Here is a 56,431-nt window from a genome sequence, read left to right on the forward strand (position 1 = left end):
TACGTCGTGTTGAGATCATGCCTGCAGCAACGGCCCCGGACGGCGCGCGGTCACGGCCGTCCCCCGCTCCTCACCCGAGAGGCGCATCGCACCGGCTGGGCTTGCCGTGGGCCATGGGGCGGAGGACGCTCGGTAGAGAGGCCCTTCGCGGTCCCCTCCTCGCTGGACCGCGGCCTTCCAAGGAGGTCGACATGGGCACCATGGCAGGCCCCGCCTTCGACACCGAAGCGCTACGCCGGGGCATAGAAGGACACAATGCGGCAGATCTCCTGTCGCTCTACGCGGACGACGCGGAAATGACGATCGTCGACCGCAACACCCAGCCAAGCCACCCGATGATCAAACACGGTCGCGGCGAGATCGCCGAGATGCTCAACGATGTGTACAGCCGCGACATGACCCACAAGTTGGAAGAGTGTGTCGTCCAGGGCGACCACGTCGCGTTCACCGAGTCCTGCCAGTACCCGGACGGCGTGCGGGTACTGGCCAGCTCGATGGTCTCGCTGCGCGACGGCAAGATCGTCGAACACACGCTGCTGCAGGCATGGGACGAGTAGGAAGGAACTGGCCGAAGGTCCAGATCAACTCTCGCCTGACCTGGACCTTCTCGGCGAAGGCCGCGATGGGTCGCTCGCGCTCGGGGCGGCCTCGGCTGCCCCGACCAGTTTCCGCAGCAGGTCTGCGAGCGTCCGCTTCTCTGCTGGGGTCAGTACTGCGAGCAGCGCGTTCTCACCCCTGTCCTCCGACACCGCGTGCTGTTCGAACGCGGCGTATCCGGCGTCGGTGATCCGCACCTCCACACGACGCCGGTCGGCCGTGTGGTGGGTACGGGCGATGAGCCCCGCCTCCTCCAGCGGACCGAGCCGCGCCGACAGGGCGCCGCGGGTCAGCCCGAGCATGTCGGCGAGCTGCGAGGGGCTCGCCGCGTAGGGCGGGCCGAGTCTGCGCAGCATCAGCAGTACTTTGAACTGCCAGTGCTGCAACCCGTCGGAGTCGAGCACGTCGCGACGGGCCTGGGCCGCGTGCCGGGCCAGGATCGCGAGCCGGACGAAGATCTCCTCCTTGACCGGATCCACCCAGTCGAGTTCCTTCACCCAGATCGCGACATGCCGGTCGACCGAGTCCGCCGCCGAAGCCTGCCCCCGCGCGGCCTTCGCCTCCTCCGCCTTCAGGTCTCCCGCCTTCACGTCTCCCGCCTTCACATCTTCCATGCGCCCCTCCGTAGATGGTTTTCTTGTGGATAGTTTTTCCGATTACTACTTTTCCTGCCATGACGAACACCGCAAGTACCCTTCGTACGGTCGTGCCGCTCGACGAACTCATCGCCTCTGCAAGGGAGTTGAGGATCGGCGGTCGCTGGGAGCGCGCCACGCGCCTGCTCGACTCGGCCGAGGCGACCGATCCGCGGGCCCGTGCACGCCTCGCCGTGGCCGCCGCCGAAGTCGCCCTGGAGAGCGACTGGTTCGGCGGGACCGCCCTCGCGGGGCCACGGCTCGCCGCCGCCGAGGAGCTCGTCGAGGTGCTCATCGAGAGCCTCGCCGGGAAACCCGCCGATGAGGCGCACCCCGACATCCGCTGGGATCTGGACCTCCATCGACTGCGCCACGGCTACCTCGGGCAGGTGCGCGTCGACGGCGCCTTCCGTGCCGGTCCCGACGGCAAGGACCCGGACGCGCTCGCCGCCCTGCGCACGCACGCCGAGCGGCTCCGCGACCAGGCCCCGGACGACGTGCGCCGGGGCTGGGCCGAGATGTATCTGGGCCTCGTCGCCGACAATCTCCTCGCCGAGCGGGACCTCGCGCCCGGCCACTACGAAGCCGCACTGCGCGCCGGTGCGGCGGGTGAGGCAGGCGAAGAAGGTGAAGCGGGCGACTCACACGACTCCGGTGACGACCTGCTCGCGCGTGAAGCGCTGCGGCACCTCGGTGATCACGACCACGACCGCGGTGACCACGCGCGGGCGAGGGAGCGCTGGAGCAGGGCGACCGAGCTCGGCGCCCGGGCCGGGACCGTCCCCGGCACCCTCTCGCAGCAGCTGCTCCTGGCGGTGCTGGCACGCGACACGGGCGACGAGGCCGGGGCCGCCGCGCTGGTCCGCGAGATCGCCCGCTGGGCCGGGGCCATCGGCGCCGTGACCACCGAGGCACAGGCCAGGGGGTTCATGGCCGGGGTCGATCCGACGGCACCGCCCGCTGCCGCCGAGTCGGGCAGCTGATCGTAGGAGCTACCCTGGTCGCGGGCCGTGACTGGCGCTGAGGTGGAGTACCACCGGGGAGCGGCCTGACGAACCGGTCTTTGCCGCGCGCCTGGGCGATTGTGTCAGCGACGCTCAGGAGCAGCTCATGTCCCAGGCCCACCTCATGGACGGCGCGGGTCTCGCGCGCCGCATCGTCGAGGAGACCGCGAAGCGCGCGGCCGAACTCACCGGGCGCACGGGAATGGCACCGTGTCTCGCGACGGTGCTGGTCGGCGAGGATCCCGCCTCGGTCACCTACGTCCGGATGAAGCAGAACCGCAGCCACAAGGCCGGCATCGAGTCCCGGCACGTCGCCCTTCCCGCCGACACCACCACGGCCGAGCTGGTCGACACGCTGAAGGCGCTGTCGGGCGACCCGACCGTGCACGGCATCCTGCTCCAGCACCCCGTCGGGCCGCACATCGACGAGCGGGCGGCGTTCGAGGCCATCGCGCCGGAGAAGGACGTCGACGGGGTGACGCTCAGCTCGTACTCGGCGATGAGCTTCGGCCTGCCGGGCTTCGTGTCCTGCACCCCGGGCGGCATCATGCGGCTCCTCGACGAGTACGGCGTCGACCCGGCGGGCCGGCGCGCCGTCGTGGTGGGGCGCAGCGCGATCCTCGGCAAGCCGGTCGGGATGCTGCTGCTCGGCCGCGACGCGACGGTGACCTACTGCCACTCGCGGACGACCGGTCTTTCCTCGGTCGTCCGCGAGGCGGACATCGTGGTGGCCGCCGTGGGCCGGCCCCGGCTGATCCGCGGTGAGGACATCAAGCCGGGAGCCGTCGTGATCGACGCGGGCTACAACCCCGGGAACGTCGGCGACGTCGACTTCGACACCGCCCGCGAGCGGGCCCGGCTGATCACGCCGGTGCCGGGCGGTGTCGGCCCGATGACGATCGCGGTCCTGCTGGAGCAGACCGTGACCGGGGCCGAGCGCCAACTCGGCCTCCGGTAGAGCGTTTCGGCCTTACTCACAGGGCTCCGAGCCTGCGTACAGCCTTTCGGCTTCACTCACAGGGCTCCGGGCCCGCTCAGCGCATCCACGCGCTGTACGACATCACGTCCCCGGCCTTCACGCCGTACTCGGGATCGTCCTTGGTGACGGTGTCCTCGATCCCGAGCACGGCGCCGCTCCTCGGGTCGAGGATCAGCATCCGTCGCGCGGAGTGCGCGGTGTCGTCGTACACGTACGCCTGTCCCTGCCTGCCCAGCCGGTCGGTGACCGCTCCGGCCGGGCGCAGCCCCTTCGCGTCGGCGAGGACACGGACGAGCGCGGCGTTCTCACGGGTGCCGAGCGTCCAGTTGTCCAGCAACTCACGTACGGTGTCGATGAGTTGGGATGTGTCCATCGCCCCGGTGCGGTCGATCTCCTCGAGGTAGGCGCGCAGCCGCTGGGCGTCGTGCGGCGGCCGGGCCACCGGCGGGGCGTCGCTCCAGCTCGGCGGGTAGGTCCGCCGGGTCAGGACATGCCCGTCCTCGACCGTGCGGGGGACGGGGTCGGCGTCGGTGACGACCGGCCTGCCCGGATGGCGGGGGTCGGTCGCCACGACGAGTTCCGTGTGGCTGCCGTCGGCCTTCCAGCGGACCACGCGCTCCTCGGGGAGGGTGATCGGCGGCCGTGCCCCGGGCCCGGAGGTCAGGCCCATGCTCCAGGTCTGTACATGGGTGCCCTGGACGAGCCGCTGCGAGCCGGCGGACGCGGCCACTCGGTCGGCGAGCCGGTCCAGGGGTACGGGGGTGGAGCCCGCCTCGACGATCAGCGGGCGGGGTGCGGCCACGGCCGGGGTGGTGGTCGATCCCGACAGCGTGAGCGTCAGGACGACGACACCGACGGCGGCCGCGGTGGCGACGCTCCAGACCCAACGGCGCAGCGGACCGGGACGCGTGCTGCGCCGTCCGCCGTGCAGCAGTTGGTTGAGGCGGCGCTCCGCGTGCTGGTCGAGGGGGCGGTCGTGGAAGCGGGGGTCGGTGGACGGCACCGGGTTGGCGCGGCGCAGGATGTCGAGTTCGTCAGCCATGGCCGTGCTCCTTCAGGGTGTCGCGGCGGGGCGGGGCGGGGCCGCCGGCCACGGTGATGTGCATACGGTCGATCTCGGCTCTGAGCCGGCGGCGGGCACGGTGCAGGCGCATGGCCGCGGCGCGGCTGCCGCAGCCGAGTGCGACGGCGACCTCGTCGACGCCGAGTTCCTCCCAGGCGGTGAGGCGCAGTACCTCCTGGTCGGCCGGGGAGAGCCGGGCCAGCGCCTCGTGCACCCAGTCGCCCGGCGACGCGGAGTCGGGGCTGTCGACGACCTGTCTGCCATGCGCGCTCTCGTCGTTGCCGAGCCGGTCGAGGAGCCTGCGGCGGCGCCCGTAGCCGCGTACGGCGTTGGCCAGGCAGTGGCGTGCCACCCCGTACAGCCAGGGAAGCGGGGACGGCGGGAGGTCGGACCGGCGCCGCCAGGCGACGGTGAAGACCTCCGCCACCACCTCCTCGACATCACTGCTCCGGCCGTCCAGTCGCCTCGCCACATAGCGGCTGACCGCCCAGTAGTGCTCGCGATAGGCAGCGGCGAAGGTCTCGTCGTTGCTCATAGTCCGTAGGTGTCCGGCAGGTACGCGATCGTCACAGGTGTCGGTGTGACGCTCGTCGCTTCACCCAAGTGTGACGGTGGGCCCGGCGCCGGACACAGGCGGGGCATGGAAAGCACCACAGTCACGACGCCGCCCGGGGCCCTTCCCACGCGTGCGCGGCGTCCTGGACTCACCGCGGTGAAGTGGCTGACCACCACGGATCACAAGACGATCGGCACGCTGTATCTGGTCACGGCGTTCGGCTTCTTCTGCGTCGGCGGGGTGATGGCGCTGCTGATGCGCGCCGAACTCGCCCGGCCGGGCTTGCAGATCATGTCGAACGAGCAGTTCAACCAGGCGTTCACGATGCACGGCACGATCATGCTGCTGATGTTCGCGACGCCGCTGTTCGCCGGTTTCGCGAACTGGATCATGCCGTTGCAGATCGGCGCGCCCGACGTGGCGTTCCCGCGGCTGAACATGCTGGCGTACTGGCTCTATCTCCTCGGCTCGCTGATCGCCGTGGGCGGGTTCCTGACGCCACAAGGAGCGGCCGACTTCGGCTGGTTCGCCTACAGCCCGCTGTCGGACGCGGTCCGCTCGCCGGGCGTCGGCGCCGACATGTGGATCATGGGTCTGGCCTTCTCCGGCTTCGGCACGATCCTCGGCGCGGTCAACTTCATCACCACCATCATCTGCATGCGCGCCCCCGGCATGACGATGTTCCGCATGCCGATCTTCGTGTGGAACGTGCTGCTCACGGGTGTTCTGGTGCTGCTGGCCTTCCCCGTGCTGGCCGCCGCACTGTTCGCGCTGGAGGCGGACCGCAAGTTCGGTGCCCACGTCTTCGACGCGGCCAACGGCGGTGCCCTGCTCTGGCAGCACCTGTTCTGGTTCTTCGGCCATCCGGAGGTGTACATCATCGCCCTGCCGTTCTTCGGCATCATCTCCGAAGTCATCCCGGTGTTCTCCCGCAAGCCGATGTTCGGCTACATGGGCCTGATCGCCGCGACGATCTCCATCGCCGGTCTGTCCGTGACCGTGTGGGCGCACCACATGTACGTCACCGGCGGTGTACTGCTCCCGTTCTTCTCCTTCATGACGTTCCTCATCGCCGTGCCGACAGGCGTGAAGTTCTTCAACTGGATCGGAACGATGTGGAAGGGGTCCTTGAGTTTCGAGACCCCGATGCTGTGGGCGACCGGCTTTCTGATCACCTTCGTCTTCGGTGGTCTGACCGGCGTGATGCTCGCCTCGCCGCCGATGGACTTTCCCGTCTCGGACTCGTACTTCGTGGTGGCGCACTTCCACTACGTGATCTTCGGTACGGTCGTGTTCGCGATGTTCTCCGGATTCCACTTCTGGTGGCCGAAGTTCACCGGCAAGATGCTCGACGAGCGCCTCGGAAAGATCACCTTCTGGACGCTGTTCGTCGGATTCCACGGCACCTTCCTGGTGCAGCACTGGCTGGGCGCGAACGGAATGCAGCGCCGTATCCCCGACTATCTGGCGGTGGAGGGCCTGACCACCCTCAACACCATCTCGACCATCTTCTCCTTCCTTCTCGGCAGTTCCCTCCTGCCGTTCTTCTACAACATCTGGAAGACCGCCAAGTACGGCCAGAAGGTCGAGGTCGACGACCCGTGGGGCTACGGCCGCTCGCTGGAGTGGGCGACCTCCTGTCCCCCGCCGCGCCACAACTTCCTCACCCTGCCGCGCATCCGCAGCGAGTCTCCCGCCTTCGACCTGCACCACCCGGAGATCACGGTGGCGGCCGCACGTCTTCAGACGCCTCGGAAGGAGCTGCGATGACGACCATGGACGACCGTCCGCCGTCCCCGCGGGCACTGATCAACGAGCTGGAGGGCCATCTGCTCATCGAGGCCACCAAGGTCGAGGGACGGGCGGAAGCGGCTCGTTTCACCCATTCCCTGGCCTGGCTGACGGACACCCAACGCGCAGAGGCGGAAGAACGCTTCACGGACACCTACCTGAGCCTCTCCCGCCGCTCCTGGGAACGGACGGCAGCGCGCGGCCGGGAACTGCGCGCCGAGTACGAGGCGCGGTATCGCGCACTGCGTCGGCGCCTTTGCTCCGTGTTTCTTCTCGGTGCCGCTTTCGCCTTGGTGACCGTCGTCTCGGTCAGCCGACGGTGACCTCGCGGGCGAGGTCGGCACGCAGAAGCATCCTGGACGAGTCGTCCACCAGATTCCGCATCACCGACAAGTAAGGCTCGTCGCCGCCCAGCTCGTCCAGAATGCGGTGCGCTTCGCCGCGGAACTTGTTGATGTCGTCCTCGTACCGGCCAAGAACATCCGGCGCCAGAAGGGTGTCGATGAGTTCCGCTCGGGCGTCATGGGAAGTCCTCGCGTCGGCGTGCAGCCTCAGGACTCGCTCGGCGGAGGGGGAGGCGGACGCATCGAGGGCGCAGGCCAGGAGATACGTCACCGTGCCGTTCAGGAGGTCCTCGTTGCGGCCGGACTGGATGTCTTCCTGGTCGTTGCACAGCTGCCACAGGATGCCGAATACATCGCCGAAATCGCGCCAGAGCTCCACTCGCTCCTTCTCGACACCCGCCAATGCGGCGGCCATTGCGGTGACCATGCTGAAGGGGGCGCCGGACTTCCCTCGATAGGCCGTGACCACCGAGTCGCGCGTGGCCGTCGCCGCATCCCCGCGCAGGTCACTCAGCTGGCCTTCGGTCGCGACGATCGTGCACTTCACGATCTCGGCCGACAGGGTGCCGCGCACCGATTCCGGGACGGCCTGCGACTGGACGACGAGCAGAGGCAGTGGAGTCCCGCTGATGAGCGCGGCGAGCAGCGCCTCACCTCCGCCGAGGTCACCGGCGAGGTGGGTGCCCTGCCCGTCGGCCAGGTCGTCGAGGTGGCACGCCGAGGTCCACCACAGCTCATGCACGACGGCCAGCGGCACGGCCGGTTCGGGCGCGCCCGTCTCCACGGCATGCACGATCAGCGGCAGCACCGAGAGCGGGTACGTGAACTCGCGGTTCCGCACGAGTTCCGTGACCGCGGCCCGCACCGCCCCGGCCTGAGGGGCGAGTCTGTCCAGCGTGGCCTCCATCTCCGCGTCGATGTCCACCGAAAACTGCCGATGAAGGTCCAAGTAGGACATGGAACGCACGAGCAGACCCCTCACCACCGAGATTGAATCGAGCACCGATTCGATCACTCCGGCTGGAGGGCAACCAGAGCGACTTTCAGCCACGACAGGTCCCCTTGCCCGACTCCCTGGCACCGAGCCGAACAGTCGGACCGCGGGAATCCGTCCTTGAAACCGTCACGTCGGCTCGCCGGCGTACCGGCCCCGTAGGCGGGCCCACGACCGTGAGGGGAGCCTCTCCCCCGCGTCCGTCCTACCTCCGGAGGACATGGCTGAGGTCATCTCCTGCATTCCGCGTAGTGCGATGTTCGGCACGCGCACGACGACGCGGCGGGTCCCGGTCGGAGAGGATGGGCGGTGCCCAGGGAGCAACCGTGTTCACATCTCCGCCTCTGGTCCCTCGGGCCGCGCAAGCCCACGGCTTCCCCCAGTCGTGGGCTGCCGGATGGGGCATCCTCGCGCGGAGCCGGCCCCACCGCGCCGAACCCGTGGGGCCGGGGAGCGGCGCACGGTCCCGGGCCCGGCGGTGGATCTCGAGGGATTCACCGCCGGGTTCGAGGACACCTCGACCGATGGCCGGCACGGGACCCACGGTGAGGTGAGGTCACGTCATGGGGTTCCGGGCTCGTGCGGGTTCCACCCCGCCGGTCGCAGGATCCCCAGCAGTTGACGGACCAGTTCCTCGACCACCTCGTCGAGCGTGGCGTCCACCCAGCCGGCGCGCCAGTCGTGCAGGAGGCCGTTGACGCTGCCGATGAAGGCGGTGGCGGCGATCCGGTAGTCGCGCGGCACCGCCTCGCCGCGGTCGACGGCCGCGGTCGCCTCGGCGCAGATGAAGTCGACCCAGCGCGCCCGGCGGGCGAGCCGCTGCTCCTCCAGGCGCGGGCTGACGCCGATGATCTCGACGAAGGTGATGCGGATGCGGCGCGGATCCGCCGTCACGTTCGCGGCGTAGGCGCGGAAGATCGCGTCGGCGCGCTCGGCGAGCGGCAGGTCCTGGGCGTCGGCGAGGGCGGCCAGGGCCGCCTCCTCGGCCCAGTCGTTGACCTGGAGGTGGAGGGCGGCCAGCACGTCCTCGAGGGTGCGGAACTCCTCGTAGAACTGACGCGTCGACAGTCCCGCCGCCTCGCTCAGCGTCGCGATGGTCGTGGATCTGAACCCCGGGCTGTCACCGAAGAGTTGGAGCGCGGCTGCCAGAAAGCGCGAGCGTCGCTCGGCCTGCCGTTCCGCGGCGGTCCTGCCTCCGTAACGGCCGGTCGGCTGTTTGATCCTGCCCGCCACGCGTTCCTCCCTCGCCGGAGGGACGAACTGTTCGTCCCTCCGATGATTTTGTCGTGCACGGACCCTTGTGGAGAGCGCCGATCCTTCCTTACTTTCCAGTAAGTCCACTCTGAACGCAGCCGTGTTCAGATTTTTTCGGCGCCCGCACCCCCCGCCTACGACAAGGGACCCGCCATGTCTGCCCTCAGACCCAGACACCTCTGTACGCTCGCCGCCGCCGTCGCCCTCACCTTCACCCTCGGCGGTACGGCGACCGCGGCCTCCGCGCGGACCGCCGCACAGACCGCCGCGTCCGACCTGCGCGAAGTGATGTTCGTGGGCAACAACTGGGACGGCACCGCGGACGTCATCAAGTCCACCGGTGACTTCGCGAAGGTCGGCCGGATCAACGTCGTCCCGGACAAGGACGCGCGGATGGCGGAGATCAACGCCGATCCGATCAAGTGGATCTACTTCCAGGCCATCCGCAACGGCGTCGGCGAGGGCCACGACCAGTTCGTCGACGACATGTACTCCACGCCGGACGGCAAGTCGGTGGTCGTCTCCCGCCCGAGCTTCGCGGATGTCGTCTCGATCGACCTGGCGACCGGGAAGATCAACTGGCGCTTCCCCGTGGCCGGTTACCGATCCGACCACATGGCCGTCTCCCCCGACGGCACCCGCGTCGCGGTCTCCGCGTCGACCGCGAACACCGTGCATGTGCTCGACATCAACACGGGCAGGCAGCTGGGCTCCTTCGCCACCGGCGACAAGCCGCACGAGAACATCTTCACGCGGGACGGCAAGTACATCTGGAACATGGCCATCGGCGATGTGAACACCTCACTCGACGACCCGTGGCTGGACTGGACGAAGGGCGACCGGCACATCACCGTCGTCGACGCGACCACCTACAAGCAGGTCAAGGTGATCGACATGCGGCAGCGGCTGGACGCGATCGGTCTCACGGACTTCTCCGACGCGGTCCGGCCCGCCGTCTTCAGCCCCGACGAGTCCAAGCTGTACTTCCAGGTGTCGTTCTTCAACGGCTTCCTGGAGTACGATGTGGCCTCCGACCGGATCACCCGGGTGAAGACCCTGCCGATGAACCCCGCGACCAGCACCGACCGCACGACTTGGGTCAACGACTCGCGCCACCACGGCATTTCGATGAACCCGTCCGGCACCAAACTGTGTGTCGCCGGAACGATGGACGACTACGCGACCGTCGTCGACCGGGCCACCCTCCAGGAGGGCCCGCTCGTCACCGCCTCGAAGCCGTACTGGGCGACCGTCAGCGGTGACGGCAAGGACTGCATCGTCTCCGAGAGCGGCGCCGACCAGGTCACCGCCATCGACTTCGCCACGGGGCAGAAGACGGTGTCGGTGCCGGTCGGTGACCACCCCCAGCGTGTTCGCCTCGGCCATGTGGAGGCGAACTGGACCGGCCCTTCGACTAGTTGACCGACGAGGCGGCCCAGGAGCTCAGTTCGGAACGGGCCGCGCTCAGCAGATCGGCGGACGGGGCCGTCGCCCCGTTCGTGACCAGCGCGTAGTGCAGGGTCCCCGAGTCCGGTGCGGTGAGCAGCAGTCGGCGACTGCCGGTGCCGCCCGGCTCGGGGGCCACGGCGATCGGAGTGGTCGTGGTGTAGGCGGGCGGGGAGATCGTCGCGCCGAGGTCGGAGACCACCGTCGTGGACGCGGTCGGGAACGACGCCGGCAGATGGAGTTCGGTGGGAGCGCTGCCGCCGCCCGAGCGCCACAGGAGCAGCCCGTACTGGCCCGATCCCACCAGCTGGGAGACGTGCGGCAGGGACGACGGAACCGGATTCCAGGTCAGGGTGGTGGAGCCGTCCCGGGAGCGGTCCTCGTAGGTGAAGGCGACCGTGCTGCCCGAGGTCGCGCTCGGATAGAGCCGGTCGAGCAGGCGGGCGTCCTGACGCAGGACGGCCGTGCCCGAGTCGTCGAGGCGTACGGCCGACAGATCCTCGTCGTTCCAGGCGTCGCCGGTGGTGAGTACCTTGCTCGCGTTGCCGTTCATCAGCTCGTGATGGCGTCCGTTGTAGATGTCCCACTGCCATTGGGTACCGGAGAGCACCGGGCCGGAGGACGTCGGCTTGGTCCACCAGGTGGCGCCCGGGAGACGGGAGTCGAGGGCCTGGTACATGGCCTTGTCGACGGTCGGGGCCTTGCCGGAGACCGTTCCCGACAGTGGATGGCCGAACTCGCTGACGATCGCCGTAGTCCCCCCGCTCGATGCGCGGTCGCGGACCGTCCCGAAGTCGGTGGCGTACTGGCCGTCCCCGGCGTTGCCCCACATGAGGATGCCCGAGATGGCCTTCTGGTCGTAGAAGTGGGTGTTGAAGACATAGCGCGGGCCGAGTGTGCCCGCGTCGAGCAGACCGCCCTCCTGCTTCTGGGAGTCGATGTTGGAGTTCCAGAAGAGGTTGGCCTCGACGAAGGCGGGCTTGTCCTGCCAGCCGGCCGCGTCCATCCGGGCCCGGAACTTCACATAGAACGGCCAGAGCAGGTCCCGCTCCCAGGTGCGGCTGGTCTGCCCGGAGTCGTAGGTGCCCGCGTAAGGCTCGTTGAACGGGTCGAAGCCGACGAGGCCCCCGAACTGGGCCGTGCTGAGGTGCTGTTTGACGTAGGCCATGGTGGCCTGGGCCGTGGTGAGGAAGGCGTCCTGGACGCCGTACGCGTTGTGCCAGAAGTCGTACTGTGCCTGCTTCACGGCCCCGTTCTGGGTGATGTTCTGGCCCCAGAAGATGCAGATCCCGCAGGACTCGCTCGGGTAGTTCCCGGCGTCCACGGCCCACTTGGGGGCGCCGTCACCGGTGTACCAACTGCCCGAGTTGAAGAGGTAGCGGGAGTAGAGGTCCTGGTGGAAGTCGGGATACACGCGGATTCCGGCGTCGAGGAAGGCGCGTATCTGGTCGGTGACGGCGGCGAGGTAGGTGGAGTCGACCTGGCCGCGTACGGGTTCGGCGTGGGCCCAGGAGAGCAGGAAGCGCACGGAGTTGCCGCCGCCGAGGGCCCGCAGGGCCGTCGCGGACTTCTTGGCGTCGGCGACCGAGGCGAAAGGCAGGCCGCTGTTCTCTTCGAGTTTCGTCTCGCCGGAGACGTTGTAGCCGCGCAGGACCACCTCGCGGCCGAGTCCGTCGAGGAAGCGGCCCTTGTCGACCGTGAGGGTGGCCGCCGCCGGCGCGTCGAACCACAGGGAGTCGGGGAGTCCGTCCGCGGCGGCGGGCTGGGCGCCCGCCGCCGAGAGGAAGCCGGTGAGGAGTACGAGGACGCCGAGCAGACGCGCACGTAACTTCGACATGTCCACAACAGTCGCCGGTGCACAAGAAGGCGTCAATACTTCTGACTCCAGAGTAAGTTTCATCTTCTGGAGGTCTCTTGGAGATCTTTTTGGGAGCCGTGTCGCCGTGTGCGGGATCAGGCGCCGACCCTCCGCGTCACGTTCAGCAGGTACTCCTTCCGGTCCAGCGGGTTGAGGTCGGTGCGCGGGCGGTCGGGGACCGTTCCCCGCAGGACCGGTGCGTAGTGGTCGAAGGCGCATTCCAGCTCGCCCTCGCCGCGGGTCAGCCCCGGGAGCTGCCGCTCCAGCCCATGGACCCGGGCGACCGGAATCCGGCCCTCCAGCACACATGAAGCGTCCCGCAGCTCCGTGGTCCCCGCGACGGCTCCCTGTTTCGCCAGCACCGGCAGCACCGCGCCGAGCGTGTCCGCCGGGGCCTCCAGCCTGAAGCGGTGCATCGGCTCGTACACCTGGGTGCCCGCCGCCCGCAGAGCGTCCATCACCACCAGCGGGGTCAGGCCCCGGAAGTCGGCGCCCGTGCTGGACATGCTCTTGTCGAAGCCCTGGTGGGCGTGGCTCTGCCGGGGCCAATAGCCGCAGTGGGTCATGGTGACCGTGCAGTCCGTCACCTGCCAGCCGTGGATTCCCTGCGCGAGCGTCTCCTTCACGGTGTCCTCGACCGCCTTGAAGAACGCGTACGGCATCGCTCCGAGCTCGACCTCCAGCCGGAACCGCACCCCGGAGCCGACCGGGGCCGGATCGATGCGCAGGCCGACGGTCGCGAGAAAGGGATTGGCGTCCTTCTTGATGAACTCGACCGCCGCGCCGCTGCCGAACGGCCGCTCGACGCACAGCGGTGTCGTCTCCCTGAACAGGACGTCGATGCCGAACTCATCGGCCAGAGTCGCCTGGATGACCTCTTTCTGCACCTCTCCGTAGAGCGACACGGAGATCTCCTTGCGCGTCTCGTCCTGGCGCAGATCGATCAGGGGGTCCTGCTCGGCCAATTGGGTGAGGGCGCCGTGCAGCGCGCCCTTGTCGGCCGGACGGCAGGGTTCAACGACGGTTTCGAGGGTCGGGGGCGAGAAGTGGCGCTCGCCGGCCGACGCCTTCCGCGGTACGCCGATGGTGTCGCCGATACGGATGTCCGCGAGGCCCCAGAGCTTGCCGATCCGCCCCGCGGCCACGGACTGCTCGCGCACCGCCGCGCCCCGGTCGAAGACACTGATCGCGGTGACCCTGCCCTCCTCTCCGTCACCCAGAGGCAGGCGGTCGCGCGTCCGCAGCGTCCCGGAGAACATCCGGGCGTACGCGATCTTCTCCCCGGCGGGGCCGCGCTCGACCTTGAAGACGCTGCCCGAGACCGGGCCGTCGACGTCGGCCTCGGCACGCGGCAGCAACTCCCTGATCCCCGCGATCAGTTCGTCGACTCCCGCGCCGGTCACGGCCGAGCCGAAGAACACCGGATGCACCAGGGCCTGCCCGGTCTGCCGCACCAGAGCGGCGCGGATCAGGTCGTACGACACCCGGCCCTCGACGTACGCGGCGAGCAGCGCGTCGTCGTGCTCGGAGAGCAGGTCGAGCAGCAACGCGCCGAGCCGTGCCTCGTCGAACAGGTCGAAGCGGGCGTCCCGCGTACCCTGTGCCGGGACCTCGCCCATGGGGACGATCGCCGGTGTGAGCCGCGCCGCGACGGCGTCGAGCACGCGCTCGGGGCACGCCCCGCCGCGGTCGATCTTGTTGACGAAGACGAGCGTGGGAATGCGCAGCCGCCGGAGCGTCCGCATCAGCACACGGGTCTGCGCCTGCACACCCTCCACGGCGGAGATCACCAGCACGGCGCCGTCGAGCACGCTCAGCACGCGCTCCACCTCGGCGATGAAGTCCGGGTGTCCCGGGGTGTCGATCAGATTGACGGTCACGTCGTCGACCGCGAACGAGACCACGGCGGACTTGATCGTGATACCGCGCTGCCGCTCCAGGGCGAGGGAGTCGGTCTGGGTGTTCCCGTCGTCGACGCTGCCGATCTCGTCGATGACTCCGACCGAGTGCAGCAGCCGCTCGGTCAGGCTTGTCTTACCGGCGTCTACGTGCGCCAGGATTCCCAGGTTGAGCATATGCACCGGGTGTCATGTCCTTTGGAGTGGGAGTGATTCCTTCCTGGGTGGACATGAACGGTGTGCGCATTGCTGCTCCCTGATCTTGGCGGACGCTTCCCTCTCAGTGGAGCAGGCGGCCTCGCCCGGCAGCAACGGATTAACGCTCAACAAATCCCCGCCGCAGCACTCGCCGCCCTCCCCGCCCGGCCCTAGAGTGACGCACACCACGTAAAATGGTTGATACCCCTCACCTGGCTCTCCGGGAGGGCACATGACCCGCATTTCGGTGAAGGTGGACGGCACCACGTACGAGGACGAGGTCGAGCCCCGCCTTCTCCTGGTCCACTATCTGCGCGACCACCTGGGTCTGACCGGCACCCCGATCGGCTGCGACACGTCGAACTGCGGGGCCTGCACGGTCGACCTGGACGGGGAGACCGTCAAGAGCTGCTCGGTCCTGGCCGTCCAGGCGGACGGGAGCGAAGTGACCACCATCCAGGGACTGGCGCACGACGGTGAGTGGCATGCGCTCCAGAAGGCGTTCCACGAGCAGCACGCGCTCCAGTGCGGCTACTGCACCCCCGGGATGATCATGGCGGCCCGCGATCTGCTGCGCGAGAACCCGGCCCCGGGACCGCAGGAGGTACGGGAGGCCCTGGAGGGCAACCTCTGCCGGTGCACCGGCTACCAGAACATCGTGCGCGCGGTCCTCGCCGCCTCGGGACAGGAGGTCTCACCGTGACGGACCAGATCGTCGAACCCGAGGTCGGCCGCTCCCGGCCGCGCAAGGAAGACGCCCGTCTGGTCACCGGGCAGACCAACTGGACCGACAACATCAACGTCAACGGACTGCTCCACCTGGCCATCCTGCGCAGCCCCATGGCACACGCCCGGATCGACCGGATCGACGCCGCACCCGCCCGCGAGCGCCCCGGCGTGATCGCCGCGTTCACCGGCCAGGACCTCGCCGAGGGCCTCGGCTCCCTCCCGTGCGCCTGGCCGGTCACCGAGGACATCGTGCTGCCCGACCACCCGCCGATCGCGGTCGACGAGGTCCGGTACGCGGGAGACCCGGTGGCCGTCGTCGTGGCCCGCGACCGGTACGCGGCCGCCGACGCCCTGGAGGCCATCGAGGTCGACTACACACCTCTCCCGCCGGTGCTCGACCTGGAGGCGGCCCTCGCCGAGGACGCCCCACTGGTCCACTCCGACAAGGGCACCAACCGCTGCTACGTCTGGCCGCTGGCGACCGGCGAGAACTACACGGCCGTGCGGGAGCGCGCGGACGTCGTCCTGAAGCGCCGCTACCTCCAGCAGCGCCTGATCCCCAACGCGATGGAGCCGCGCGCCGTCGTGGTCACCCCGCTCGCCGCCTCCGGCGAGTACACCGTGTACTCGGCCACGCAGATCCCGCACATCCTGCGGATCATGCTCGCCGTCGTCACCGGCATCCCCGAGCAGAAGCTGCGCGTGATCGCCCCCGATGTGGGCGGCGGCTTCGGCTCCAAGCTCCAGGTGTACGGCGAGGAGGCCCTCGCCCTGGCCGTCGCCCGGCGGCTCGGACGGCCCGTGAAGTGGACCGAGTCGCGCTCCGAGGGCTACCTCGCGACCCACCACGGCCGCGGCATGATCCAGGACATCGAGATCGCCGCCACGAACGAGGGCAGGCTGCTCGGCCTCAAGGTCGACCTCCTCGCCGACATGGGCGCCTATCTGATGCTCGTCACCCCGGGCATCCCGATCCTGGGCGCCTTCATGTACCCGGCGATCTACAAGATGGACGCGTACGACTTCACGTGCACCGGCGTCTTCACGACCAGGACGCCGACCGACGCCTACCGCGGCGCGGGGCGCCCCGAGGCCACGTACGCCATCGAACGGATCATGGACGAGCTGGCCGTCGAACTCGACCTGGACCCGGTCGAGTTGAGGCGGCTCAACTGGATCAGGCACGAGGAGTTCCCGTACACGTCCATCGCGGGTCTGACCTACGACAGCGGCAACTACGAGGCCGCCACGGACAAGGCGCTCGCCCTCTTCGGGTACGACAAGCTGCGCGCCGAGCAGGCGGACCGCAACCGGCGCGGCGACTTGGTACGCCTGGGCATCGGCGTGTCCACATACACCGAGATGTGCGGGCTCGCGCCCAGCCGGGTGCTGCGCGACCTGCGGTACGCGGCCGGGGGCTGGGAGGCGGCGAGCATCCGCATGCTGCCCACCGGCAAGGTCGAGGTGGTCACCGGCACCAGCCCGCACGGGCAGGGCCATGTGACCTGCTGGAGCCAGATCGCCGCCGATGTGCTCGGGGTGCCCTTCGAGGACATCGAGGTGGTGCACGGCGACACCAGGGCGGCGCCCCAGGGCATGGACACCTACGGCTCGCGCTCGCTCGCCGTGGGCGGGGCCGCGGTGCACCACGCCGCGCGGAAGGTGGTGGAGAAGGCGCGGAAGGTGGCCGCGCATCTGCTGGAGGCGAGCGAGCACGACCTGGAGTTCACGCACGGCGTGTTCTCCGTGAAGGGATCGCCCGAGGCGCGCAAGACCATCCAGGAGGTCGCGTTCGAGACGTTCTCCTCGCACGACCTGCCCCACGGCATGGAGCCCACCATCAACGCCGAGCACCTGCTCGACCCGGACAACTTCTCCTATCCGCACGGCACCCACCTGTGCGCGGTCGAGGTCGACACCGAGACGGGACGGACCACCATCCGCTCGTACGTGTGCGTCGACGACGTCGGCAGTGTCATCAACCCGATGATCGTCGAGGGGCAGGTGCACGGCGGGGTCGCGCAGGGCATCGCGCAGGCGCTGTACGAGGAGGCCGTGTACGACGACGAGGGCAACCTCGTCTCGGGCACGATGGCCGACTACCTCGTGCCCTCGGCGGGCGACCTGCCCGAGTTCGTGACGGACCGGACGGAGACACCGGCGACGTCGAATCCCCTGGGTTCCAAGGGAGTCGGGGAGTCGGGGACCATCGCCTCCACGCCCGCCGTCGTCAACGCGATCGTGGACGCGCTGCGACCGCTCGGAGTGACCGAAGTGAGGATGCCCTGCACGCCGCAGCGGGTCTGGGAAGCCCTCCGGTCCGCTCGGGCGGCGGACGGGTCCGCCCGCTCCGGTGAGGAGGCGTCGGCATGATTCCCCCCGCATTCGACTACGTGCGGCCCGCGAGCGTCGACGAGGCCGTGCGCACGCTCGCGGACGCGGGCGAGGACGCGAAGGTGCTGGCCGGCGGGCAGAGCCTGCTGCCCCTGCTCCGGCTGCGGCTCGCCTTCCCCGAACTGGTCGTCGACGTCGGCCGGATCCCGGAGCTGCGCGGGGTCCGCGAGGACGCCGGCACGCTGGTCATCGGCGCGATGACCTCGCACCACGACGTCATCCGCGACCCGCTGGTGCGCCGGCACGCCGGACTTCTGGCCGCGGCCACCGCCACGGTCGCCGATCCCGCCGTACGCCATCGCGGCACCCTCGGCGGTTCGCTCGCACACGCCGATCCGGCCGGTGACCTGCCCGCCGTGGTCCTCGCGCTCGACGCGACCCTGATCGCGGTGGGACCGGACGGGCGGCGCGCGATCCCGGCCCGCGCGTTCTTCCTCGACTATCTGCAGACCGCGCTGCGCCCGGACGAACTGCTGGTGCAGGTGGAGATCCCGTCGACCGAGGGGTGGGGATTCCACTACGAGAAGTTCCAGCGGGTCGCACAGGCCTGGGCGGTGGTCGGGGTGGCGGCGCTCGTCCGGCGGGACGACGGACACCTCGCCGAGTCCCGGATCGGGCTCACCAACATGGGCTCCACGCCCCTGCGGGCCACGTCCACCGAGGCGGCGCTCACCGGCGCCGACGCCGAACCGGGCGCGGTGGCACGGGCCGCCGAGGCGGCGGCGGAGGGCACGCACCCCTCGTCCGACCCCTCGGGCTCACCCGAGTACCGCGCGCACCTGGCCCGCGTGCTCACGCGACGCGCGGTGCTGGCCGCCCTGGAGTAGCGCCCATGCACGAGGTGAGCGGTCCGGCGGAGGTGCGGGCCCGCCTGGAGAAGACGGGGTATCTCGTCGACGACGGGCTGGCCGTGGCCTGCTTTCTGGCGCTGCGGCTGCACCGGCCGCTGTTCTGCGAGGGTGACGCGGGCGTGGGCAAGACCGCGCTCGCGTCCGCCCTGGCCGAGGCGATGGACGCCCCGCTGATCCGTCTCCAGTGCTACGAGGGCATCGACGCCTCCCAGGCCCTGTACGACTGGGACTTCCCGCGTCAGCTGCTGCATCTGCGGGCGGCCGAGGCGGCGGGCGTGACGGATGCCGACCGGCTCGAAGGAGAGCTGTACGACCGGCGGTTCCTCGTCACGCGTCCGCTGCTGCGGGCGCTGGAGACCCAGCCGTCGGTGCTGCTGGTCGACGAGATCGACCGCGCCGACGACGAGTTCGAGGCGTTCCTGCTGGAACTGCTGTCCGAGTACACGATCACCATTCCGGAACTGGGCACCCTGCGGGCGCAGCTGCCGCCCGTCGTGGTGCTCACCTCGAACCGGACGCGCGAAGTGCACGACGCGCTGAAGCGCAGGTGCCTCTACCACTGGTTCGACCATCCCGGGTTCGCCCGTGAACTCGCCATCGTGCGGAGGCGGTTGCCGCGGGTCACGGAGCGGCTGGCCGAGCAGGTGACCGCGCTCGCGCAGGCCCTGCGTGCCGAGGACCTGGTCAAGCCGCCCGGGGTCGCGGAGACCATCGACTGGGCGGAGGCCCTGGACGCGCTCGGGGCGAGCGAGGTGGACGCGGAGCTGGCGGTGGCGACCCTGGGGTCGGTACTGAAGTACCGGGAGGACGCCGAGCGGGCGCGGGGGCTGGATCTGGCGGCGATCCTCGCGGCGCGGGAGACGTGAACGGCGTGGACGGCAGCGGCGGCGAGGACGGCCGGAACGGCCGGAACCGTGAGGACGGCGGAGACGGCAGGGACGAGGCGGGACAGCGGCGCGCCGTCGACGCGTCCGCGGTGGTCGTCGGGTTCGCGCGGGCGTTGCGTGCCGCGGGCGTCGACGCCGCACCCGACCGCGTGCAGGCCTTCCTGGGCGCGCTCGGCGTGCTCGATCCCGGTGCGCGCTCGGACGTGTACTGGGCGGGCCGTCTCACCCTGTGCGGGAGCCAGGACGACCTGGAGCGCTACGAGCGGGTCTTCGCGGCGTACTTCGGCGGCCGTCCCGGCGGCGCCCCGGCCCGGTCCGCTCCCCCGCCGCGGACCCGGACGGTCCTGCGCGGCGCCGGTACGCTGCCCCGCCCGGCGGCGCGGGCCGAGGACGCCGTACCCGTGGCCGTGCTGGCCGACTCCACCGACGTACTGCGCCACCGGGACTTCGCCGAGCTGACCGCCGCCGAGCGCGACCAGCTGCGGCGGCTGCGGGCCGCGTTCACCCTGCGCGGCGAGGCCCGGCGGACCGCGCGGCGGCATCCGGCCCGGCGGGGCGCCGTCGATCCACGGCGCACGGTACGGGAGTTGCTGCGTGGCGGCGGGGAGCCGGCGCGGCTGCGGCACCGGGCGCGAGCGGACCGGCCGCGCCGGGTGGTGCTGCTCGTGGACGTGAGCGGCTCAATGGGGCCGTACGCGGACGCGCTGCTGAGGTTCGCCCACGCGGCCCTCCACGGCCCCCGCGCCGGTGGGGCCGCGCGGGGCACCCGTACGGAGGTCTTCACGATCGGTACCCGGCTGACCCGGGTGACCCGTGAACTGGCGCACCGCGATCCCGACACGGCCATGGCCGCGCTCGCGGCGGCGGTGCCGGACTGGCGTGGCGGCACCCGGCTGGGTGAGATGCTGCGCGGCTTCCTGGACCGGTGGGGGCGGCGGGGCATGGCGCGCGGCGCGGTGGTCGTCCTGCTGTCCGACGGGTGGGAGCGTGGCGATCCGGCCCTGCTCGCGGAGCAGATGCGCCGTCTGCACCGGCTCGCGCACCGGGTGATCTGGGCGAATCCGCGCAAGGCCCGACCCGGTTTCGCGCCCCTGGCCGGCGGGATGGCCGCGGCGCTGCCGAGCGTGGACGCGTTCGTCGAGGGACACAGTCCGGCCGCGCTGGAGCGGCTGGCGGTGGTGGTGAGAGGAGCGGACTCTTGAGTGGGACGCACCCTGTGGTGAGCGGAGCGAGCGATGCGTGAGATCCTCCCGGCGCTGGACCGGTGGTATGCGGCGGGCTCCCCCTTCGGCCTCGCCACGGTGGTCGCGGTCAGCCGCAGCGCGCCCCGGGACCCGGGAGCCGCCATGGCCGTGGGGCCCGGCGACGAGGTCGTGGGCAGCGTGTCCGGCGGCTGTGTCGAGGGGGCGGTCTTCGAGCTGGCCCAGGAGGTGATGGTGTCCGGCGAGGCCCGGCTGGAGACCTTCGGGTACAGCGACGAGGACGCGTTCGCCGTGGGGCTCACCTGTGGCGGCGAGATCACCCTGCTCATCCGCCGGGTGACGCCCGCCGAGGACCCCTCCTTCGCCGCGGTGGCCGACTCGGTGGCCGCCGGCCGGCCCGTGACGGTGGCGACGGTGATCGAGGGGCCGGCACCGCTCGGGGCCACGCTCGCGGTGTGGCCGGACGAGGTGTCCGGTTCGCTGGGCTCCACCGGTCTGGACGTGGCCGTCACCGCCGACGCCCGCGGTGAGCTGGCCCAGGGTGCCACGATCCGGCGGCACTACGGTCCGCACGGCGAGCGCCGCGAGGACGCCGTGACCGTCTTCCTCCATTCCTTCGCGCCGCCGCCGCGCATGCTGGTCTTCGGCGCGATCGACTACGCGGCGGCGGTGGCCCGCATCGGGGACTTCCTCGGCTACTGGGTCACGGTGTGCGACGCCCGCCCGGTCTTCGCCACCGCGAAACGGTTCCCGGCGGGCGTGGAGGTCGTCGTGGACTGGCCGCACCGCTATCTGCGGGGTACGACGACCGACGCGCGCACGGTGATCTGCGTCCTGACCCACGACCCGAAGTTCGACGTGCCTCTGCTGGAGGAAGCACTGCGCCGCCCGGCCGCGTACATCGGAGCGATGGGCAGCCGTCGTACCCACGACGACCGCAGGAAACGGCTCATCGACGCCGGTCTGTCCGAGGGCGAGCTGTCCCGGCTGCGCTCGCCGGTCGGGCTCGACCTCGGGGCCCGTACGCCGGAGGAGGTGGCCGTGTCCGTCGCCGCGGAGATCGTCGCACTGCGGTGGGGCGGCAGTGGGGCGCCGCTGACGGCGACGGGCGGGGCGATCCATCCCGGACCTGTGGATCCGCCTGCCGGACCCGTCGATACGCCTGGAGGAGAGCAGCATGGAATTGCATCATGAGTTCACCGTCCCCGTTCCCGTCGACGACGCCTGGCGGGCGCTCCTCGACGTCGAACGGATCGCCCCGTGCATGCCGGGGGCGACGGTGGACGAATACGACGGCAAGACCGTGACCGGTTCGGTGAAGGTCAAGGTGGGGCCCATCACGGTGACGTACCGGGGCACCGCCGTCTTCGAGGAACAGGACGAGTCCGCGCACCGGATGGTGCTGATCGCAAGCGGCAAGGAGACCCGCGGCCAGGGCACCGCACGGGCCACGGTCACGGGCACGCTCGGTGAGCGCGACGGTGGCACGGCGGTGTCGGTACGGACCGATCTGACCGTCACGGGGCGTCCGGCGCAGTTCGGTCGCGGCGTCCTGGCGGAGGTGGGCGACAAGCTGGTCGGGCAGTTCGCGGAGTGTCTGGCGCGGCGCCTCGAGGAACCGACCGACCGTACCGAGCCGGCCGAACCACTCCAACCGGCCCAACCAGTCCAACCAGTCCAACCAGTCCAACCGATCGACCTGTTGCGGACCGCCGGGCCTCCGGTCGCCAAGCGCGTGGCGATCGTCGCGGCCACCGCCGTACTGGCACTGGTCTTCGTGCGCATACGACGGCACCGGCACGCCTGAGTGCCTCAGTCGGAGTCGATGCGGTGCAGGATCACGTCGGTCAGCTGTCCTTCGGTCACGGTCGCGGTCATGTACGTGTGGTGCGGCTGGCGGCGGCGGTCGGTCGGGGAACCCGGGTTGAGCAGGCGCAGGCCCGTCTCGGTGGTGGTGTCCCAGGGGATGTGGCTGTGCCCGAAGACCAGGACGTCGAGGTCGGGGTAGCGCTCGGCGCAGCGCCGCTCGCGGCCCTGCGCGGCACCGGTCTCATGGACGACGCCGAGGCGCAGACCGTCGAGGTCGACGCGGGCGACCTCGGGGAGGCGGGCACGCAGGGCCGGGCCGTCGTTGTTGCCGTACACCCCGACGAGCCTGCGTGCCCGCTCCTCCAGCAGATCGAGGGTGGCGGTGTCCACCCAGTCGCCCGCGTGGACGACGACGTCGGCGTACGGGAGTTCGACCATCAGCCGCGGCGGCAGTGCCTTGGCCCGCTTGGGCAGGTGGGTGTCGGACATCAGGAGCAGACGCACGGCACCCACCCTAGGAGCGCGGTTGCGTCACCGCGAGGAGCGCGGTCGTGTCAGCCCGAGGAGCGCGGTCGTGTCAGCGCGAGGACCGCGGTCGTCTCAGCGCGAGGACCGCGGTCGTCTCAGCGCGCGGCGGCCGAGAACATGGACTTCCATGATCGGTTCCGCTTGAAAGGCAACTCGAACACCTTGGCGAACAGCCACGCTCCCAGCACCGATGCGGGCAGTGCCAGTGTCAGCGTGAACCAGAACGCGGGCAGACCGGGCGATACGAAATGTGGGGCCATCTTTCGGCAGACGATCATGACGATCGGCAGGTGGACCAGGTAGAGGCTGTAGGAGAAGTCGCCGAGGCCGCGCATGGGGCGCGTGGCCAGGAGCCGCATGAGGACGGCGGGCCTGCCGGTGGCAACCGCCGCGATCATCATGGTCATCGCGGGCGCCACGGCGAGATCGATCCAGAAATAGTGGTCCACCGTCCACACCGACCCCTTGATGACGACAAGGGCCACGACCGGCAGGGCGGCCAGAGCGGCGAGCCAGTGCCACGGCAGACGCCGGACCTTCTCCGGCGCGACGACGATCCCCGCGCCCACCAGCCCCGCGACGAACACAGGGGCGAGGTTCGGGGTCAGCCAGTTCACTCCTTCCACCGGGGACGCGTTCGGCGCCAGCAGGCCGCGGGCGACGACCAGGAGCGTCACGCCCGCGACCAGGACGACCGCGCCCAGCCGCCGTCGGACGAGAAGGAGGAGCGGAAAGGCGAGATAGAGCTCCGCCTCCACGCCGATCGACCAGAACGCCCCGTTCGGCGTGGGAGCCGTGAATACGTCCTGGACCACGAAGCCGTACACCAGAACCGATGTGCCGGTCGGCGGTCCGAAGTGCGAGGCGGGCACCACGAACCAGGCGACCACCAGGCTCAACGCGAGTGCCGCCCAGTAGGGAGGCAGGATGCGCCACGCGCGCCGCCGCAGGAACCGAGAAACGCCGCCCAGTTGCCAACCGTTGCGCGCCGGCGAGATGGCCAGGGAGAAACCGGACAGCACCAGGAAGAAGACCACGGCGAGACGCCCGTACATCAGCCAGCCCAGCCAGGCGGGACCCGAGTTCTCGGGAAAGCCCGGCATGGTCAGAAGCCAGCAGTGAAAGAGCAACACGTACAGCGCGGCCAGACCGCGGAGCCCGTCAAGGCCCAGCACCTGGTCGCGGCCACGCGTTTCGGGCCGCTCCAGTGGTGGAGAGACGGTGAGTGGGGTTCCCATACTCTTTCTCACGTGTCGTCCCCGGCCGATGTTCAACTACCGTCCGATCACCGGCCTGTATGCCTCGGAGTCGATGAGCCGGAGCAGCCGACCGGGCCGGGCCGCTCAGGTCAGCGTATCGGCGGAGGACCCGGCCGGGTCCACGAGCGTCCGCGCCAGCCGCCGTATCTCTGCCGCGTCCAACGCCGGGTTCGCGGCTGCTGGATGAGCCAGTTCCTCGTCGTCGAGGAGTTCCGTCAGCCGGGGCCGCGGGAGGTTCGGGTGGCGGGCCGCCGCGGCCCGTACGGCGGGGTCCGGGTCCCTGGTGAGGCGTTCCACGACGGCCGGCACGGTCTCGGGGTCGCGCGCGGCCAGGGCTCTGACCTCGGGGTCCTCGTGGTCGGCGAAGGCGGCCAGTTGGGCGGTCGGGAAGTTCGGGCGGGTGGCGAGGTGCGAGCGCTCGGGACCGGTGTACTCCAGGAAACTGCGCAGCAGCAGGGCCCCGGGGGCGTCGGGATGGTTCTGGGCGAGCGTGACGCGTACGCCGAGGTCTTCGTCGTCGGCCAGGCGTGCCACGAGGTCCGGCGGGAGCGAGTGGACCCCGGCCGCCCTCCTGCGCAGCACCGGGTGGGCGGACAGGGCGTCCCGGCGGACGCTCTCGGGGTCCCGTGGCACCGACGGTGCGGGCCGGTGGTGGAAACCGCAGTCCATGGGCACCTCGTAGTCGATCGCTGCCCGCTCCTCCTCGCTCAGCGCCGGGTGCACGGACACCGCGAGCCGGACCTTGGGGTCGGGGTCCACCGCGAGCGCACGGCGTTCGGCGGGTCCGAGGTCGGCGCGGTACGCGATGCTCTCCCGCACCTCCGGGTCCGGATCGGCGGCCAGAAGGACCACCACGTCGGCGGGGAGGCTGGGGTTGCGGGCGATCATCGCCCGCTCGTCGTCACTGGCCGGAGCGGTCAGGACTAGGTCCACGACGGCTCTGGTGAGGGGCAGGTTGCACAGCATGCCGGTGCGTCCGTGACAGGGCTTGGCGGGCAGCGCGCTCTCCAACCAGGCCGCGTCCTCGTTGTGGGTGTGCAACAGCGCACTGTCCCGGACGCCCACGTCGGGGTCCGCCAGCAGCGCGGCCCGCGCGTCGGCGGAGAGCCACTCCCACGCGCCGACCCCCCAGCGGCGGACCTTCGCGTCCTGGTGCGTGTGCATGGTCCGGAGCAGTTCGTTGGAGATCTGCCGGTAGAAGGAACCGGAGAGTTCGTCGTTCCCGTACGTCCTGATCATGTGGACGAGGGCCTCGTCGGGGAGTGGCTCGGGCTGGACCTGGAACGGCATCCGGGGCCCATCGGCGAGGTGGGCGCGGACGAACCACTCCGGATCGTCGATCAGTCGTACCCGCTGGGCCGGATCGACGTGGGGATTGCGGGCGAGGAAGCTGCGGGTGTACGTGTCGGGGTGCTCGATCACCGCGTCCACGACGGCGTCGGGCAGGACCCGGTCCCGGCACAGCACCATCCGCACCGCCGCCGGACCGTCGGCGAGAAGCCGCAGCAGGACGTCCTGCGGCGTGGACGGGTTGAGCGCCAGCCCGGCCAGCCGCCGCGCGGGCAGGTCGGCTTCCTCCCATATCCGCTCAGGCGTCTTCACCATGCGCAGTGCCCCCCGTGTGCGGACCGGCCCCCACCCCCAGGAGCACCTGGTGCCCGACCCTATCCCCCTCATTCCAGCGGGATTTCGCTCCACACCTGCTTGCCGCCGCTGACGGGCACCGTTCCCCAGGCCGCCGACATGGCCTCGGTGAGGAGGATGCCGCGCCCGCCGGTGGCCTCCCAGCCGATGCTGGTGGGCTTGATGGGCGAACGGGGTGAGGCGTCGGCGACGGAGATCCGCAGAAGGTGGTTGATGAGGGTGATGTCGAGTCTGACCTGCCCGTCGGTGTGTACGAGGGCGTTGGTGACGAGTTCGGAGACGACGAGGAGCGCGCCGTCCATCCTGTCGTCGGGCACTCCCCAGGCGCGCAGGGTGCGCCGGGTGAAGCGGCGGGCGTGCCGGACCGCCTCCGGGACGCGCCACACCGTCCAGCTCTCCCGCAGCGGGCGGGTCTCCAGACCGTCGTAGCGCATCAGGAGGAGGGCCACGTCGTCGCTGCGGTTGGCGCCCGTGAGCAGTCCGTCGGCCACCACTCCGAGGTGGGCGGGGTCGGACGCGGTCAGTTCGCCGGCCAGCCGGTTCAGTCCGTCCTCGATGTCCACCTCGGCGGACTCGACGAGACCGTCCGTGGTCAGAGCCAGGACCGTGCCGAGCTGGAGTCGCAGCGGGCTCATCGGGAAGTCGGCCTGGGTGACGACCCCCAGTGGTGGTCCGCCCTCGGACATGGTGACCTCCGTTGTGCCGTCCGGGTGGCGCAGCACGGGCGGGTGGTGTCCGGCGCGTACGCACCAGGCGGTGCCCTCCTCCAGGTCCACATCGACGTAGCAGCAGGTGACGAAGAGGTCGGTCTCCAGGTCCATGAGGAGTCGGTTGGCGTGCTGCACGACGACGTCCGGGGGGTGGCCCTCGACGGCGTACGCGCGCAGGGCCGTGCGCATCTGGCCCATCAGGGTGGCCGCCTGGGCGTTGTGGCCCTGGACGTCGCCGATGACGAGGGCGACGTGGTTGTCGGGCAGCGGGATGACGTCGTACCAGTCGCCGCCGACCTCCAGGCCCGCCGTGGTGGGCAGATAGCGGGCGACGGCGACCGCGCCGGGGATCCGGGGCAGGCGCCGCGGCAGCAGGGAGCGCTGGAGCATGCCGACCAGCTCGTGTTCGGCGTCGAAGGCGCGGGCGCGTGTCAGGGCCTGGCCCGCGAGGCCCGCGGACGCGGTGAGCAGCGCGCGCTCGTCGGAGCCGAACTCGTGCGGGTCGTCCCAGCCGATCAGACAGGCACCCGCCATCCGGCCGCCGGCGGGCAGCGGCAGGATGGCGAGACCGCCGGGGCCGACGTCGGCGAGCGCCGGTTCCAGGGGTGCTCCGGCGGGCCAGACGGCGGGGCGCCCCTCGATGAGGGCCGCCTCCAGCGTGGGCATGGCGCGTACGGGCGCGTCAGGCCATTCCGAGCGCCACTCGGAGCGCCACACCTCGGGCCAGGCGTCCGGTTCGGGAGGATCGAGGAGGGTGACGACGAGACGGTCGCCCTCCAGTTCGGCGAGGGCGATCCGGTCGGCCCGCAGGGGGCCCCGTAGCGCGGCCACCACGGCTCGGCCGACGTCACGGACGGTGCCCGCGGTGGCGAGGGCCGCGGCGAGCCGCTGGACGCGGGCCACGTCGCTGGCGCCGGAGCGCAGCTTGGAGGCGTCGGCGACGGTTCCCACGAGGTGCGCCGGACGCCCCTCTCCGCCGGGTACGAGACGGCCGCGCAGCCGTAGCCACTTCGGCTCTCCGGAGGGCTGGAGGATGCGGAACTCCAGCTCGCGGTCGCCGATGGACATGTGGTCCGCCTCCACCACGGACATCAGCGTGGGCAGGTCCTCGGGGACGGTCATCGACAGCAGGCTCTCGACCTTGCCGTCGAACTCGGCCGGGTCGAGGCCGAACAGCTCCAGCATCTCGCCGTCGACCTCGAGGTGTCCGGTGTCCATGGCGAGGTCGAACGAGCTGGTGGGCCGGGCGGCGGTGTCGCGCGGTGAGCCGGGCGCGGGGCAGACGGCGGCCTCTGCGATCAGGCCGAGGCACTCCCGGTCCTCCTCGTCGAAGCCGCCCGGGCGCTCGCCGGCCGCCACGAGGCAGCCGCCGTCCGGCAGCGGCAGGACGGCCAGCCAGAAGTCCTGGGACGGCAGCCTGCGGGCGTCGGCGCAGCGGGCGATCTCCGCCGGACCGAGCCACAGCGGCCGCCCCGAGCGGTACGCGTCCACCGCCGGGGAGCCGCCGGTGAGGGCATAGCTGTCGCGCAGGCCGTAGAGCGTCCTGGGGACGCCTGCCGACTCGGACAGGTACAGCTCGTCGCCGCTCTCGGTGGGCGAGTACACCGCGACGACGGACGCACCCGCGAAGACGAGTGCCTGTTCGAGAACGCGGCGCTGTCGCTCACGCGGGTCCAGTTCCGGGGTGGGCGTCTTGAGGGCAAGTTCGGCACGCAGCGTCCTCTTTCCGCGTTCCGCAGCGCCCTCACTGACCACGTCCGCAATTACAGCGCTTCCGGGGCGCTCGCGCAGCCCCTGCGACGGTTCCGGGGCCGTCGGGCCTGCGACGGAGCCCTCAAGCGGCACCCTGTGCCGCGCGTGGCGCTCGCCGTGCGGGAAGGGCCGTCACGAGGGAGCCTTGATCCCTGAGCCCGTCGCACGGCCCCGCGAGGAGGTGGTCGGCGTGTCCGACTGGCAGGGGTCCGAGCAGGCGCCGGCGGGTCGGCGGATGCCGGTCGGACGGCCGCTGCTGTCGGTGACGCTGGCCTCGCTGCTGGAGGAGGTCCACGCCCACTCCGGGGCGGTGTACCTGCTGACGCCGGATGAGCCCGTGCTGGAGATGGCGGTCATGGCGGGCATGCCCAGGTCGTTCGCGGCGCCGTGGGAGCGGGTGGGGCTCAATGCGCCGATCCCGGTCGCCGTGGCGGTGCGCGAGCGGCGGCTGGTCTGGGTCGGCGGCGAGGAGGAGATGGCCCGCCGCTTCCCGCGGATCGCCATGGTCCTGCCGTACCCCTTCGCGCTGGCCGCCCTCCCCGTGGCGACCGCGGGCACCGTGTACGGCGCCGTTTTCGTCACCTGGCCCGGCTCGCATCCGCTGGACCTCTCCGACCGGGAACGCGACCATCTCACCGCGTCCTGCGCCCGGCTCGCGCTGCGTCTGGAGCGGGCGGCGGCGGAGCGGCGTCCGGTCAACCCCGAGCCGGATCTGCTGGCGTCGTCCGCGGGACCGGCCGCCGACGTGCTCGGCACGGTGGAGGCGGCGCGCATGGTGGCGCGGTTGCCGTACGGGCTGTGCGCGCTGGATCTGAACGGCCGGATCAGCTTCGCCAACGCCGCGACGGCCGACATGCTCGGCGTCCCGGTCAGCGGGCTGCTGGGCACCCAGCTGTGGGCATCGGTGCCCTGGCTCAACGACCCCGTCTACGAGGATCGTTACCGGGCCGCGCTCCTCAGCCAGCACGTGACGTCGTTCGTGGCGCTGCGGCCGCCCGGCCACTGGCTGTCGTTCCGGCTCTATCCGAGTACGACCGGACTGAGCGTGCGCATCTCCCGGGCCCGGTCGGTGGCCGAGATGGGGCGCGCCGCATCGCGGTACGGGGATGACAACACCACCCCGCGCCTGGTGACCATCTCCCAGGTGCTGAGCCTGGCCGGCGCGCTCACCCAGGCGGCAGGCGTCGACGATGTGGTGCAGCTGGTGGCGGACGAGATCGCGCCGGCCGTCGGCAGCAAGACCCTGGTCGTCCTCGGCTCGCGATCCGGCCGGCTGCACGTGCTCGGCCACCGGGGGTACGCGGACGCGCACATCGTGGAGCGCTGGCACGGGGTGCCGCTGAGCGCGCAGACCCCGGGCACCCAGGCCCTGAAGACCGGGGTCCCGGCGTTCTTCGACTCCCGTCAACAGTTGGAGCGCCTCTACCCGGACCGGAGCGCGACACCCGACGGGATGGCGGCGTGGGCGTATCTGCCGTTGATCGCGTCCGGACGTCCGGTGGGTACCTGCGTCCTCGGGTACGCGGAACCGCACACCTTTCCGGCGGACGAACGTGCCGTGCTGACCAGCCTCTGCGGTCTGATCGCGCAGGCCCTGGAGCGGGCCCTGCTCTACGACGCCAAGCTGCAGCTGGCGCACGGTCTGCAGGCCGCGCTGTTGCCGCACTCGTTGCCTTCGCTGCCCTCGATCGAGGCGGCAGCGCGCTATCTCCCGGCCACCCAGGGGATGGAGATCGGCGGGGACTTCTACGACCTGGTGCCCTCGGACGGTCTGGCCGCCGCGGTCATCGGCGACGTGCAGGGGCACAACGTGACGGCGGCGGGCCTGATGGGGCAGATCCGCACGGCCGTACGGGCGTACACGACCGTCGGTCAGCCGCCGGAGGAGGTCATGCGCAGCACCAACCGGCTGCTGATCGACCTGGGGGCCGAGCTGTTCGCGAGCTGCCTCTATCTGCGTCTCGACCCGGAGCGCGAGGTGGCCGTCATGTCGCGCGCGGGTCATCCGCCCCCGCTGCTGCTGCGGCCGGACGGGCGGGTGCGGGTGCTCGATCTGGCCGGTGGGCCACTGCTGGGGATCGACGCGGCCGCCACGTATCCGACGACCGAGGTGCCGCTCGTCCCCGGTTCGGTCCTCGCCCTGTACACCGACGGTCTGATCGAGTCGCCCGGAGTGGACATCGAGGACGCCCTGGCCGACCTCGGCCGGAAACTCGCCGAGGGCGGTGACCTGTCGCTGAACGCGCTGGCCGACCGTCTCGTCGAGCAGACCGGGGCGGTGACACAGGAGCGGCTCGACGACGTGGCGCTGCTTCTGCTGCGGGCGCGTCCGCACGACTGAGCGGTACCGGAACCCCGCGAGGTCCGGCCCTCTCGTGAACGGCGGCGGAACGCGGTGGGGTCCGGCCCTCCCGCCGGAGGGCCGGACCCTTCCACTGCCGACCGGGCCGTGTCGGCACGGCCGGGTCAGTGGCTCGTGGTCACCGGTGTCACGGGGTGCTGGTCACCAGGCCGGAGCCCGCGTCCATACCGGTGCTGGACTGGTCGCTGCCGGTCCCGGACTGGTCGCCCGCGGCCGGGTCGGTGGCCGCCGGGTCCGTGGCCGCGGGGTCGGTCGCCGCCGGGTCCGTGGCTGCCGGATCGGTGGCCGCGGGGTCCGTGGCTGCCGGGTCGGTCGCGGCCGGGTCGGTGGCCGCCGGGTCGGTGGCCGCGGCGCTCGCGTCGCCGGCACCCGCGGCGCCACCCGCGCCGAGCGTCGCGCCGGTCGCCTGGAGGGCGGCGGTCACGGGCTGGAAGAAGGTCTCGCCGCCGGCGGTGCAGTCGCCGCTGCCGCCGGAGGTCAGACCGATCGCACTGCCGTCCGCGGTGAACAGGGAGCCGCCGCTGTCGCCCGCCTCGGCACAGACGTTGGTCTGTATGAGACCGGTGACGGTGTCGACACCGCCGGGAACGGTTTCACTCTGGAAGTTGACCGTGGCGTCGAGACCGGTGACCGAGCCGTCGTGCAGACCGGTGGTGCTGCCCATCCGGAGGACCTGCTGACCGACCGTGGCGTCCGCCGCCTGGGTGATCTGAACGGTCTTCCCGTTGCCCTCGTTCACCTCGCTCGCCGTCTGGGTGGCGGGGTCGTCGTACTTCACGAGGGAGAAGTCGCCGGCACCGGGGAAGGTGGCCTGGTCGACGGTGGCGATCGGCTGGCCGTTCTGCGAGTCCGACCACTGCTTGGCCGCGACACCGCAGTGCCCGGCGGTCAGGAAGGCGGGGGCGCCGTCGCTCGCTGTGACGTTGAAACCGAGGGAGCAGCGGACGCCGCCGCCGTTCGCCTGGGCGAAGATGGCGTCACCGCCCGACACGAAGGTCTTGAACGTGCCGGCGGACTTCTTGACCGTGGCCACGCCGGAGCCGAGCGAGTCGACGGTCGACGTCAGCTTGGCCCACTTCGCACCCGTGACGGTGCTGTCGGCGGTGACCTGGACCTGGTTCGTCTTGGGGTCGATCGACCAGGCGGTGCCGGGGATGGTCGCGTCGGACTTCAGTGTCTTGGCAGCCGTCTTGAGCGCGGACAGGCTGTTGTTGACGCTGCGGGGAACAGCGCCGGCCTTCTCGACGGTGTTGACGACATTGCTGTTGTTGCCGACGACATTGACGATGACCTGCTGCTTCGAGGCGTCCCAGTACGCGCCGCCGAAGGCGTCACCGAGCTGGGAGGCGATGAGCGAGGCCAGGTTAGAGGCGTCCGCGGACTTCAGCGTCTTGGGAGCGGCGTCCTTCGCGTCGGTCTGCGAGGCGTTGGCGTGGGGCAGCAGCAGGGCCGCCGCTCCGAGCGCCGCGACGCCTCCGACAGCAATGGCGGCCTTGCGCTTGGGAATCCTTTTGTGACTCAACTCTTTGACCTCCTGGGGACGGGGTCGAGGCCACCGTCCGGCGGCTGACTAGGGGGCGCCTGGATGCCTGTTGATACGCGTGAGCCGCGCGGGCTGTTCAACTGTGTTTAAAAAAGAGCTGAGTTGGCTCGGCCAAACGCACGGAATACCAGGCAATCGGGCCATTACACCGAGTGAGCGACTGAGTCGACACGTTCCGCTACCGGTCGGTAACGGTCCGTCTTCCGACAGGAACGGAATCCCGGCTTCAGGGAATCTGCACATCGAATACGCAGGCGCGTCACGGCGGACAGCAGATCTGCACACTCGCGCGCCCCCCTCCGCGCCATTGCGGTGGGACTGTCCCTTTCGGGTGTGGGGCGACAAGCGCGGGGACGGAACAATGCCGTGCAGCATGTGAAGAACTGACTGCCGAGACGTGCGCACACCTGCACGGTTGGGCTCCGGCCGTGCTCAAGTCCGCAGGTGAGAGCCCCGGTTGATTGGATGCGCGCGCCGCGAGCGTGCTTTGATCCGTTGCACCGCGGAGGTCGCAGCCAGGCATCCGGGAACGGGCGCCGCACAGCGCCCGGAATCGGGTGCCGCACCCCCGCGGTGGCGGCCGTCATCTGTCCTCAGAGGGGGGCCGCTCTCCCCCTTATGAATATCCATACGAAGGGAAGTTCCCTCATGAACTCCACCCCCCAGGTTGCCACCGCCGAGATCTCGGACGCCGACCTCGACAACGTCTCCGGCGGCCTGTCGCTGAACGCCGTTGGCACCGTGACCGGCCTGGTCGACGGTGTTGCCCCGGTCTCCGGCCTGGTCAACACGGTCGTCGGCACCGTCGAGGGTGTCACCGGTCTGAACACCGCCCCGGTCACGGGCCTGGTCGCCGGTCTCTGATCGCGTTTCAGTGCCGTTGAGTCCCGGAACCACCCCCCGGTTCCGGGACTTCTCGGATGCCATAAACCTCTCGAACAGGTGAGGGAAGTCCCGTGCAGTTCCGCCAACAGGCCCTCGCCAAGCTGCAGTCGCCCGAAGAGCTCGACCTTCCGGTGCGCTTCGCGCGCCCCCAGGGCTGGCTCGCCCTGTCGGTGACGGTGGTCGTCATGGCGGCGGCGTCCGTCTGGGCTGTCACGGGCACGGTGGCGTCCACCGTGAGCGCGCCGGCCGTCCTCACCCACGGCGAGGGCAGTTACGTCCTGCAGAGCCCCGTCGCCGGGCAGGTCACCGAGGTCGTCGCGCAGGAGGGTGAGCGACTGCCCGCGAACGCGCCTGTGCTCAAGGTCCGTACAGCGCAGGGCGGCACGACCGTCGTCCGCACGGTCGCCGCGGGCCGCGTCACCGCGCTCGCCGCCACCATCGGCGCGATCATCTCGACCGGCGCGAACGTCGCCGCCGTGGAGAAGGTCGCCCACGCCGACGACCCGCTCTACGCGACGGTGTACGTCCCCGCCGAGAGCGCCGCCACCATCCCCGCAAACGCCGCGGTCGACCTCACCGTCCAGTCGGTGCCGACCCAGCAGTACGGAGTGCTGCGCGGCCATGTGAAGGCGGTCGGCCGGAGCGTGCAGACCCCCCAGCAGATCTCCTCCTTCCTCGGTGACAGCCAACTGGGCGAGCAGTTCACCAAGAAGGGCAGGCCGGTGGCCGTCCTGGTCCGCCTCGACCACTCCGCCGCGACGAAGAGCGGTCTGAAGTGGTCCTCGGCGGACGGGCCGCCGTTCGCGCTCACCTCCATGACCCTGGCCACGGGTTCGATCCGCCTGGCCGATCAGCGCCCCGTCGATTGGCTCCTGCCGTGACCACCGCACCAGACACCCGGAGCAGACGCCGCACCGCACCGCCCAAGCGCACGGTCCCCAAGGCGAAGGGGAAGGCGGTCCGCACCCCCACCGTCCTCCAGATGGAGGCCGTGGAGTGCGGCGCCGCCTCCCTCGCGATGGTGCTCGGCCACTACGGCCGGCACATCCCCCTCGAAGAGCTGCGCATCGCGTGCGGTGTCTCCCGGGACGGCTCGCGCGCCAGCAACCTGCTGAAGGCGGCGCGCAGTTACGGCCTCACGGCCAAGGGCATGCAGATGGACATGGCCGCGCTCGCCGAGGTGAAGGCGCCCGCGATCCTGTTCTGGGAGTTCAACCACTACGTCGTCTACGACGGCATGGGCCGCCGTTTCGGACGGCGCGGCGTGCACATCAACGACCCCGGCAAGGGCCGCCGTTTCGTGCCGATGGAGGACTTCGACACCAGCTTCACGGGTGTGGTGCTGGTCATGGAGCCGGGGCCCGACTTCCGCAAGGGCGGCCGCAAGCCGGGCGTCCTGGGTGCCATGCCGGCCCGGCTGCGCGGCACCTCGGGCACGATGCCCGCGGCCGTGCTGGCGAGCCTGCTGCTGGTCGCGGTCGGGGCGGCGGTGCCCGCGCTGAGCCGGACGTACATCGACACGTATCTGATCGGCGGCCGGACCTCGCTGCTGGGCGTGCTGTTCGCGTCGATGGGCGCCTGTGTGGCGCTGACCGTCGTACTGACCTGGCTGCAACAGGCGAACCTGCTGCACGGTCGGATCATCTCCTCCACCCTCTCCAGCGCCCGCTTCCTGCGCCATCTGCTGCGGCTGCCCGTCACCTTCTTCTCCCAGCGCAGCCCGGCCGACCTGGTGCAGCGGCTCCAGTCGAACGACGCGGTGGCCGAGACCCTGGCCCGCGACCTCGCGGCGGCCGGCGTGGACGCGATCGTGGTCGTCCTGTACGCGGTGCTCCTCTACACCTACGACCCGCAGCTCACGGCCGTGGGCATCGGTGTCGCGCTGCTCAACGTGGTCGCGATGCGCGTGGTGATCCGGCTGCGCGCGACCCGCACGGCGAAGCTGCGCGCCGACAACGCGCGCCTCACCAACACCGCCTACACCGGCCTCCAGTTGATCGAGACGATGAAGGCGACCGGCGGGGAGGACGGCTACTTCCGCAAGTGGGCGGGCCAGCACGCGACCACCCTGGAGGAGCAGCAACGCCTCGGGGTGCCGAGCGCCTGGCTGGGCGTGGTCGCACCGACCCTGGCGACGCTCAACTCCGCGCTGATTCTCTGGATCGGCGGTATGCGGGCGGTCGAGGGCCATATCTCGGTCGGCCTGCTGGTCGCCTTCCAGGCCCTGGTCACCCGCTTCACCGCGCCCCTCACCCGGCTCAACGGCGTCGCGGGCCGCATTCAGGACTTCGCCGCCGACGTGGCCCGTCTCAAGGATGTCGAGAACTTCCAGGCCGACCCGCTCTACGCCCGCTCCGGCAGCGGCGAGTCCACCCGCCGGCTCCAGGGTCATGTCGAGCTGGAGAACATCACGTTCGGCTACAGCCCGCTCGACAAACCCCTGCTCACCGGCTTCTCACTGACGGTCGGCCCGGGCCAGCAGGTGGCCCTGGTCGGCGGCTCGGGCAGCGGCAAGTCCACGGTCTCCAGGCTCATTTCGGGCCTGTACGCCCCGTGGGAGGGCACGATCCGCATCGACGGTCAGCGGCTGGAGGACATCCCGCGCGGCGCGCTCGCCGCCTCCGTCTCCTTCGTCGACCAGGACGTGTTCCTGTTCGAGGGGACGGTCCGCGACAACGTGGCCCTGTGGGATCCGTCCATCCCCGACGAGGCCGTGGTCGCGGCGCTGGAGGACGCGGCGCTGTACGACGTCGTCACGCGCCGCCCCGGTGGCATCCACAGCCGGGTCGAGCAGGACGGCCGCAACTTCTCCGGTGGCCAGCGCCAACGCCTGGAGATCGCGAGGGCGTTGGTGCGCCGGCCCAGCATCCTGGTCCTCGACGAGGTGACCAGCGCGCTGGACGCCGAGACCGAGCAGACCGTCATCGACAACCTGCGCAAGCGCGGCTGCGCCTGTGTGGTGATCGCGCACCGGCTCAGCACCGTGCGCGACAGCGACGAGATCGTCGTGCTCCAGCACGGCACGATCGTGGAACGCGGGCGGCACGACGCCCTGGTGGCGGCCGGCGGTCCGTACGCCGAGCTGGTCAAGGAGCGATGAGATGACCACGGTTCACGAGAGCGCACGCGAAGGAGACCTCGTCCTCGGCGCGCTCGGCGGCATGGGTACGCCGGTCGACTGCTCCGGCCTCGGCCGCCTCGATCTGGAAGGACCACAGGTCCTCTGGCTGGTGGCGGCGGGCGCCATGGACCTGTTCGCGGTGGACGCCGTCGAGCAGGGCCACTGGCACCACCTCGGCCGCCTCGAAGCGGGCTCCCTGCTGCTCGGCCCGGTCGCCGGCCCGCAACACACCCTCGTGGGGCGGCCGTTGCGGGACTGTGTGGTGCGCCGGATCGTGCTGCGCGAGCTGTACCAGCCGGTGGACACCCAGACCTGGTCCTACGACGAGTACGGCAACCCCCAGTACGTGCCGCCGACGTCGAGCCCGCTGGAGTACGCCCTCGCCCTCGGCGTCGGCCGCAGCCTCTCCATTCTCTTCCAGGCGCCCATGGCCACGGAGAACGCCGCCGCGCTCACCGACGACGACGTCTTCTGGATGCAGGTGCCGCCCGGGAGTGTCCAGTACGGCTCGCTGTACGGCGCCGAGGCGGCGGCCGATCTGCTGATGGACTCCGGTGTCTGGCAGGGCATGGTCGACCAGCAGTACCGGCTGCTGTCCACCCTCGACCGCTGGATCGAGCAGTTGGAGGCCAGCCACGAGGACCGTACGGCGGCGGGCATCAAGGCGGGCGAGGCCGTCCGCGCCCAGGCCGACCGGACCCTGCTGGCGTCGATCGGCAAGCAGTCGAAGCGCCCGACGACGGCCGACGCGGACGCCACGTACGCGGCTTGCAAGCTGGTCGCCCACGCGTCCGGGATCACGCTCGCCGAGCCCGCGCAGAGCGGCACGGAGAGCGACCGGCTCGACCCGGTGGAGCGGATCGCGCTCGCCTCGCGCGTCCGCACCCGTGCCGTACGCCTCGACGGGCGCTGGTGGCGCGACAACATCGGTCCGCTGGTGGGCCACCGTGCGGTGTCGGGTTCCCCGGTCGCGCTGTTGTGGCGGCGCGGCGGATACGTGGCCGTACAGCCGTCGTCGGGCCGGGAGACCCCGGTCGAGAAGGCCAACGCGCCGGAGTTCGAGCCGCGGGCCGTGATGTTCTACCGTCCGCTGCCCGAGCGGAAGATGAGCCCGCTACGGCTGCTGCGCTTCTGCCTGCAGGGCACGGGTGGCGATCTGCGCAACCTCGCGATCAGCGGTCTCGTCACCGTCGCGATCGGCGCGCTGGTGCCGATCGCCACCGGCAAGGTGCTCGGCGAGTACGTGCCCAAGGCCCAGCACGGTCTGATCGTGCAGGTCTGTCTGGCCATCATGGTCACCAGCATCGTGTCGGCGGCGTTCATGCTGCTGCAGAACCTCACGCTGCTGCGGATGGAGGGGCGGATCGAGGCGACGCTCCAACCTGCCGTGTGGGACCGGCTGCTGAGGCTGCCGACGAAGTTCTTCACGTCCCGCTCGACGGGTGAGCTGGCCAGCGCCGCCATGGGCATCAGCGCGATCCGCCGCCTCCTCGCGGGCGTCGGACCGACGCTCGCGCAGGCGGGCACGGTCGGCGCGATGAACCTGGGGCTGCTCCTTTGGTACAGCGTGCCCCTGGCGCTTGCCGCGATCGGCATGCTCGTCGTCATCGCGGCCGCGTTCCTCGGGCTCGGACTGTGGCAGGTGCGCTGGCAGCGCCGCCTGGTCGTGCTCAGCAACAAGCTGAACAACCAGGCGTTCCAGACCCTGCGCGGTCTGCCCAAGCTGCGGGTCGCGGCGGCCGAGAACTACGCGTACGCCGCCTGGGCGGGCGAGTTCGCGCGCAGCCGTGAACTCCAGCAGAAGGTCGGCCGCATCAAGAACCTCACGACGGTGATGGGCGCGGTGTATCTGCCGCTGTGCTCGCTGCTGATGTTCATGCTGCTCGCGGGTCCGGCGCGCGGCTCGCTGTCGGCCGCCGACTTCCTGACCTTCAGCACGTCGATGACGATGCTGCTGACCTCGGTCACCCAGGTGACCGGCGCGTTCGTGTCGGCGGCGGCCGCGCTGCCGATGTTCGAGGAGATCAAGCCGGTGCTCGACGCCACGCCGGAGGTCCGGGTCGCGAGCACCCGCCCCGGTGTGCTGTCCGGCGCGATCGAGGCCCGGCGGCTGTCCTTCCGGTACGCCGACGACGGTCCGCTGGTCCTGGACGACGTGTCGTTCGACATCAGGCCCGGCGAGTTCGTGGCGATCGTCGGCCCCAGCGGCTGCGGAAAGTCCACGCTGCTGCGGCTGCTGATCGGCTTCGACAAGCCGGTCTCGGGCAGTGTGCTCTACGACGGGCAGGATCTGGGGGCGCTCGACCAGTCCGCCGTACGCCGTCAGTGCGGGGTGGTGCTCCAGCACGCCCAGCCGTTCACCGGCTCGATCCTGGACTGCATCTGCGGCACCGAGCCGTACACGCCCGAGGAGGCGATGGCGGCGGCCGAGATGGCCGGCCTGGCCGAGGACATCAAGCGGATGCCGATGGGGCTGCACACCATCGTCTCCGGCAGCGGCGCGATCTCGGGCGGCCAGCGTCAACGCCTGATGATCGCCCAGGCGCTGATCCGCCGGCCCCGCATCCTCTTCTTCGACGAGGCGACCAGCGCGCTCGACAACGAGACCCAGCGCACGGTCATCGAGAGCACCCGGGCGCTCAACGCCACCCGGATCGTGATCGCGCACCGGCTGTCCACGGTGATGGACGCGGACCGCGTCATCGTGATGGAGGGCGGCCGGGTCGCCCAGCAGGGCCCGCCCGCGCACCTGCTCGCGGACACGGGCGGGCGGCTGCACGAGCTGGTGCGACGGCAGCTGGCCTGAAGCCGCCCACGGGGAGCCGTCAGTCCATTCCCGGCACCGGGGCGCCGGACGGGATCCCCGCCTCGACATATCGGGCGTAGATCTCCTTCCAGGACGCGGTGGCCCCGGCGTGCGGGCCCTCGAAGCGTTCGTCGCGGGCCTTCGCGTCCAGGGCGGCGAGGCACACCTCCCAGCCGGCGCCGTTGCGGGCGGCGGTGTTCTCGGCCGCGAGGACGTGGGTGAGGGTGAAGTGGGTGCGCTTCTCGTCCAGGGCGTCGAGGTCGAAGCGGAGCTCGTCGCCGCCCCAGTCGAAGGAGAGGTGCCGGGGCGGGTCGACGGCGAGGACCCGGCCCGTGGACTCGGGCATGTTCGGGTCGCCGCTGAACCTGATCGTGCCGCCGGGGCGCAGCTCGATCTCCGCCCGGGACGGGAACCACTCGACCAGTTCGTCCGGGTCGGTCACGAACCGCCAGACGCGCTCGACGGGGTGGTCGTAGGTGCGGCTGAAGCGGACGGCGGGGCGGCCGTCGTCGAGGGTGAGATAGGTGCCGGTGAGCGCGGTGGGTTCGGGGGACATGCGGCTCAGTCCTTAGGGGTGGGGGCTTGCGGGGTGTCCGACGGCTCCTCCGCCGTCCTGTCCAGGCGGCGGCCGAGGGCGTCCAGGCTCTCGTTCCACAGCTTCCGGTACGGGGTCAGCCAGGCGTCGAGTGCGGCGATCGGAGCCGGGTCGAGGGTGTACACACGGCGTTGCGCGTCCTGTCGTACGCGCACCAGGCCCGCGTCCCGGAGCACCCGCAGATGCTTCGACGTGCTCGGCTGGCTCAGACCGCACGCCTCCGTGATCTCCCCGACCGGCCGCGGGCGCTCAAGGAGCAGCGCGACGATCGTACGACGGTGGGGGTCGGCGAGAGCGGTCCAGAGGGTGGCGTCGGACATGGCCTCAATATGCCTTGGTGGTTATATTCCCGTCAAGGCATACACGCCACCTTGCCGCGGAGCCGCGAAGTCACGCCACGAAGACAACGGGCCCCGGCGACCACTGTGACGCCCGCCTCACCCGCCACCGCCAGCGAAACGTTGCCGTTTCGCTGGCGGTGTTCTAATCTCGACGTGTACGAAACAGTTTCGTTTACGTTCCTGTACCCCCTGAGCGACTTCCCTGGAGTGGTTCTCCCATGTCCCAGACCCTGACCGAAGGTGCCCGCAAGGGCGCCGTGGACGGCTCGTCCACTCCATCGTCGAAGCGGTGGTGGATCCTCGCGATCATCGGCATCGCGCAGCTGATGGTGGTCCTCGACGCCACCATCGTGAACATCGCCCTTCCCTCCGCGCAGGCGGACCTCGGCTTCTCCGACGGCAACCGGCAGTGGATCGTCACGGCGTACTCGCTGGCCTTCGCCTCCTTGCTGCTGCTCGGCGGACGCATCGCCGACCTCTTCGGGCGCAAGCCCGCCTTCCTCATCGGTATCGCCGGATTCGCCGGAGCCTCGGTGCTCGGCGGCGCCTCCACCAGCTTCGGGATGCTGGTCACCGCGCGCGCCCTGCAGGGTGTCTTCGGCGCGCTGCTCGCGCCCGCCGCGCTCTCGCTGCTGAACACGACGTTCACCGACGCCAAGGAACGCGCGAAGGCGTTCAGCGTCTACGGGGCGATCGCCGGCGCCGGTGGCGCGGTGGGCCTCCTGCTCGGCGGTGTGCTGACCGACGCGCTCGACTGGCGCTGGACGCTGTTCGTCAACCTCGTCTTCGCGGTCGTCGCCTTCGCCGGTGGCTGGGTGCTGCTGAGCAATCACCGTGACGCGGCGAACTCCAAGCTCGACCTGCCGGGCACGCTGCTGGTCTCCTCCGGTCTCTTCGCCCTCGTCTACGGCTTCTCCAACGCCGAGACACATGACTGGAGTTCGCCCCAGACCTGGGGCTTCCTCATCGCCGGTGGCCTCCTGCTGAGCGCGTTCGGCTGGTGGCAGACGCGCGCCGAGCACCCGCTGCTGCCGATGCGTGTGCTGCTCGACCGCAACCGTGCCGCGTCCTTCGTCACCGTTCTGATCACCGGCGCGGGCATGTTCGGCGTCTTCCTCTTCCTCACCTACTACCTGCAGCTGAACCTGGGCTTCAGCCCCACCAAGACAGGTGTGGCGTTCCTGCCGATGATGGCGGCCCTGATGGTCATGGCCCAGGTCTCCACCACCATCCTGGTGCCGCGGATCGGACCGAAGGTCGTCATCCCGGCGGGCTTCGCGATCGCGGTGGGCGGCATGGCCTGGCTGACCGGCATCGCAGTCGCCTCCGACTTCTCGACCGCCGTACTGCCGCAGCTGCTGCTGATCGGCGCGGGCCTCGGCATCGTGATGCCGCCCGCCATGTCGCTGGCCACCAGTGGGATCGCGGCGGAGGACGCGGGTGTCGCCTCCGCGACGGTCAACACCATGCAGCAGGTGGGCGGTTCGATCGGTACAGCGCTGCTGAACACGCTGGCCGCGAGCGCCGCGACGAGCTATCTCGCCGGCAAGGACGCGACCAGCAAGCTGGTCCAGGCGCAGGCGACGATCGAGAGCTACACCACCGCCTTCTGGTGGTCGGCGGGCTTCTTCGCCGCGGGCGCGGTGATCGCGTTCCTGCTCTACCGCCGCGGAACCCTGGAGGCGGACCCGGACGCCGTGCGGGCCGTCCACATGTAAGCCCCGTGTGATCATCCCCAGACCGAGGGGCCGCCGTCTGCAGGGAGACGGCGGCCCCTCCCACGTCTGCCGCGGCGGGCGGTCGCGGCGGCCGGCCGGGCCTGCTGGACCGGCTCGTTCCGTGCTCCGCAGGGCCGGTACACGACGAGCGCCCGCCGTTCCTTCTCCAGCCTCAACCCGGGCGGCGCGGGCGCGACTTCACCGTCGTAGGCGAGTGTGTCCGTCCCTCCGAGCTCCGCCAGCTCGACCCATGGGACCACCTCCGCTCCATAGACCCGGGACCGGCCGAGCGTGCCGGTGAGCGCGGAGACGATCACCCGGGTGCGGGCGAGCCGGTGTTCGCCGTCGATCAGGCGCAGGTCGATCAGCCCGTCGTCCAGGCGGGGCCGGCAGGCGGGAGCGAAGCCCTGGGGTTCGTAGCGGCTGTTGCCCGCGAAGAGCAGCCACAGACGCCGGTGACGTCCATTGACGCTCAGTTCCACCGGGGTCGCGGTGCGCAGCACCCGGACAAGGGCGACGGCCGCCGCCGGCCACTTGCCCAGGCGCCGCTCCAAGTGCTCCCGCATCCGTACGAGTTCGGGGTACAGGCCGATGCTGAAGGTGTTGAGGAACCGCACCTCGTGACCCGCAGCCGACCGGGCCACGCCGAAGTCCACGGCCACCGCCTCGCCCCGCGCGAGCGCGACGGCGGTGTCCTCGGCATCCCGTACGCCGACGTCCTGGGCGAAGTGGTTGAGGGTGCCGCCGGGGAACACCGCGAGTGCGAGCCCCCGCCCGGCCGCCGCGCGGGCCGCCGCGTTGACGCTGCCGTCGCCCCCGCACACACCGAGCGCACCGCCCACCGCCCCGGCCCGCTCGACCGCCCTGTCCACCGCCCGCTCCAGCAGCGCGGCGAAGTCGTCGTCCGGGCCGCGCTCGACCAGCTCGGCCCGCGGCAGCAGGTTGCGCAGCCGCTCGGCGGGCGGCAACGGTGTGCCGGGCGCCCCCGTCCCGGACGGGGTGTTGACGAAGACGACGAGTCCTTCGCCGCCGGGCAGCGCGGGCGCGGGCGCCGCGGGCCGTTCGCGCGCCGGGAGCGCGGGGCGCGGCGGCCACCAGCGGCAGGTGAGCGCGGCGGCTGCGACACCGATCGCCATCCCGGCCAGCACGTCTGCGGGGTAGTGCACTCCGACGTACACCCGCGAGAAGGCGACGGCGGCCGCGAAGGGCGCGACCAGGGCGCCGTATCCGGTCGACTCCAGGGCGACTCCGGTGGCGAACGCCGCGGCCGAGGCGGAGTGGCCGGAGGGGAAGGAGGTGGTGTGGGGCTGACGCTTCAGGTGCCGGATCGACGGCACGTGCTCCAGCAGCGGACGGGGCCGCCGGGTGCTCCACTTCACGACCGTGTTGACGGTCAGCGAGGCGATCGCGAGCGAGCCCACGCCCCGCAGGGCCGCCCGGCGGGGAGCCCGGCCCCCGACGAGCGCGAGGCCGGCCGCCGTGCCGAGCCACAGCCGTCCGTGATCGGCGGAGCGGCTGAGCCGTCGCAGCGCCGGATCCGCGCCGGGGACCCGTGCCGCGGCCACCCGCGTGAACAGCCGTCGGTCCCACTCGCCGAGAACACTCATGCCCCACGGGTACGGCACACGCGCCGCCTCGGCACCCCCAGTCAATACACCGTCCCCAATATTCACCCGTTCGAGTGAACAGGAGTGTGTCCGTGGCGACCTGAGGATGTTCCCGGCCAGGCCGGGGTAGCTAGCGAGACCACATGACCCTCGCAGATTCAGGGCTTCCCTCGGCCAACTCTCACGCCCACAGTTATCCGCGCGGTCCGTTCACCGTGGTCGAGGTGGCGGGAGAGATCGACATCGCGACGGCGGACGCGCTGGCCGAGCATCTGTCGGCCGCGACGGCCCGGGCCGAGCCGGACGTGCTGGTCGATCTGCGCCGGGTCGTCTTCTTCGACTGCTCGGGCCTGCGCGTACTGTGCCGGGCCGAGTCGAGGGCGCGGGAGCGCGGTGGGCGGCTCCGCGTCGTCTGCGACGGGCCCCGCGTCCACCGCCTCCTGCGCGCCACGCGCCTGCTCAGCCGCTTTCCGCCGCTGGCCGACCTCCCGGAACCACCGGAGTCGACGCACCCGCAGGACCGCCCGGCAGTTCCTCCTGCGTCCCGTCCGGAAAGCGGATCAGAACCCCGCCCCCGGTCGTGACCCGGGCGCTCGCACCGACGAGTTCGGGATCGCGGCCGAGGACCACCAGGGTGACGAGGAGATGGACCCCACCGGGGTGAACGGGCAGCGCGAGATGGGGAGTCGCCGAATGGACCCCATAGGCATTGGCGTCCCTGGCCCGCGCGACCAGACCCTCCCCCGACGCGTCCCAGCCGAGCAGACCGACGACCGCGCTCGTCAGCCCGTCCGGGCGCCGCGCCCGCGCCCAGCGCGGCCCCGTGTCCTCCTCCAACGGCCCGGCGTCGTCGGCCAGCGCCCACCCCCCTTCCCGTACGACCGCGCCACGCGGCCCCGCCACCCGGTGCACCCGGACCTCCCACGGACCGTGCACCACGCTGGTCGTCTCGATGCGGTGCTCGGCGCCCGCAAGACGTGCCGAGTGCCAGGAGGCGGCGCGGCGCCCGGCCGCGCCCAGGGGATGGATCCGACCACGCCGTGACTGCGTGCCGTCCGTCGCGACCAGCGCGAGGTGGTTGTCGATCCCGGCGGCCTCGGTGCCGATCCCGATCCCCTCGGTGTCGGGCGCGGCCGCGCTGGCGTAGGCGAACCTCGTGTAGTGCGGGCTGTCCTCGTCCGGTGCGGGCGGGGGCGGCAGCCGGTCGCTGCCGTGGTTCACCAGGCGTACGACGCCGTCGGCGGCCGTCGAGTGCAGGAGCCAGCCCGGGACGGGCAGCGCCACGCACGAGTCGGCCGTATCCACCGGTCCCGGCTCCTCGGGGGCCGTCCACACAGGGTGGTCGGCGGGGAGCAGCAGGCCGAGGAACGCCTTGCTCGCCCAGTACGGGGAGGCGGGTCCCGAGTAGCGCTGGGTGACCGGGAGAAAGGGGCGGTACCAGCCGAGGGACAGCAGCCCCTTCTCGTCGGGCACGCCGTGTTCGGCGAAGTGCTTCAGGGCTCCGGAGGCGAGGCGTCGGGTCAGGCCCGGTGCCAGCGGGGTCGCGTCGGCGAGGACGCCCGCCCACAGGGGCGCGGCGGTCGCGAAGCGGTAGGTGAGGGAGCGGCCCTGGTGCACGGGGGCGCCGTCCGTGCCGAAGAAGTACGGGTGGACGCCGAGGAATTCACGCAGCCGGGCGCGGTGCTCGGCCACCAGCTCCGGGTCGGCACGCGATCCGGCGACGCGCGCCCACAGCACCGGGTACAGGTGCAGGGCCCAGGCGTTGTAGTAGTCGAACTTGCGGCCGTCGCCGTCCGTGTACCAGCCCTCCCCCCGGTACCAGTCCCCCAGCCGCGCCAGCCCCGCGTCGATCTCGTCCCGGCTGTGCGGGGCGCCGACCGAGGCGAGGAACTCCTCCGTGATGACCTGGAAGAGCCGCCAGTTGGAGTCGTTGACCCTCGCGCCGATGAAGCCGCTCAGCCAGTCCACGACACGGCCGCGTACGGAGTCGTCGAGGCGGTCCCAGATCCAGGGGCGCGTCTCGTGCAGGGCGATCGCGACGGACGCGGCCTCGACCATGGGCTGACCCCGATCGGTGATGGGCGGCCACCGGTCCGGGCCGTGCGGGTCCGTCCCGGCGGTGAGCCCGGCCGCGTAGCGCTCGATCAGCGCGGGGCCCACCCGGCCGCCGGAGCCCGCGATGCGGAAGGCGGCGAGCAGGAAGGAACGTGCGTAGCCCTCGAGACCGTCGGACCAGGGGCCGGAGTGACTGGCCCGGCCGGGGAGCCGGTACTGGGCCGAGGTGGGTGAGGCGTAAGGGAGCAGACCGTCCAGGAGACGGTCGGCGGTCGCCTCCCAGTGGGCCCGGGTCCAACCGGTGACCGGTGAGGTGGTGGGGTCGGGGGGCGGCAGGTGTGTCGGGGCGGTGAGCGACACATGCGGGACGGTCATACGGGGGTGGATCCTCCGTCTTCTAGGGCCTGTGTGGAGTCGTGATCTGGATCAGGGAGCGGGGCGTGGTGCGTGCGATCGCAAGGCGCCGGAATGTCCTCGTAGGGGAGCTACCAGGACATTCCGGCAACGCGGCGAGCGTGCGTGCCACGCCCCGCGAGCCCAGATCACAACTCCACACAGGCCCTAGGCCCCGGGCGGGGGCGGCTGGACGCTGTCGCGCACGACGATGTGGGTGCCGAGCAAGTGGTGGGCGCCCGCCGCGTGTTCGGGGTCGCGCAGGGCGATGCGGACGGCGGCGCGGCCGAGTTCCTCGGCGGGGGTGCGGACGGTGGTGAGCGGGGGGTTGAAGTCCTCGGCGAGCGGAATGTCGTTGTAGCCGACCACCGAGATGTCCTGGGGCACGCGCAGCCCGGCGTCGGCGATGGCCCGCAGTGCTCCGGCGGCGACCATGTCGTCCCCGGCGAAGACCGCGGTGAAGCGCGCGGGGCCGACGTCCGGGGTGGTGGTGCCCGGGGTGGCGGTATCGAGGGTGCCGACCCCCGGGGTGGCGGTATCGAGGGTGTCGGCGTCCGAGGTGGCACAGTCCCCGGGGCCCGGGTTCCCTCCCGCCTTGAGCAGTTCCGTCATCGCGCGGTGGCCCGCCGCCCGGCCCAGGCCGCAGTCGACGACGTGGGCGGCCTCGGGGCCCAGGCCGTGCTCGGCGAGTGCGGCCCGGTATCCGGCGACGCGGGCGTCGAGGGCCGTGTTGCCGGGCAGGCCGCCCAGGAAGACGATCCTTCGGTGGCCGGCGGAGAGCAGATGACCGGTGATCGCGCGCGCCCCGGCCTCGTTGTCGAACTCGACGACGAGCGCCGGGATGTCGGGGTCCGGCGCGGGCCTCCCGCACAGGACGAGCCGCGCACCGGACGAGGCGAGCGCCTGCGCGTAGTGCGCGACGCGCTCCCGGTAGGCGTCGTCCTCGACGACCCCGCCGACCAGGATCACCAGCCGCGCCCCCTCCTCGCGCATCAACTGGACGAACTCCAGCTCGCGCCCGGGATCGCCGCCCGTGGTACCGACCAGGCAGAGCCAGCCGCGGGCGGCGGCCTCCGCCTCCACGCCCTCGGCGACCTGGGCGTAGAAGGGGCTGGTGACCTGGCGCAGGACGACGGCGACCATCTTGCGGCCGCCGCCGACCAGGGCGCGGGCGTGCGCGTTGGCGACGTAGTCGAGGTCGCGGGCGGCCCGCAGCACCCGGGCCCTGGTGGACGCGGGCACCGGATGGTTGCCGCTGAGCACGCGCGAGACCGTGGCCATGGACACTCCGGCCCGTTCGGCCACCTCGCGGATCGTGACCCGCCCCTTCGACGTCATGTCGCTCCCCATCCCCATGCCCATCCCCCGCGCCTCTCCGTCAACCGGCTCCGCCGTCTCAGGTGTTGGCGGCGTAGTCCTTCGCGAACTCCTCGGCCATTCTGTCGCCGCCGCGATCGCGCCACTTCTTCGCGGCCGCGTCGAGCTCGGACAGCGGCAGACGGCCCGCGATGACACCGGTGACGGTGTCGTCCATCAGTGCCCTGAGCGTGGTGCCCCGGGCGGTGTACGTACTGGACTGCAACCCGAAGGACGCGTTGCGGATCGCCACCGGTACCACCTTCATCTGCCAGGCGTGCAGGGCGCGTACGGCATCTGGCATGCCCGGCACGAACAGCACCTGGGGCCCCTCGGCGAGGTACTTCAGCGGCAGGTTGGTGTTGTTCTCGACGTCACCGAGCTCGGTGGCCTCGGGCGAGCCGTCCTTGCCGCGGGTGAAGTGGGTGCCCTCGACGCCGTAGTGGACGAGTTCCCACTCCTTGCTGCCGAAGGGCGCGGCGAGGTAGTTCAGGACGCGCAGGAGAAGCTCGATGCGCTCCTTCTTCGCCTTCTTCAGGACGGTGTAGCCGAAGGAGCGGCGGCCGGCGACGATCCCGCCGGGTGTCCCGTCCACGCTGTACGGCAGCGCGGCGGCCGGGGTCAACAGGCCCTTGGAGTCGAGGTACTTGGGGAGGTACCCGCCGAATCCGTCCTGCATGGAGCCGACGGTGCCGTTGAGGAAGAGCGTGCTCAGGTCCGGCTGGGAGAGGGAGGTGGCGTCGGGGTGGTAGGAGCCGTTCCTGCGGAGCTGCGCCTGATAGGCGACCGCCGCCTTGTAGCGTTCGTCGCCGTAGTTGGCGTGGAAGGTGCCGTCCTTGTCCACGGACCAGCCCTGGGGCGCGTTGTGCGCGGCGGAGTGCACCGCGTTGCCGAACAGTGAGCCGGTCGCGGCCCCGAGCGCGTACTTCTTGCCGCTGGTGCCCTTCTTGGCTACGGCGGCGAAGTCCCGGGAGGTCCAGCCCTCCTTCATCCCCGCGTCGGTGAAGAAGGCCTGGTTGAGCCAGAGGGTGGAGCCCGGCAGCGGGCGCTCCAGGGGGATGCCGTAGATCCGGCCGCCGACGCGGCCCATGTCGCGCCAGGCGTGGGTGGGGATGTTGGCGAGGTTGGGATGGGCCGCGATGGCCTCGCCGGAGAGGTACGGGGTGAGGTCCTCGGCCCTGCGCTGCACGAACTGGGCCTCGCGGGGCAGCACGAAGCCGGAGAAGATGTTGATGATGTCGGGCAGTTCGCCCGGGTCACCGGCCATCACCGTGGCCATCTTCTTCTGGTAGTCGGTCCCCGAGATGATCGTGTATTCGATCTTCACACCGAGCGCCTTCTCGACCGCCGCCCAGAACTGGTTCGCGGAGGCGGGCTTGGGCGGCGTACCGAAGGTCACCGACATGACCTTGACGGTGGAGCCGTCGCCCGGTGTGCGCGAGACGGCCGTGACCAGGTCGCCGGGATAGGCCGTGTATCCGGCCTGGACCCCGGCGTCGGTGGGTGCGAGGTCGGGCTTCGGGCCGGCGAACGCCTTGTACACGGGCCAAGGGGCCAGTTTTTTGCCCGCGTTGGAGACGTCACCGTCACCCGAGCCGGTCGAACAGGCGGCCAGTGCGCCGGGCGCGGCGACCGCGGCGCCGCCGACGGCCATCGAGCGCAGCAGGGTGCGCCGGGACAGGGAGGGCATGGGAAACCGACCTTTCCTGGTGGACGGAGTCAGCTCTTGACGGCGCCGGTGAGCACGCCCTTGGTGAAGTACTTCTGGAGGAAGGGATAGACGAGCAGGATCGGTACGGTGGCGATCACCAGGACCGCCATCTGCACCGTCTGCGGCGCGTTGACGGTGCCCTCGCCGACCGTCGTGTCGGTGCGCCCGGAACCGGCCACCACGTAGGTGCGCAGCACCTGTTGGAGCGGCCAGTGGTCGCTCTCCAGGTAGAGGGAGGCGTAGAACCAGGAGTTCCAGTACGCCACCGCGTAGAACAGTCCGACGACGGCGAGGGCCGCCTTCGACAGGGGCAGTACGACCGACCACAGCACCCGCCAGTCCCCCGCCCCGTCCAGCCGCGCGGCCTCGTACAGCTCCTCAGGGATCCCCTGGAAGAAGCCGCGCAGGACGACGAGGTTGAACACGTTCACGAGCACGGGCAGGATCAGCGAGCTGTACGAGTCGAGCACGCCCAGCTCCTTGACCAGCAGGAAGCCGGGGATCATGCCCGGGGGGAAGAGGAAGGTGAACAGGATCAGGAGCAGGACCGGCTTGCCGCCGAAGACGCCGGGGCGCGACAGCGCATAGGCGAGGGTGACGGTGCAGACGAGGCTGAGCAGGGTGCCGACGAGGGTGACGCCCGCGCTGACGCCGAGGGCATGGGTGACGATGCCGCCGTCGAGGATGTCGCGGTAGGCCTTGAGGGTGGGGTGCTGGGGCCAGAGCACCCAGCCGCCGTTCGCGACGACCTCCCGCTGGGAGGCCAGCGAGGTGGACAGGATGACGAGGAACGGCACGCACACCAGCAGGACGACGGCGACGAGGGCGACGGCCTTGGCGGCCTGGGTCGCGGGCCTCGGCTTCTCCATCCAGCCGGGCCGGGCATGGGTGCTCACCGGTAGACCCCCTGTTCGCCGAGGCGGTGGGCGACCTTGTTGGCCGCGTAGACGAGCAGGGCGCCGACGACACCCTTGAACAGGCCCGCGGCGGCGGCGAATCCATAGTCGCCGCCGACGATGCCCTGGTAGTAGACGAAGGTGTCGATGATCTCGGCGGCCCGCGGGCCGACGGCGTCGCGCTGGAGCAGCATCTGTTCGAAGCCGACGGAGAGGATGTCGCCGAGCCGCATGATGAGCAGCAGCACGATCACCGCGCGGATGGCGGGCAGGGTGACGTGCCAGAATCGGCGCCAGGGGCCCGCGCCGTCGATGGCCGCGGCCTCGTACTGCTGCTCGTCGACCTGGGAGAGTGCGGCGAGGAAGATGATCGTGCCCCAGCCTGCGTCCTTCCAGATGACCTGGGCGACGACGAGCGGTTTGAAGGCGTCGGGGTTGCCGATGATGTCCACGGTGTGCAGGCCGGCGTCGCCGAGATAGCTGTTCACCATGCCCGTGTCGCCCAGGACCTGCTGGAACAGGGCGACGACGATCACCCACGAGATGAAGTGCGGCAGGTAGGCCACCGACTGCACGAAACGGCGGATGCTGCTGCGGGTGAGGCTGTGCAGCAGCAGGGCGAGGGCGAGCGGGACGGGGAAGTAGAAGACGATCTGGAGGACCGCGATCCAGAGCGTGTTGAGGACCGCGTCCCAGAACTCGGCGTCCTCGAACATCCGCCGGAAGTTGTCGAGGCCCACCCAACGGCTGCCCCAGACGCCGTCGAACGGCACGTAGTCCTTGAACGCGATGACGTTGCCGAGCAGGGCGCCGTAGTGGAACACCAGGAAGTAAGCGAGCCCGGGGAGCATCAGCAGGAACAGCGTCCTGCTGCCGTGTTTCTGAAAGCGTTTCAAGCCGCGCCGGGCCTCGCCTGGAGGGCGGGGCGAGGGGTCCACCGCCTCCGTACCTGCGTGATCCCGTAACACTGCGGCCACGGAGCCTCCTCACCTCGGACTGTCGGGTGAGGGGAAATTAAAACGTTTCCAGTGCGGGGTCAACACTTCTGACACCACTGCGAGTTGAGGGCACCGAGCCCGGGCAGAAAGATGTCGGGGGCCGGCCGGCGGCCCCACTCCGCCTGACCGACCCCCGATGCGGGATCGCGTCGTTCTCCGTGCTTCGGGGCGCGCACTCCCCACCTACTGACCCCGCTCGACGCTCACGAAGGCCGCGCGATCCCGGTCTCTCAGAACGTGAAGAAGCTCGTCCCGTAGGAGTTCTTCACGCACTCGTTGGCGAAGGTCCGTTCGTACGCGACGCGCTTGCCGCGCCAGACACCCTCGACGGTGACGACCACCGGATCGAACTGCCGCGTACACAGTGCGCCGTCTCTGAGGGTCAGGGCGTCGAAGTCGCCGTTCACCCCCCGGAGTTCGGCGCAGGCGTCGTAGGCGGCGGGGTGGGTGCCGGAGGGGGTCGGGGCGCAGTTCAGCGTGACCGCGCGCTCCGGGGTGACGGTGGCGGCGGTCTCTCCGTGGCCCATGGTGAGCACCAGGGCCGAGGGGGCGTAGAGCCCGGAGGGGGCGAGAGCCGGCGTGGCATGGGCTTGGCTCGTGACCGTCCGGGTCTCAGCCGTCTGAGTCACGTGGGCCGGGGTGGCGAGGGCGGACCCCCCAAGGGGGCCGCATACGGCAGCGGCCGTGAGGGTGAGAGTCGCTGCCCAGCGCGCGGTGGTCGGCATTGTGTGCATCCTTCCGCTCGATTGAATGCAGTACCGGCTCGGTTGGGTGCCGGTGCGGCGAGCGCGAGTCTGCCGAGTCCGGACCGGAAACACACATCGACCCCATGCGTTTCAGTAACTTTGAGTGTTGAAGCAGTGGCGTGAAGTAGCGAAACTCGAACGTTCAAGCCCCGGAACTGAGGGGTTGTTGATCGCCAAGGACACCCTCCTGGCCGGATTCCCCCGGCTCCGCAATAGGCCTGAAACATTCCGGTTCAGCCCCCGGCGGACCCTCTTGCTTCTTCCGCGCAAGGGAGTAATCGTCATTACATGATTACTTCAGAGCAGCACGAGAAGCTGCGCGGCTGGTTCGCCGGCCGCTTGCCCGACGATCTCTTCGAGAGCCTGGTGGAGGTGACGGTCGACCGGGAGGAGATCACCGTCGTCGGCCGCATCCCCGAGCCCGGGCTCGCCGAAGGTGCCTCGGACGCCGAGAAGGAGGCGGCCGCCCAGGCCCGTATCCAGGAATTCCGCGAGCGCACCCGCGACGACCGGGTCGCGGTGGCACGGGAAGCCGAGCACCGGTTCGGCAAGAAGGTCTCCTGGGGTGTGGAGTGCGGGGGCGAGCGCGCCCTGTTCACCCACATCGCCGCGCCCGTCATGACCCGGCTGCGCCAGCCCGAGCGCCAGGTCCTCGACACCCTCATCGCCGCCGGGGTCGCGCGCAGCCGCAGCGACGCCCTCGCCTGGTGCGTCCGTCTGGTCCAGCGTCACGCCGACGACTGGCTGACGGAACTGCGCGACTCGCTGGAGCATGTACAGCGGGTCCGGGCCCAGGGTCCGGACGCCACGCCGCGGGACGCCACACCTGACGAGGAGTGACCGACCGCGTCACACTGACAGCAACAGCCGACAGGACGAGGTGGTCGCGGATGAAGTTCGGAGTGTCGACGTTCATCACCGACGAGGGCATCGGCCCCAGGGCCCTGGGACCCGCTCTCGAAGAGCGCGGGTTCGACACGCTGCTGCTGGCCGAGCACTCGCACATCCCGGTGAGCCGAAAGACGCCGTATCCGGGCGGCGGCGAACTGCCCCGCGTCTACTACCGCACGCTCGATCCGTTCGTGGCGCTCGCCGCGGCTGCCTCCGTGACCCGCGACCTGCTCCTGGGCACGGGGATCGCCCTGGTGGTCCAGCGTGATCCGATCACCACCGCGAAGGAGGTCGCCTCCCTCGACCTGATCTCCGGCGGCCGCGCCGTGTTCGGTGTCGGCGCAGGCTGGAACCGGGAGGAGATGCGCAACCACGGCACGGATCCGGCCTCCCGCGGCCGGCTGATGGACGAGCGCATTCGCGCCATGATCGAACTCTGGACCAAGGACGAGGCCGAGTTCCACGGCGACTTCGTCGACTTCGCACCCGTCTACGCCTGGCCCAAGCCGGTCCAGCGGCCGCACCCACCCCTGTGGGTCGGCGGCAACAGCGAGCGCACCTTCGCCCGCGTCGCCGAGTACGGGTCGGCGTGGCTGCCCAGTGGCGTACCGCCCAAGGAACTGGGCGCGCGCATCGAACAGATGCGCAAGACGGCCGGTGACGGGCCGGCCGTGGTGGTGTACGCGGGCGGGCACGACCGCGAGTCCCTCGACATCTACGCGGATCTCGGCGTCGACCGGGTGCTGGTGTATCTGCCGACCCAGCCGCAGGACGAGACACTGCGCACACTCGACGAGCTGGCCGAGGCCGTGTCCGCCCACCGCTGACGCTTCCGGCCACCGGGGACTGCGAGCTCACCGTGTTCCCGCCGCCGGGGAATCGGAGCTCGCCGTGCCGGACATGGACGAGGAGGAGGCGCGCCGCCGGTTCACGGCGGCACGGGTGGCGCGCCTGGCGACGGTGGACGACGAGGGGCACCCGCACCTGGTGCCCCTCGTCTTCGCGGCGCACGGCGGTGAGATCGTCACCGCCGTCGACCACAAGCCCAAGAGATCGCGACGGCTGCGGCGGCTGCGCAACATCGCCGCCCACCCCGCCGTGTGCCTGCTCGTCGATGTCTACGACGAGGACTGGGACCGGCTGTGGTGGGTACGGGCGGACGGTGACGCCCGCGTCCTGCCGCCCGGGACGCAGGACGAGTACACGGCGGCGATCGCCCTGCTGCGCGAGAAGTACGCGCAGTACCGGCAGCGGCCGCCGGACGGCCCGGTGATCGCCGTCACCGTCCACCGCTGGCACGGCTGGCGCGCCGCACCGCAGCCCGGCCCGGAGCACTGAGCCACCGCCGGGCACCTGCCATGACGGACAAACGCTCCACTGGACGAATGCTCCACCCCGGACGCGGAAGATGGATGTTTTACCTTCTGGCGCAGGCCCCGGCCCGGCCTTAGCGTCGGCAGAACTCCTCAGGACAGCATCCGCTTGCGCCGCACACCCCGCGGCGACAACGGGCCTCCCTCCCCTCGCGCCACCAGGCGCTCCACCGCCCGCGTCCGGGCACAGGCACTTCGCTGGAGCACCCTTGTCCGAGAACTCCCCCGCCACGCCGTCGCCGTCTCTCACCGAGGTGGAGACCTACGGCGTCGAGCGCATCCCCGACGCGGACCGCACCGCGTCGCCGCTCGACCTGTTCAGAGTCGCCTTCGGCGGTGCGAACACCTTCTCCACCTGCGTCCTCGGGGCCTTCCCCATCCTCTTCGGCCTCTCCTTCTGGCAGGGGCTCGCGGCCACCCTCCTGGGAGTCGTCGTCGGGGCGCTGATCCTGTGCCCGATGGCGATGTTCGGCCCGGCCAACGGCACCAACAACGCGGTCGCCTCCTCCGCGCACCTCGGTGTGCACGGCCGGGTCGTCGGTTCGTTCCTGTCGCTGCTCACGGCCGTCGCCTTCTTCTCGATCTCGGTGTGGAGCTCCGGCGACGCCCTGGTCGGCGGCGCGCACCGGCTGTTCGGACTGGAGCAGAACAATCTGTCGTACGTGGTCGCGTACGCGCTCTTCGGCTGCCTGGTGCTCGCGGTGTGCGTGTACGGGTTCCGGTTCATGCTCTTCGTCAACAAGATCGCGGTGACCTCGGCGACCCTGCTCTTCCTGCTCGGCGCGATCGCCTTCGCCGGTGACTTCGATCCCTCGTACGCCGGTGCCTTCACGGCCTCGGCCGACTCGGCGACGCAGGCGCTGTTCTGGCCCTCCTTCATCGGCTCGGCGCTGATCGTGCTGTCGAACCCGGTGTCCTTCGGCGCGTTCCTCGGCGACTGGTCGCGTTACATCCCGGCGAACGCGCCGCGCCGCAAGGTCGTCGGCGCCGCGTTCCTGTCCCAGATCGCCACCCTGCTGCCGTTCGTGTTCGGACTCGCGACCGCGAGCATCATCGCGACCAAGGCGCCGAAGTACGTCGACCCGGCGGCCCCCGACTTCGTGGGCGGCCTGCTGGCCATCTCGCCGAGCTGGTTCTTCCTGCCGGTGTGTCTGCTCGCCCTGATCGGCGGCATGTCGACCGGCACGACGTCCCTGTACGGCACCGGGCTCGACTTCTCGTCGGTGTTCCCGAAGCTGTCGCGGGTCCAGGCGACGATCCTGGTCGGAGTCCTGTCGATCGCGTTCATCTTCATCGGCCGCTTCGGCTTCAACCTGGTGCAGTCCATCTCGACGTTCGCCACGATGATCATCACCTGCACCACGCCCTGGATGGTCGTGATGATCCTCGGGTTCTACACCCGGCGCGGCTGGTACGACCCGGACGCGCTCCAGGTCTTCAACCGCCGTCAGCGCGGCGGCCGCTACTGGTTCACGCACGGCTGGAACTGGCGCGGCATGACGGCCTGGTGGGTGGGCGCCGTGGTCGGTGTGCTGTTCACCAACATCCCCGGCCAGTTCGTCGGACCGCTGGGCGACCTCGCGAACGGCATCGACATCAGCCTGCCGCTGTCACTGGCCGTCGCCGCCGTGCTGTACCTGGCAATGCTGCGGCTGTTCCCCGAGCCGCGGGCGGTGTACGGGCCCGAGGGCCCGCGGCTGGCCCGTACCGTCGACGTGCCGGTGCCGCCGATCACCGGTCCCGGTACGGAGAACGAGGGCACGCCCGCGGTCCTCGCCGTCGAAGGCAGTTGAGGAGCCGACGGAGAGCTGGTTGATGAGCTGATGGAGAACTGATGGAGAGCTGGCTCGACCTGTCCGTGCCCGTCGTCACCGGCATGCCCGTCTATCCCGGTGACCCGGAGGTGGAGGTCTCCAGGGCGTTGCGGGTCGCCGAGCACGGAGTGAACGTCCTTCGGCTGCACATGGGGTCACAGTCCGGTACGCATGTCGACGCGCCGTACCACGTGGACGAGGCGTGGCCCACGTTGGACGATCTTCCGCTGGAGCGGTTCGCGGGGCCTGCGGTCGTCGCCGACGTCCGTGGGCTGCCGGCGCGGGCGCCGATCACTCCCGATCTGCTCGCCCCTGCCCTGGGTCTGCTGCGGCCCGGTTCGATTCTGCTGCTGGCCACCGGGTGGTCGCGGTACTGGGGAACCGAGGACTACCTCGCCCATCCCTGGCTCACGCCCGAGGCGGCGGAGGCCGTGGTCGCGGCGGGTGTCCTCACCGTCGGGATCGACGCGCTGAGCGTCGATCCGACCGGTCCCGTGGATCTTCCCTCGCACCGTGTGCTGTGCGGAGCGGGGGGTGTGATCGCGGAGAACCTGACCGCGCTCGGAGGCGTCGCGGACGCGCAGGCCGCGGGGTGCTCGGTCGAGGTGTTCCTGTTTCCGATGCGCCTGGCCGGGGCCGACGGGGGCCCGGTCCGGGCGACGGCCCGCGTCACGCCCCGCGCGCGGTAGTCCCTACCTGGGGTAGTCCCTACCTGGGGTGTGTTCGTCGGGTGCGGGCGGGTGGGGCCTGGTCGCGCAGTTCCCCGCGCCCCTCGAACGGGGCTTCGCCCCGGATCCCGGCCCGCCCCATTTCGTTCGGCTGCGGGCCGGTGGGGGCC

Annotated in this window: 46 protein-coding genes, 1 pseudogene and 1 riboswitch (1 of these 48 running past the window's edge); of the genes and pseudogenes, 25 read left to right on the forward strand and 22 right to left on the reverse strand. The window is 70.9% G+C overall.

From position 1 onward, the window contains the following. Positions 1 to 19 carry the beginning of a hypothetical protein gene (locus tag ACFZDJ_RS17870; RefSeq protein ID WP_391060020.1) on the reverse strand. 278 nt of this gene lie to the left of the window's left edge, so 19 of the gene's 297 nt are visible here — the first part of the coding sequence; it begins with the start codon at positions 17 to 19; its stop codon lies off the left edge, out of view. A 172-nt stretch (positions 20 to 191) separates the two neighbouring features. Here ACFZDJ_RS17870 and ACFZDJ_RS17875 point away from each other — a divergent pair, with 172 nt between their 5' ends. Next, a complete protein-coding gene (locus tag ACFZDJ_RS17875) occupies positions 192 to 557 on the forward strand; it encodes a nuclear transport factor 2 family protein (RefSeq protein WP_101402610.1) in 366 nt (121 codons plus the stop codon). Between the two features lie 24 nt (positions 558 to 581). Here ACFZDJ_RS17875 and ACFZDJ_RS17880 read toward each other — a convergent pair whose 3' ends face one another. Continuing rightward, positions 582 to 1,211 (reverse strand): MarR family winged helix-turn-helix transcriptional regulator, encoded by a 630-nt coding sequence (locus tag ACFZDJ_RS17880; protein ID WP_168514466.1) that lies wholly within the window; start codon positions 1,209 to 1,211, stop codon positions 582 to 584. A 59-nt stretch (positions 1,212 to 1,270) separates the two neighbouring features. Here ACFZDJ_RS17880 and ACFZDJ_RS17885 point away from each other — a divergent pair, with 59 nt between their 5' ends. Together ACFZDJ_RS17885 and ACFZDJ_RS17890 are read left to right on the forward strand one after the other, a co-directional pair. Further along, a complete protein-coding gene (locus ACFZDJ_RS17885; RefSeq protein ID WP_390936057.1) occupies positions 1,271 to 2,215 on the forward strand; it encodes a hypothetical protein in 945 nt (314 codons plus the stop codon). 17 nt (positions 2,216 to 2,232) lie between these two features. Next, positions 2,233 to 2,319, forward strand: a riboswitch (ZMP/ZTP riboswitch). Between the two features lie 23 nt (positions 2,320 to 2,342). Then, a complete protein-coding gene (locus ACFZDJ_RS17890) occupies positions 2,343 to 3,194 on the forward strand; it encodes a tetrahydrofolate dehydrogenase/cyclohydrolase catalytic domain-containing protein (RefSeq protein WP_391060022.1) in 852 nt (283 codons plus the stop codon). A gap of 76 nt (positions 3,195 to 3,270) precedes the next feature. Here ACFZDJ_RS17890 and ACFZDJ_RS17895 read toward each other — a convergent pair whose 3' ends face one another. Together ACFZDJ_RS17895 and ACFZDJ_RS17900 are read right to left on the reverse strand one after the other, a co-directional pair. Further along, positions 3,271 to 4,257 (reverse strand): CU044_5270 family protein, encoded by a 987-nt coding sequence (locus ACFZDJ_RS17895; RefSeq protein WP_384918232.1) that lies wholly within the window; start codon positions 4,255 to 4,257, stop codon positions 3,271 to 3,273. Beyond that, entirely contained in the window at positions 4,250 to 4,813 is a 564-nt protein-coding gene (locus ACFZDJ_RS17900) for a sigma-70 family RNA polymerase sigma factor (protein ID WP_391060025.1), read from the reverse strand. Before ACFZDJ_RS17900 ends, ACFZDJ_RS17895 begins: the two co-directional genes overlap by 8 nt. A gap of 105 nt (positions 4,814 to 4,918) precedes the next feature. Between ACFZDJ_RS17900 and ctaD the strand changes: the two genes are divergently transcribed. Both ctaD and ACFZDJ_RS17910 read left to right on the forward strand, forming a co-directional pair. Continuing rightward, positions 4,919 to 6,604 carry a cytochrome c oxidase subunit I gene (ctaD, locus tag ACFZDJ_RS17905; protein WP_391060027.1) on the forward strand — a complete coding sequence of 562 codons (1,686 nt, stop codon included), beginning with the start codon at positions 4,919 to 4,921 and terminating at the stop codon, positions 6,602 to 6,604. Next, positions 6,601 to 6,948: a hypothetical protein gene (locus tag ACFZDJ_RS17910; RefSeq protein WP_391060028.1), complete on the forward strand. Its 348-nt coding sequence runs from the start codon at positions 6,601 to 6,603 to the stop codon at positions 6,946 to 6,948. The genes ctaD and ACFZDJ_RS17910 overlap by 4 nt, the downstream gene beginning before the upstream one ends. Here the strand turns inward: ACFZDJ_RS17910 and ACFZDJ_RS17915 are convergent. Continuing rightward, complete coding sequence (locus tag ACFZDJ_RS17915) at positions 6,935 to 7,927, reverse strand: polyprenyl synthetase family protein (protein ID WP_391060030.1); 993 nt, start codon at positions 7,925 to 7,927, stop codon at positions 6,935 to 6,937. The two genes, ACFZDJ_RS17910 and ACFZDJ_RS17915, sit on opposite strands and share 14 nt — an antisense overlap. Before the next feature lie 597 nt (positions 7,928 to 8,524). Beyond that, positions 8,525 to 9,196 carry a TetR/AcrR family transcriptional regulator gene (locus ACFZDJ_RS17920; protein WP_168514452.1) on the reverse strand — a complete coding sequence of 224 codons (672 nt, stop codon included), beginning with the start codon at positions 9,194 to 9,196 and terminating at the stop codon, positions 8,525 to 8,527. A 174-nt stretch (positions 9,197 to 9,370) separates the two neighbouring features. Here ACFZDJ_RS17920 and ACFZDJ_RS17925 point away from each other — a divergent pair, with 174 nt between their 5' ends. After that, positions 9,371 to 10,639: a YncE family protein gene (locus tag ACFZDJ_RS17925; RefSeq protein WP_391060032.1), complete on the forward strand. Its 1,269-nt coding sequence runs from the start codon at positions 9,371 to 9,373 to the stop codon at positions 10,637 to 10,639. On the opposite strand, the gene ACFZDJ_RS17930 is transcribed toward ACFZDJ_RS17925, so the two are convergent. Both ACFZDJ_RS17930 and ACFZDJ_RS17935 read right to left on the reverse strand, forming a co-directional pair. Further along, positions 10,632 to 12,500: a cellulase family glycosylhydrolase gene (locus tag ACFZDJ_RS17930; RefSeq protein ID WP_391060034.1), complete on the reverse strand. Its 1,869-nt coding sequence runs from the start codon at positions 12,498 to 12,500 to the stop codon at positions 10,632 to 10,634. The two genes, ACFZDJ_RS17925 and ACFZDJ_RS17930, sit on opposite strands and share 8 nt — an antisense overlap. Before the next feature lie 116 nt (positions 12,501 to 12,616). Next, entirely contained in the window at positions 12,617 to 14,602 is a 1,986-nt protein-coding gene (locus tag ACFZDJ_RS17935; RefSeq protein WP_391060036.1) for a GTP-binding protein, read from the reverse strand. A 247-nt stretch (positions 14,603 to 14,849) separates the two neighbouring features. Here ACFZDJ_RS17935 and ACFZDJ_RS17940 point away from each other — a divergent pair, with 247 nt between their 5' ends. Genes ACFZDJ_RS17940 through ACFZDJ_RS17970 form a run of 7 tightly spaced genes read left to right on the forward strand, consistent with a single transcriptional unit; the run spans position 14,850 to position 22,487 of the window. After that, entirely contained in the window at positions 14,850 to 15,320 is a 471-nt protein-coding gene (locus ACFZDJ_RS17940) for a (2Fe-2S)-binding protein (RefSeq protein ID WP_384918207.1), read from the forward strand. Next, complete coding sequence (locus ACFZDJ_RS17945) at positions 15,317 to 17,719, forward strand: molybdopterin cofactor-binding domain-containing protein (protein WP_391060039.1); 2,403 nt, start codon at positions 15,317 to 15,319, stop codon at positions 17,717 to 17,719. The genes ACFZDJ_RS17940 and ACFZDJ_RS17945 overlap by 4 nt, the downstream gene beginning before the upstream one ends. Next, on the forward strand, positions 17,716 to 18,567 hold the full coding sequence (locus tag ACFZDJ_RS17950; RefSeq protein WP_391060041.1) for an FAD binding domain-containing protein: 852 nt from the start codon (positions 17,716 to 17,718) through the stop codon (positions 18,565 to 18,567). Before ACFZDJ_RS17945 ends, ACFZDJ_RS17950 begins: the two co-directional genes overlap by 4 nt. Before the next feature lie 5 nt (positions 18,568 to 18,572). Beyond that, positions 18,573 to 19,457 carry a MoxR family ATPase gene (locus tag ACFZDJ_RS17955; RefSeq protein WP_054236557.1) on the forward strand — a complete coding sequence of 295 codons (885 nt, stop codon included), beginning with the start codon at positions 18,573 to 18,575 and terminating at the stop codon, positions 19,455 to 19,457. Next, positions 19,454 to 20,680 carry a VWA domain-containing protein gene (locus ACFZDJ_RS17960; RefSeq protein WP_391060043.1) on the forward strand — a complete coding sequence of 409 codons (1,227 nt, stop codon included), beginning with the start codon at positions 19,454 to 19,456 and terminating at the stop codon, positions 20,678 to 20,680. The genes ACFZDJ_RS17955 and ACFZDJ_RS17960 overlap by 4 nt, the downstream gene beginning before the upstream one ends. Before the next feature lie 33 nt (positions 20,681 to 20,713). Further along, positions 20,714 to 21,874 carry an XdhC family protein gene (locus ACFZDJ_RS17965; protein ID WP_391060045.1) on the forward strand — a complete coding sequence of 387 codons (1,161 nt, stop codon included), beginning with the start codon at positions 20,714 to 20,716 and terminating at the stop codon, positions 21,872 to 21,874. Further along, positions 21,858 to 22,487, forward strand: a complete 630-nt coding sequence (locus tag ACFZDJ_RS17970; RefSeq protein ID WP_391060047.1) for an SRPBCC domain-containing protein — start codon at positions 21,858 to 21,860, stop codon at positions 22,485 to 22,487. Before ACFZDJ_RS17965 ends, ACFZDJ_RS17970 begins: the two co-directional genes overlap by 17 nt. 5 nt (positions 22,488 to 22,492) lie before the next feature. Here ACFZDJ_RS17970 and ACFZDJ_RS17975 read toward each other — a convergent pair whose 3' ends face one another. The 4 genes from ACFZDJ_RS17975 to ACFZDJ_RS17990 form a co-directional block, all read right to left on the reverse strand. Further along, complete coding sequence (locus ACFZDJ_RS17975) at positions 22,493 to 22,993, reverse strand: YfcE family phosphodiesterase (RefSeq protein WP_391060049.1); 501 nt, start codon at positions 22,991 to 22,993, stop codon at positions 22,493 to 22,495. Between the two features lie 119 nt (positions 22,994 to 23,112). Next, complete coding sequence (locus ACFZDJ_RS17980; protein WP_391060052.1) at positions 23,113 to 24,255, reverse strand: acyltransferase family protein; 1,143 nt, start codon at positions 24,253 to 24,255, stop codon at positions 23,113 to 23,115. Between the two features lie 105 nt (positions 24,256 to 24,360). Continuing rightward, the gene (locus ACFZDJ_RS17985; RefSeq protein ID WP_391060054.1) at positions 24,361 to 25,881 is read right to left on the reverse strand and encodes a HEAT repeat domain-containing protein; all 1,521 of its coding nucleotides are present in this window, start codon (positions 25,879 to 25,881) and stop codon (positions 24,361 to 24,363) included. Between the two features lie 68 nt (positions 25,882 to 25,949). Further along, a complete protein-coding gene (locus ACFZDJ_RS17990) occupies positions 25,950 to 28,385 on the reverse strand; it encodes a SpoIIE family protein phosphatase (RefSeq protein WP_391060056.1) in 2,436 nt (811 codons plus the stop codon). 178 nt (positions 28,386 to 28,563) lie between these two features. Between ACFZDJ_RS17990 and ACFZDJ_RS17995 the strand changes: the two genes are divergently transcribed. Then, positions 28,564 to 30,723 (forward strand): SpoIIE family protein phosphatase, encoded by a 2,160-nt coding sequence (locus tag ACFZDJ_RS17995; protein ID WP_391060562.1) that lies wholly within the window; start codon positions 28,564 to 28,566, stop codon positions 30,721 to 30,723. Positions 30,724 to 30,871: 148 nt separating this feature from the next. Here ACFZDJ_RS17995 and ACFZDJ_RS18000 read toward each other — a convergent pair whose 3' ends face one another. Next, positions 30,872 to 32,266 (reverse strand): alpha-lytic protease prodomain-containing protein, encoded by a 1,395-nt coding sequence (locus ACFZDJ_RS18000; protein ID WP_390936098.1) that lies wholly within the window; start codon positions 32,264 to 32,266, stop codon positions 30,872 to 30,874. A 669-nt stretch (positions 32,267 to 32,935) separates the two neighbouring features. Between ACFZDJ_RS18000 and ACFZDJ_RS18005 the strand changes: the two genes are divergently transcribed. From ACFZDJ_RS18005 to ACFZDJ_RS18020, 4 genes are all read left to right on the forward strand, one after another. Next, positions 32,936 to 33,151, forward strand: coding sequence for a hypothetical protein (locus ACFZDJ_RS18005; RefSeq protein ID WP_054236564.1), 216 nt, complete (start codon positions 32,936 to 32,938; stop codon positions 33,149 to 33,151). A 92-nt stretch (positions 33,152 to 33,243) separates the two neighbouring features. Then, positions 33,244 to 34,053, forward strand: a complete 810-nt coding sequence (locus tag ACFZDJ_RS18010; protein ID WP_390936101.1) for an HlyD family efflux transporter periplasmic adaptor subunit — start codon at positions 33,244 to 33,246, stop codon at positions 34,051 to 34,053. Continuing rightward, positions 34,050 to 36,272, forward strand: a complete 2,223-nt coding sequence (locus ACFZDJ_RS18015; protein ID WP_391060058.1) for an NHLP family bacteriocin export ABC transporter peptidase/permease/ATPase subunit — start codon at positions 34,050 to 34,052, stop codon at positions 36,270 to 36,272. Before ACFZDJ_RS18010 ends, ACFZDJ_RS18015 begins: the two co-directional genes overlap by 4 nt. 1 nt (position 36,273) lies before the next feature. Then, positions 36,274 to 39,099: an NHLP bacteriocin export ABC transporter permease/ATPase subunit gene (locus ACFZDJ_RS18020; RefSeq protein ID WP_390936105.1), complete on the forward strand. Its 2,826-nt coding sequence runs from the start codon at positions 36,274 to 36,276 to the stop codon at positions 39,097 to 39,099. A gap of 19 nt (positions 39,100 to 39,118) precedes the next feature. On the opposite strand, the gene ACFZDJ_RS18025 is transcribed toward ACFZDJ_RS18020, so the two are convergent. Beyond that, positions 39,119 to 39,655 (reverse strand): SRPBCC domain-containing protein, encoded by a 537-nt coding sequence (locus ACFZDJ_RS18025; protein WP_390936107.1) that lies wholly within the window; start codon positions 39,653 to 39,655, stop codon positions 39,119 to 39,121. Positions 39,656 to 39,660: 5 nt separating this feature from the next. Further along, positions 39,661 to 40,014: a metalloregulator ArsR/SmtB family transcription factor gene (locus ACFZDJ_RS18030; protein WP_391060060.1), complete on the reverse strand. Its 354-nt coding sequence runs from the start codon at positions 40,012 to 40,014 to the stop codon at positions 39,661 to 39,663. 239 nt (positions 40,015 to 40,253) lie between these two features. On the opposite strand from ACFZDJ_RS18030, the gene ACFZDJ_RS18035 reads away from it, so the two are divergent. Further along, positions 40,254 to 41,753, forward strand: a complete 1,500-nt coding sequence (locus ACFZDJ_RS18035; RefSeq protein ID WP_390936111.1) for a DHA2 family efflux MFS transporter permease subunit — start codon at positions 40,254 to 40,256, stop codon at positions 41,751 to 41,753. 11 nt (positions 41,754 to 41,764) lie between these two features. Here ACFZDJ_RS18035 and ACFZDJ_RS18040 read toward each other — a convergent pair whose 3' ends face one another. Beyond that, positions 41,765 to 43,360: a phosphatase PAP2 family protein gene (locus ACFZDJ_RS18040; RefSeq protein WP_391060062.1), complete on the reverse strand. Its 1,596-nt coding sequence runs from the start codon at positions 43,358 to 43,360 to the stop codon at positions 41,765 to 41,767. 143 nt (positions 43,361 to 43,503) lie between these two features. Here ACFZDJ_RS18040 and ACFZDJ_RS18045 point away from each other — a divergent pair. Continuing rightward, positions 43,504 to 43,806, forward strand: a pseudogene (locus tag ACFZDJ_RS18045) (STAS domain-containing protein); the annotation flags it as partial. A 13-nt stretch (positions 43,807 to 43,819) separates the two neighbouring features. On the opposite strand, the gene ACFZDJ_RS18050 reads toward ACFZDJ_RS18045, so the two are convergent. From ACFZDJ_RS18050 to ACFZDJ_RS18075, 6 genes are all read right to left on the reverse strand, one after another. Continuing rightward, positions 43,820 to 45,790, reverse strand: coding sequence for a DUF2264 domain-containing protein (locus ACFZDJ_RS18050; protein WP_390936115.1), 1,971 nt, complete (start codon positions 45,788 to 45,790; stop codon positions 43,820 to 43,822). A 186-nt stretch (positions 45,791 to 45,976) separates the two neighbouring features. Then, entirely contained in the window at positions 45,977 to 47,146 is a 1,170-nt protein-coding gene (locus ACFZDJ_RS18055) for a substrate-binding domain-containing protein (RefSeq protein WP_390936117.1), read from the reverse strand. A 58-nt stretch (positions 47,147 to 47,204) separates the two neighbouring features. Continuing rightward, the gene (locus ACFZDJ_RS18060) at positions 47,205 to 48,854 is read right to left on the reverse strand and encodes a sugar ABC transporter substrate-binding protein (protein WP_391060064.1); all 1,650 of its coding nucleotides are present in this window, start codon (positions 48,852 to 48,854) and stop codon (positions 47,205 to 47,207) included. A gap of 29 nt (positions 48,855 to 48,883) precedes the next feature. Next, a complete protein-coding gene (locus tag ACFZDJ_RS18065) occupies positions 48,884 to 49,771 on the reverse strand; it encodes an ABC transporter permease subunit (protein WP_391060066.1) in 888 nt (295 codons plus the stop codon). After that, positions 49,768 to 50,622 (reverse strand): ABC transporter permease subunit, encoded by an 855-nt coding sequence (locus ACFZDJ_RS18070; RefSeq protein WP_391060564.1) that lies wholly within the window; start codon positions 50,620 to 50,622, stop codon positions 49,768 to 49,770. The genes ACFZDJ_RS18065 and ACFZDJ_RS18070 overlap by 4 nt, the downstream gene beginning before the upstream one ends. Positions 50,623 to 50,999: 377 nt before the next feature. Then, positions 51,000 to 51,494, reverse strand: coding sequence for a subtilase-type protease inhibitor (locus ACFZDJ_RS18075; protein ID WP_385384099.1), 495 nt, complete (start codon positions 51,492 to 51,494; stop codon positions 51,000 to 51,002). Positions 51,495 to 51,803: 309 nt separating this feature from the next. Here ACFZDJ_RS18075 and ACFZDJ_RS18080 point away from each other — a divergent pair, with 309 nt between their 5' ends. From ACFZDJ_RS18080 to ACFZDJ_RS18100, 5 genes are all read left to right on the forward strand, one after another. Next, positions 51,804 to 52,355, forward strand: a complete 552-nt coding sequence (locus ACFZDJ_RS18080; RefSeq protein ID WP_067360110.1) for a hypothetical protein — start codon at positions 51,804 to 51,806, stop codon at positions 52,353 to 52,355. A 50-nt stretch (positions 52,356 to 52,405) separates the two neighbouring features. Continuing rightward, the gene (locus tag ACFZDJ_RS18085; protein ID WP_384915518.1) at positions 52,406 to 53,233 is read left to right on the forward strand and encodes an LLM class F420-dependent oxidoreductase; all 828 of its coding nucleotides are present in this window, start codon (positions 52,406 to 52,408) and stop codon (positions 53,231 to 53,233) included. Positions 53,234 to 53,297: 64 nt separating this feature from the next. Next, complete coding sequence (locus tag ACFZDJ_RS18090; protein ID WP_391060068.1) at positions 53,298 to 53,744, forward strand: TIGR03668 family PPOX class F420-dependent oxidoreductase; 447 nt, start codon at positions 53,298 to 53,300, stop codon at positions 53,742 to 53,744. Between the two features lie 244 nt (positions 53,745 to 53,988). Next, positions 53,989 to 55,572, forward strand: a complete 1,584-nt coding sequence (locus ACFZDJ_RS18095; RefSeq protein WP_384915512.1) for a purine-cytosine permease family protein — start codon at positions 53,989 to 53,991, stop codon at positions 55,570 to 55,572. A gap of 41 nt (positions 55,573 to 55,613) precedes the next feature. After that, entirely contained in the window at positions 55,614 to 56,282 is a 669-nt protein-coding gene (locus ACFZDJ_RS18100; RefSeq protein WP_390936131.1) for a cyclase family protein, read from the forward strand. Positions 56,283 to 56,431: the final 149 nt, after the last annotated feature.

The sequence above is a fragment of the Streptomyces sp. NPDC007896 genome (assembly GCF_042959425.1).
GTDB lineage: Bacteria > Actinomycetota > Actinomycetes > Streptomycetales > Streptomycetaceae > Streptomyces.

What these genes read in the sequence shown, in the direction of transcription:
- ACFZDJ_RS17875 (WP_101402610.1), top strand. Translation starts at nt 192, where the DNA reads ATGGGCACCATGGCAGGCCCCGCCTTCGACACCGAAGCGCTACGCCGG.
- ACFZDJ_RS17880 (WP_168514466.1), bottom strand. Translation starts at nt 1,211, where the DNA reads ATGGAAGATGTGAAGGCGGGAGACGTGAAGGCGGGAGACCTGAAGGCG.
- ACFZDJ_RS17885 (WP_390936057.1), top strand. Translation starts at nt 1,271, where the DNA reads ATGACGAACACCGCAAGTACCCTTCGTACGGTCGTGCCGCTCGACGAA.
- ACFZDJ_RS17890 (WP_391060022.1), top strand. Translation starts at nt 2,343, where the DNA reads ATGTCCCAGGCCCACCTCATGGACGGCGCGGGTCTCGCGCGCCGCATC.
- ACFZDJ_RS17895 (WP_384918232.1), bottom strand. Translation starts at nt 4,257, where the DNA reads ATGGCTGACGAACTCGACATCCTGCGCCGCGCCAACCCGGTGCCGTCC.
- ACFZDJ_RS17900 (WP_391060025.1), bottom strand. Translation starts at nt 4,813, where the DNA reads ATGAGCAACGACGAGACCTTCGCCGCTGCCTATCGCGAGCACTACTGG.
- ctaD (WP_391060027.1), top strand. Translation starts at nt 4,919, where the DNA reads ATGGAAAGCACCACAGTCACGACGCCGCCCGGGGCCCTTCCCACGCGT.
- ACFZDJ_RS17910 (WP_391060028.1), top strand. Translation starts at nt 6,601, where the DNA reads ATGACGACCATGGACGACCGTCCGCCGTCCCCGCGGGCACTGATCAAC.
- ACFZDJ_RS17915 (WP_391060030.1), bottom strand. Translation starts at nt 7,927, where the DNA reads ATGTCCTACTTGGACCTTCATCGGCAGTTTTCGGTGGACATCGACGCG.
- ACFZDJ_RS17925 (WP_391060032.1), top strand. Translation starts at nt 9,371, where the DNA reads ATGTCTGCCCTCAGACCCAGACACCTCTGTACGCTCGCCGCCGCCGTC.
- ACFZDJ_RS17930 (WP_391060034.1), bottom strand. Translation starts at nt 12,500, where the DNA reads ATGTCGAAGTTACGTGCGCGTCTGCTCGGCGTCCTCGTACTCCTCACC.
- ACFZDJ_RS17940 (WP_384918207.1), top strand. Translation starts at nt 14,850, where the DNA reads ATGACCCGCATTTCGGTGAAGGTGGACGGCACCACGTACGAGGACGAG.
- ACFZDJ_RS17950 (WP_391060041.1), top strand. Translation starts at nt 17,716, where the DNA reads ATGATTCCCCCCGCATTCGACTACGTGCGGCCCGCGAGCGTCGACGAG.
- ACFZDJ_RS17955 (WP_054236557.1), top strand. Translation starts at nt 18,573, where the DNA reads ATGCACGAGGTGAGCGGTCCGGCGGAGGTGCGGGCCCGCCTGGAGAAG.
- ACFZDJ_RS17965 (WP_391060045.1), top strand. Translation starts at nt 20,714, where the DNA reads ATGCGTGAGATCCTCCCGGCGCTGGACCGGTGGTATGCGGCGGGCTCC.
- ACFZDJ_RS17970 (WP_391060047.1), top strand. Translation starts at nt 21,858, where the DNA reads ATGGAATTGCATCATGAGTTCACCGTCCCCGTTCCCGTCGACGACGCC.
- ACFZDJ_RS17980 (WP_391060052.1), bottom strand. Translation starts at nt 24,255, where the DNA reads ATGGGAACCCCACTCACCGTCTCTCCACCACTGGAGCGGCCCGAAACG.
- ACFZDJ_RS17985 (WP_391060054.1), bottom strand. Translation starts at nt 25,881, where the DNA reads ATGGTGAAGACGCCTGAGCGGATATGGGAGGAAGCCGACCTGCCCGCG.
- ACFZDJ_RS18005 (WP_054236564.1), top strand. Translation starts at nt 32,936, where the DNA reads ATGAACTCCACCCCCCAGGTTGCCACCGCCGAGATCTCGGACGCCGAC.
- ACFZDJ_RS18020 (WP_390936105.1), top strand. Translation starts at nt 36,274, where the DNA reads ATGACCACGGTTCACGAGAGCGCACGCGAAGGAGACCTCGTCCTCGGC.
- ACFZDJ_RS18025 (WP_390936107.1), bottom strand. Translation starts at nt 39,655, where the DNA reads ATGTCCCCCGAACCCACCGCGCTCACCGGCACCTATCTCACCCTCGAC.
- ACFZDJ_RS18030 (WP_391060060.1), bottom strand. Translation starts at nt 40,014, where the DNA reads ATGTCCGACGCCACCCTCTGGACCGCTCTCGCCGACCCCCACCGTCGT.
- ACFZDJ_RS18035 (WP_390936111.1), top strand. Translation starts at nt 40,254, where the DNA reads ATGTCCCAGACCCTGACCGAAGGTGCCCGCAAGGGCGCCGTGGACGGC.
- ACFZDJ_RS18040 (WP_391060062.1), bottom strand. Translation starts at nt 43,360, where the DNA reads ATGAGTGTTCTCGGCGAGTGGGACCGACGGCTGTTCACGCGGGTGGCC.
- ACFZDJ_RS18050 (WP_390936115.1), bottom strand. Translation starts at nt 45,790, where the DNA reads ATGACCGTCCCGCATGTGTCGCTCACCGCCCCGACACACCTGCCGCCC.
- ACFZDJ_RS18055 (WP_390936117.1), bottom strand. Translation starts at nt 47,146, where the DNA reads ATGACGTCGAAGGGGCGGGTCACGATCCGCGAGGTGGCCGAACGGGCC.
- ACFZDJ_RS18060 (WP_391060064.1), bottom strand. Translation starts at nt 48,854, where the DNA reads ATGCCCTCCCTGTCCCGGCGCACCCTGCTGCGCTCGATGGCCGTCGGC.
- ACFZDJ_RS18070 (WP_391060564.1), bottom strand. Translation starts at nt 50,622, where the DNA reads ATGCTCCCCGGGCTCGCTTACTTCCTGGTGTTCCACTACGGCGCCCTG.
- ACFZDJ_RS18075 (WP_385384099.1), bottom strand. Translation starts at nt 51,494, where the DNA reads ATGCCGACCACCGCGCGCTGGGCAGCGACTCTCACCCTCACGGCCGCT.
- ACFZDJ_RS18080 (WP_067360110.1), top strand. Translation starts at nt 51,804, where the DNA reads ATGATTACTTCAGAGCAGCACGAGAAGCTGCGCGGCTGGTTCGCCGGC.
- ACFZDJ_RS18085 (WP_384915518.1), top strand. Translation starts at nt 52,406, where the DNA reads ATGAAGTTCGGAGTGTCGACGTTCATCACCGACGAGGGCATCGGCCCC.
- ACFZDJ_RS18100 (WP_390936131.1), top strand. Translation starts at nt 55,614, where the DNA reads ATGGAGAGCTGGCTCGACCTGTCCGTGCCCGTCGTCACCGGCATGCCC.